At 65.6% G+C, this 57671-nt stretch carries 49 protein-coding genes and 1 tRNA gene (2 of these 50 only partly in view); 15 read left to right on the forward strand and 35 right to left on the reverse strand.

Going from position 1 to position 57671, the window contains the following annotated elements; all coding sequences use genetic code 11:
• A protein-coding gene (locus tag ACUCV3_RS10905) for a TetR/AcrR family transcriptional regulator (protein WP_279729953.1) crosses the window boundary here: on the forward strand, positions 1-656 show its 3' portion. The gene continues 31 nt to the left of window position 1, outside the view; 656 of the gene's 687 nt are visible here — the last part of the coding sequence; the start codon falls outside the window, past its left edge; it ends in the stop codon at positions 654-656.
• Here the strand turns inward: ACUCV3_RS10905 and ACUCV3_RS10910 are convergent.
• A complete protein-coding gene (locus ACUCV3_RS10910; RefSeq protein ID WP_279729955.1) occupies positions 653-1612 on the reverse strand; it encodes an acyltransferase family protein in 960 nt (319 codons plus the stop codon). The two genes, ACUCV3_RS10905 and ACUCV3_RS10910, sit on opposite strands and share 4 nt — an antisense overlap.
• A gap of 86 nt (positions 1613-1698) precedes the next feature.
• On the opposite strand from ACUCV3_RS10910, the gene ACUCV3_RS10915 reads away from it, so the two are divergent.
• From ACUCV3_RS10915 to ACUCV3_RS10940, 6 genes are all read left to right on the forward strand, one after another.
• Positions 1699-2379: an RluA family pseudouridine synthase gene (locus tag ACUCV3_RS10915; protein ID WP_010339964.1), complete on the forward strand. Its 681-nt coding sequence runs from the start codon at positions 1699-1701 to the stop codon at positions 2377-2379.
• A gap of 16 nt (positions 2380-2395) precedes the next feature.
• Positions 2396-2821, forward strand: a complete 426-nt coding sequence (arfB, locus tag ACUCV3_RS10920) for an alternative ribosome rescue aminoacyl-tRNA hydrolase ArfB (RefSeq protein WP_482240619.1) — start codon at positions 2396-2398, stop codon at positions 2819-2821.
• Positions 2822-2908: 87 nt separating this feature from the next.
• Complete coding sequence (locus tag ACUCV3_RS10925) at positions 2909-4126, forward strand: glycosyltransferase family 87 protein (protein WP_048936955.1); 1218 nt, start codon at positions 2909-2911, stop codon at positions 4124-4126.
• 40 nt (positions 4127-4166) lie between these two features.
• Positions 4167-4652, forward strand: a complete 486-nt coding sequence (locus tag ACUCV3_RS10930) for a GAF domain-containing protein (protein ID WP_125987183.1) — start codon at positions 4167-4169, stop codon at positions 4650-4652.
• A gap of 130 nt (positions 4653-4782) precedes the next feature.
• Positions 4783-5649 carry an RcnB family protein gene (locus ACUCV3_RS10935; protein ID WP_279729958.1) on the forward strand — a complete coding sequence of 289 codons (867 nt, stop codon included), beginning with the start codon at positions 4783-4785 and terminating at the stop codon, positions 5647-5649.
• Between the two features lie 66 nt (positions 5650-5715).
• Positions 5716-6093: a VOC family protein gene (locus tag ACUCV3_RS10940; RefSeq protein WP_004212180.1), complete on the forward strand. Its 378-nt coding sequence runs from the start codon at positions 5716-5718 to the stop codon at positions 6091-6093.
• Here the strand turns inward: ACUCV3_RS10940 and ACUCV3_RS10945 are convergent.
• The 3 genes from ACUCV3_RS10945 to ACUCV3_RS10955 form a co-directional block, all read right to left on the reverse strand.
• Positions 6074-8620 (reverse strand): sensor domain-containing protein, encoded by a 2547-nt coding sequence (locus ACUCV3_RS10945; RefSeq protein WP_279729960.1) that lies wholly within the window; start codon positions 8618-8620, stop codon positions 6074-6076. The genes ACUCV3_RS10940 and ACUCV3_RS10945 overlap by 20 nt on opposite strands.
• Before the next feature lie 121 nt (positions 8621-8741).
• Positions 8742-9560, reverse strand: a complete 819-nt coding sequence (locus ACUCV3_RS10950) for an arginyltransferase (RefSeq protein ID WP_279729961.1) — start codon at positions 9558-9560, stop codon at positions 8742-8744.
• Between the two features lie 123 nt (positions 9561-9683).
• Positions 9684-10931 (reverse strand): threonine ammonia-lyase, encoded by a 1248-nt coding sequence (locus ACUCV3_RS10955; protein WP_004212176.1) that lies wholly within the window; start codon positions 10929-10931, stop codon positions 9684-9686.
• A 97-nt stretch (positions 10932-11028) separates the two neighbouring features.
• Between ACUCV3_RS10955 and ACUCV3_RS10960 the strand changes: the two genes are divergently transcribed.
• Both ACUCV3_RS10960 and ACUCV3_RS10965 read left to right on the forward strand, forming a co-directional pair.
• Positions 11029-11898, forward strand: coding sequence for an NAD(P)-dependent oxidoreductase (locus ACUCV3_RS10960; RefSeq protein WP_347881916.1), 870 nt, complete (start codon positions 11029-11031; stop codon positions 11896-11898).
• Between the two features lie 8 nt (positions 11899-11906).
• A complete protein-coding gene (locus ACUCV3_RS10965; RefSeq protein WP_279729976.1) occupies positions 11907-13595 on the forward strand; it encodes an amidohydrolase in 1689 nt (562 codons plus the stop codon).
• Positions 13596-13614: 19 nt separating this feature from the next.
• On the opposite strand, the gene ACUCV3_RS10970 is transcribed toward ACUCV3_RS10965, so the two are convergent.
• From ACUCV3_RS10970 to ACUCV3_RS11065, 20 genes are all read right to left on the reverse strand, one after another.
• The gene (locus ACUCV3_RS10970) at positions 13615-15357 is read right to left on the reverse strand and encodes an MFS transporter (RefSeq protein ID WP_279729962.1); all 1743 of its coding nucleotides are present in this window, start codon (positions 15355-15357) and stop codon (positions 13615-13617) included.
• Positions 15357-16103: an FkbM family methyltransferase gene (locus ACUCV3_RS10975; RefSeq protein WP_482240620.1), complete on the reverse strand. Its 747-nt coding sequence runs from the start codon at positions 16101-16103 to the stop codon at positions 15357-15359. The genes ACUCV3_RS10970 and ACUCV3_RS10975 overlap by 1 nt, the downstream gene beginning before the upstream one ends.
• Positions 16100-17239: a glycosyltransferase family 4 protein gene (locus ACUCV3_RS10980; RefSeq protein ID WP_279729966.1), complete on the reverse strand. Its 1140-nt coding sequence runs from the start codon at positions 17237-17239 to the stop codon at positions 16100-16102. Before ACUCV3_RS10980 ends, ACUCV3_RS10975 begins: the two co-directional genes overlap by 4 nt.
• The gene (locus ACUCV3_RS10985; RefSeq protein ID WP_279729978.1) at positions 17236-18519 is read right to left on the reverse strand and encodes a hypothetical protein; all 1284 of its coding nucleotides are present in this window, start codon (positions 18517-18519) and stop codon (positions 17236-17238) included. Before ACUCV3_RS10985 ends, ACUCV3_RS10980 begins: the two co-directional genes overlap by 4 nt.
• Before the next feature lie 14 nt (positions 18520-18533).
• Positions 18534-19286: a class I SAM-dependent methyltransferase gene (locus ACUCV3_RS10990; RefSeq protein WP_279729968.1), complete on the reverse strand. Its 753-nt coding sequence runs from the start codon at positions 19284-19286 to the stop codon at positions 18534-18536.
• A gap of 76 nt (positions 19287-19362) precedes the next feature.
• Positions 19363-20496, reverse strand: a complete 1134-nt coding sequence (locus ACUCV3_RS10995; protein WP_482240621.1) for a glycosyltransferase family 2 protein — start codon at positions 20494-20496, stop codon at positions 19363-19365.
• Positions 20497-20498: 2 nt separating this feature from the next.
• A complete protein-coding gene (locus ACUCV3_RS11000; protein ID WP_122928101.1) occupies positions 20499-21869 on the reverse strand; it encodes a sugar transferase in 1371 nt (456 codons plus the stop codon).
• Positions 21870-21912: 43 nt separating this feature from the next.
• Positions 21913-23808, reverse strand: coding sequence for an XrtA/PEP-CTERM system amidotransferase (locus ACUCV3_RS11005; RefSeq protein WP_279729970.1), 1896 nt, complete (start codon positions 23806-23808; stop codon positions 21913-21915).
• A gap of 10 nt (positions 23809-23818) precedes the next feature.
• Positions 23819-25354 carry an exosortase A gene (gene xrtA, locus ACUCV3_RS11010; protein WP_482240622.1) on the reverse strand — a complete coding sequence of 512 codons (1536 nt, stop codon included), beginning with the start codon at positions 25352-25354 and terminating at the stop codon, positions 23819-23821.
• Positions 25351-26580, reverse strand: a complete 1230-nt coding sequence (locus ACUCV3_RS11015) for a TIGR03087 family PEP-CTERM/XrtA system glycosyltransferase (RefSeq protein ID WP_279776241.1) — start codon at positions 26578-26580, stop codon at positions 25351-25353. The genes xrtA and ACUCV3_RS11015 overlap by 4 nt, the downstream gene beginning before the upstream one ends.
• The gene (locus tag ACUCV3_RS11020) at positions 26577-27650 is read right to left on the reverse strand and encodes a FemAB family XrtA/PEP-CTERM system-associated protein (protein ID WP_279731745.1); all 1074 of its coding nucleotides are present in this window, start codon (positions 27648-27650) and stop codon (positions 26577-26579) included. Before ACUCV3_RS11020 ends, ACUCV3_RS11015 begins: the two co-directional genes overlap by 4 nt.
• A gap of 60 nt (positions 27651-27710) precedes the next feature.
• Entirely contained in the window at positions 27711-28781 is a 1071-nt protein-coding gene (locus tag ACUCV3_RS11025; protein WP_279731747.1) for a FemAB family XrtA/PEP-CTERM system-associated protein, read from the reverse strand.
• Positions 28778-29626, reverse strand: a complete 849-nt coding sequence (locus tag ACUCV3_RS11030) for an XrtA system polysaccharide deacetylase (RefSeq protein ID WP_279731749.1) — start codon at positions 29624-29626, stop codon at positions 28778-28780. Before ACUCV3_RS11030 ends, ACUCV3_RS11025 begins: the two co-directional genes overlap by 4 nt.
• Positions 29627-29658: 32 nt before the next feature.
• Positions 29659-30888: an XrtA/PEP-CTERM system-associated ATPase gene (locus ACUCV3_RS11035; protein WP_482240623.1), complete on the reverse strand. Its 1230-nt coding sequence runs from the start codon at positions 30886-30888 to the stop codon at positions 29659-29661.
• 58 nt (positions 30889-30946) lie between these two features.
• The gene (locus tag ACUCV3_RS11040) at positions 30947-32551 is read right to left on the reverse strand and encodes a TonB-dependent receptor (protein WP_482240624.1); all 1605 of its coding nucleotides are present in this window, start codon (positions 32549-32551) and stop codon (positions 30947-30949) included.
• Positions 32548-33486: an AAA family ATPase gene (locus tag ACUCV3_RS11045; protein ID WP_069337207.1), complete on the reverse strand. Its 939-nt coding sequence runs from the start codon at positions 33484-33486 to the stop codon at positions 32548-32550. Before ACUCV3_RS11045 ends, ACUCV3_RS11040 begins: the two co-directional genes overlap by 4 nt.
• Before the next feature lie 14 nt (positions 33487-33500).
• Positions 33501-35021 carry an XrtA system polysaccharide chain length determinant gene (locus ACUCV3_RS11050; RefSeq protein WP_482240625.1) on the reverse strand — a complete coding sequence of 507 codons (1521 nt, stop codon included), beginning with the start codon at positions 35019-35021 and terminating at the stop codon, positions 33501-33503.
• A 2-nt stretch (positions 35022-35023) separates the two neighbouring features.
• Positions 35024-35668, reverse strand: a complete 645-nt coding sequence (locus ACUCV3_RS11055; RefSeq protein WP_097382816.1) for an XrtA/PEP-CTERM system exopolysaccharide export protein — start codon at positions 35666-35668, stop codon at positions 35024-35026.
• Positions 35669-35798: 130 nt separating this feature from the next.
• Complete coding sequence (locus ACUCV3_RS11060) at positions 35799-37031, reverse strand: pyridoxal-dependent decarboxylase, exosortase A system-associated (protein WP_279731492.1); 1233 nt, start codon at positions 37029-37031, stop codon at positions 35799-35801.
• Positions 37028-38575 (reverse strand): acyl-CoA ligase (AMP-forming), exosortase A system-associated, encoded by a 1548-nt coding sequence (locus ACUCV3_RS11065; protein ID WP_279731490.1) that lies wholly within the window; start codon positions 38573-38575, stop codon positions 37028-37030. Before ACUCV3_RS11065 ends, ACUCV3_RS11060 begins: the two co-directional genes overlap by 4 nt.
• A 48-nt stretch (positions 38576-38623) precedes the next feature.
• Between ACUCV3_RS11065 and ACUCV3_RS11070 the strand changes: the two genes are divergently transcribed.
• Both ACUCV3_RS11070 and ACUCV3_RS11075 read left to right on the forward strand, forming a co-directional pair.
• Positions 38624-39628: a GNAT family N-acetyltransferase gene (locus ACUCV3_RS11070; protein ID WP_482240626.1), complete on the forward strand. Its 1005-nt coding sequence runs from the start codon at positions 38624-38626 to the stop codon at positions 39626-39628.
• Between the two features lie 27 nt (positions 39629-39655).
• Positions 39656-39943 (forward strand): acyl carrier protein, encoded by a 288-nt coding sequence (locus ACUCV3_RS11075; protein ID WP_125987143.1) that lies wholly within the window; start codon positions 39656-39658, stop codon positions 39941-39943.
• A 58-nt stretch (positions 39944-40001) separates the two neighbouring features.
• Here ACUCV3_RS11075 and trxB read toward each other — a convergent pair whose 3' ends face one another.
• Positions 40002-40964 carry a thioredoxin-disulfide reductase gene (trxB, locus tag ACUCV3_RS11080; RefSeq protein WP_279731484.1) on the reverse strand — a complete coding sequence of 321 codons (963 nt, stop codon included), beginning with the start codon at positions 40962-40964 and terminating at the stop codon, positions 40002-40004.
• Positions 40965-41165: 201 nt separating this feature from the next.
• Between trxB and ACUCV3_RS11085 the strand changes: the two genes are divergently transcribed.
• Positions 41166-41882 carry an alpha/beta fold hydrolase gene (locus ACUCV3_RS11085; protein ID WP_279731482.1) on the forward strand — a complete coding sequence of 239 codons (717 nt, stop codon included), beginning with the start codon at positions 41166-41168 and terminating at the stop codon, positions 41880-41882.
• Between the two features lie 11 nt (positions 41883-41893).
• Here ACUCV3_RS11085 and ACUCV3_RS11090 read toward each other — a convergent pair whose 3' ends face one another.
• From ACUCV3_RS11090 to ACUCV3_RS11105, 4 genes are all read right to left on the reverse strand, one after another.
• Positions 41894-42631, reverse strand: coding sequence for a proteasome-type protease (locus tag ACUCV3_RS11090; protein WP_482240627.1), 738 nt, complete (start codon positions 42629-42631; stop codon positions 41894-41896).
• 27 nt (positions 42632-42658) lie between these two features.
• Positions 42659-43525, reverse strand: a complete 867-nt coding sequence (locus ACUCV3_RS11095) for a transglutaminase family protein (protein ID WP_010339931.1) — start codon at positions 43523-43525, stop codon at positions 42659-42661.
• Between the two features lie 20 nt (positions 43526-43545).
• Positions 43546-44478 (reverse strand): alpha-E domain-containing protein, encoded by a 933-nt coding sequence (locus tag ACUCV3_RS11100; RefSeq protein WP_004212140.1) that lies wholly within the window; start codon positions 44476-44478, stop codon positions 43546-43548.
• 91 nt (positions 44479-44569) lie between these two features.
• A complete protein-coding gene (locus ACUCV3_RS11105; RefSeq protein ID WP_004212139.1) occupies positions 44570-45979 on the reverse strand; it encodes a circularly permuted type 2 ATP-grasp protein in 1410 nt (469 codons plus the stop codon).
• A 296-nt stretch (positions 45980-46275) separates the two neighbouring features.
• Here ACUCV3_RS11105 and ACUCV3_RS11110 point away from each other — a divergent pair.
• Positions 46276-46352: transfer RNA gene (locus ACUCV3_RS11110), tRNA-Met, on the forward strand.
• Positions 46353-46489: 137 nt separating this feature from the next.
• On the opposite strand, the gene ACUCV3_RS11115 is transcribed toward ACUCV3_RS11110, so the two are convergent.
• On the reverse strand, positions 46490-47815 hold the full coding sequence (locus ACUCV3_RS11115) for an NAD(P)/FAD-dependent oxidoreductase (protein ID WP_278393997.1): 1326 nt from the start codon (positions 47813-47815) through the stop codon (positions 46490-46492).
• Between the two features lie 86 nt (positions 47816-47901).
• On the opposite strand from ACUCV3_RS11115, the gene ACUCV3_RS11120 reads away from it, so the two are divergent.
• A complete protein-coding gene (locus tag ACUCV3_RS11120) occupies positions 47902-48522 on the forward strand; it encodes a TetR/AcrR family transcriptional regulator (RefSeq protein WP_279731429.1) in 621 nt (206 codons plus the stop codon).
• A 26-nt stretch (positions 48523-48548) separates the two neighbouring features.
• Here the strand turns inward: ACUCV3_RS11120 and ACUCV3_RS11125 are convergent, their stop codons facing one another.
• Together ACUCV3_RS11125 and ACUCV3_RS11130 are read right to left on the reverse strand one after the other, a co-directional pair.
• Positions 48549-49847, reverse strand: coding sequence for a carbohydrate porin (locus tag ACUCV3_RS11125; RefSeq protein WP_279731427.1), 1299 nt, complete (start codon positions 49845-49847; stop codon positions 48549-48551).
• 92 nt (positions 49848-49939) lie between these two features.
• Complete coding sequence (locus tag ACUCV3_RS11130; RefSeq protein WP_482240642.1) at positions 49940-52354, reverse strand: glucose/quinate/shikimate family membrane-bound PQQ-dependent dehydrogenase; 2415 nt, start codon at positions 52352-52354, stop codon at positions 49940-49942.
• A 304-nt stretch (positions 52355-52658) separates the two neighbouring features.
• Between ACUCV3_RS11130 and ACUCV3_RS11135 the strand changes: the two genes are divergently transcribed.
• Positions 52659-53117 carry an Lrp/AsnC ligand binding domain-containing protein gene (locus ACUCV3_RS11135; protein WP_010336120.1) on the forward strand — a complete coding sequence of 153 codons (459 nt, stop codon included), beginning with the start codon at positions 52659-52661 and terminating at the stop codon, positions 53115-53117.
• Between the two features lie 42 nt (positions 53118-53159).
• Here the strand turns inward: ACUCV3_RS11135 and ACUCV3_RS11140 are convergent, their stop codons facing one another.
• The 3 genes from ACUCV3_RS11140 to ACUCV3_RS11150 form a co-directional block, all read right to left on the reverse strand.
• Positions 53160-54851: an amidohydrolase family protein gene (locus ACUCV3_RS11140; protein ID WP_279731421.1), complete on the reverse strand. Its 1692-nt coding sequence runs from the start codon at positions 54849-54851 to the stop codon at positions 53160-53162.
• Positions 54852-54891: 40 nt separating this feature from the next.
• Entirely contained in the window at positions 54892-56541 is a 1650-nt protein-coding gene (locus ACUCV3_RS11145; RefSeq protein ID WP_279731431.1) for an amidohydrolase family protein, read from the reverse strand.
• Positions 56542-56639: 98 nt separating this feature from the next.
• Positions 56640-57671, reverse strand: the 3' portion of a protein-coding gene (locus ACUCV3_RS11150) for a TonB-dependent receptor (RefSeq protein WP_482240628.1). The gene runs 1254 nt beyond the window's last position; 1032 of the gene's 2286 nt are visible here — the last part of the coding sequence; its start codon lies beyond the right edge, outside the window; the stop codon is at positions 56640-56642.

Genomic DNA, 57671 nt, shown 5'->3' on the forward strand with positions numbered 1-57671 from the left:
GATCAGGGAGCGACGGATCGGCGCGGCCGACAGGCCGGCCGTCGCGCGAGGCGGCCGAACAGATTGAAGCGACGATGCTGGATGCGGCATTGGCGACCTTCATCGAGGCTGGTTTCCAGGGGGCCAGCATGGAAGCCATCGCCCGCCGCGCTGGCGTGACCAAGCGCACCCTCTATCGCCGCGCGCGGACCAAGTCGGACCTGTTCGTCGAGGTGGTCGAGCGCCTGGCACGCCAGTCGGGCATGCCCAATCTGGCGCGGGTCGAGGCCGGTCCGCTGGAACAGCGCTTGCAGGCGGCGGGCGAGATATTGCTCGGCTGGCTGCTCAATCCCCATGCGATCGCGCTGTATCGCATGATCGTGGCGGAGGCGGCGCGTCAGCCGGGGCTGGCGCTCAGCGTCGATGGGCCGTTCCAGCGCGCCAGCACGGCGATCGCCGCCATTCTGGCCGAGGATGGCGCCTGGCCGGCAGAGACGGTCAGGCTGGGCGCGGACATGTTCGTGCGGCTGGTTGCCGGCGAGGCGCTGGACCGGGCGGCGCAGGGGATCGAGCCGGCTGGCGTTTCAGACCGGACGCATGCGCGCGCCATGGCGGCCATCGCCTTTTTCCTGGCCGGCTGGCGATCCTGGCCAGCGTCGACGCCGTCCTTGTCCTAGAGCATCCAGCGGCTGAGGCGCGGGGACAGGCGGATGAGGTGCCACAGGGCGAAGGGCGCCAGCAGCGCGAGCGCAAGCAGCCAGGGCTTGGCCAGATAGGGCGTGCCATAATGGATGATCGCTACATGCAGATACATGATGACCAGTGACGCCCGGCCGATCGCGGCGAGCGGGGCCGCTAAGGGCGCGATCCGGGCGGACAGGCGGAAAAGCAGCAACGATGTCGCGATGCCGGACGCGATCGAGAGCAAGGGCCAGCCATAGTCGCCCGCCTTCATGTTGAGGGTCGGCAGCCAGCCGCAAAGGCCCGCCAGCGCGAGCAGGCCGAGCGGCACGATCCAGAGATTGCGCCAGTGCAGCCGGGGCCAGAGCGCGCCGACCCAGAGCAGGATCATCGCCATCGGCACGCTCAGCAAGCCGAGCGGCGAGGCCTGCGTCATCCAGCCCAGCCCCTCCGCCAGCACCAGCAGTCCCGGCATCAGGATCAGCCAGCGCGGATCGCGCGGATCAGGCCAGCGGTTGAGCGCGAGGTTGAACAGGATGCGCGCCAGCATCAGGCAGGGCACGAACCAGAAGATGGTATAGGGCCCGCGCAGCCAATAGCCGCCGAGCAGGATCGGCAGCAGATCGCGCGGCCATTGGTGGAAGATCGGCAGATTGCCCTTGGCCGGTTCGATGATCTGATCGGCCAGGATCAGCAGCGCGAGGAAGATGGCATAGGGGCGCATCTGGCTGACCAGTTGCCGCCGGGTGAAGGCGCCGACGGGATGCGGGCGCGAGAGCATGCCCGACAGCAGGAAGAAGAGCGGCATGTGGAAGCTGTACATGGCGTCGCGCAAGGCGCCGCGCGTCCAGACATGGCCGACCACCACGGCGATGATGCCGATGCCGCGCGCGACATCGACCCAGTCGAGCCGTTGCGGCGCATGTTGATAGGCAAGGCCCCTATTCTCCATCGGTTCCACGCCCTATAGGATGCGGCGTGGGCGTCAATCGCCCAGCCAGATTACCCGGACGCCAGATTTCCCGATCGGATTGATATTTGACCCTGCTTAGCGACAAAGTGCTGTTCATCGATGGCGAGGCCATCATCCTCGACAAGCCGGCCGGCCTGCCGGTCGACGCGCCGCGCGACGGATCGATCAGCCTTGAAAATCACCTCGCCTCGCTGACCTTCGGCTTCCAGCGCTGGCCGCTGGCGGTCCACCGGCTGGACCGCGACACCAGCGGCTGCCTGCTGCTCGCGCGCAATCCCAAGGCGCACAAGCGCTTTGCCGCCGCGTTCGAGGCCGGCACGGTCGAGAAGCGCTATGTCGCGGTGCTGGAGGGCGTGCCCGAGGCGGACGAAGGCACGATCGCCCTGTCGCTCAAGAAGGTGAGTACGCCGAGCCAGGGCTGGCGCATGATTGCGGCGAAGGCCGGCAAGCCCGCCGTCACCCACTGGCGCAAGCTGGCGGTGAAGGACGGCCGCGCGCTGATCGCCTTCACGCCCGAAACCGGCCGCACCCACCAGATCCGCGTCCATGCCCAGCATGGGCTGGGCTTCGGCATCGTCGGCGACCCGGTCTATGGCGACGGACAGGGCGCGATGCTGCTGCACAGCCGCTTCCTGAGCGTGCCGCGCGGCGACAACAAACCGCCCGCGCAGGCGACCGCGCCGCTGCCGCAGAGCTTCGTCGATGCGGGTTTCGGCCCCGAGATATTGGAGGAAGCCGGGCTGTAAGCCCCGGCCCCGCGCCATGGTCGCCATCCCCGTCACCCGCTCCATCGCGATCGACAGCGACGAGATCGTCGAGAGCTTCTTGCGCGCGTCGGGGCCGGGCGGCCAGCATGTGAACACCACCGACAGCGCAGTGATGCTGCGCTTCGACGTCGCCGCTTCGCCCGGCCTGCCCGATGCGGTGAAGCAGCGGCTGGCGGACCTGGCCGGATCGCGCATGACCCGCGAAGGCGTACTGATCCTGCGCAGCGAGGGCGCGCGATCGCAATTGCTCAACCGGCAGGAGGTGCGCGAGCGGCTGTTCGCGCTGATCCGCGAGGCGACGATCGTGCCCAAGAAGCGGCGCCCGACCAAGCCGACCAAGGCATCGCAGAAGCGCCGCGTCGACGGCAAGGTCAAGCGCGCCGCCGTGAAACAGGGACGCGGCCGGGTCAGGATGGACTGAATCTAGCGGCCATTTACGAATTAACCATCATTGCCTTGCTAGGAAGGGCTGAGCGCAGGACTGCGTTCCCAGCTTCCCGAGGATGCCATGCCGGCCGAACGCCCTATTCTTCTGCCACCGCGCCCCTGGAACTGGTTCATGTGGGTTGCCGCCACCTTCTTGGGCGCCTTCCTGATCCTCTCGGATTTGCGCCAACTTGACGGCCTGCACCTGCCCGAAGCCCGACTTCTGATCGGCCGCGATTTCCTCAATGTCTGGTCCGGCGGAACGCTCGCACTGACCGACCAGCTTGAGCGTCTCTATGATTTTCAGTCCTATATGGACTGGCAGGCCGGGCTTTTCGGCCCGCTGGAGATGCTGAACTACTCCTATCCTCCGCATAGCCTGTTCCTGGCGATACCCTTTGCGCTGTTTCCCTATCCGGTTGCGCTCGCCCTGTGGACGGGCCTTGGCGCCATCTTCTTTGCCTGGGCGGCCCGTCCCTACATACCGGCCGGCCTGTCCTCCTGGCTTGCGCTGCTGACGCCGGCGGCGATCGTCAATATCTGGGTCGGCCATTATGGGTTCGTCATTGGCGGCCTGTGGCTGCTGTTCTTCGCCCAGTTGCGCCATGCGCCGGTCCGCGCCGGCCTTGTCGCCGGGCTGCTGACGCTCAAGCCCCATCTGGGCCTGCTGATTGCCCTGACGCTGGTCCATCGCAGGGCCTTCCGGGCGATAGGCGCGGCACTCGCCGTCACCCTGGGGCTGATCGGGCTGAGCGGCTTGGCGTTCGGCTTCGATCTCTGGCCCACCTGGCTGACGGATACCTCTGCCCTCCAAACCCGGATCATGACCGCCGAAGGCGAGAAATTCTATTTCTTCATGATGACATCGGCCTATGTCGCGCTGCGCGCGGGGCCTTATTGGCTGCCGCTGCTGGCCCAGACCCTGTTTGCGGGCAGCGCGCTCTACATGGTCTGGCGCGCGCGTCACTGCACCGTCCATCAACTGGCCTTCATCACGGCCACCGCGACGGCCCTGATCACCCCCTATATCTTCAACTATGACCTGACGGTTTGCTGCCTTGGCTTCGCGATCCTGCTTTATGGCCAATGGCACGCGCTTCATCGCAAAGAGCGGATCATCCTGTGGATGGCCTTTGCCGCGCCCTTGCTGGTGATGGCGTGGAACCTCATTGCACCGATCGCCCTGCTTGCCGGCCTTGTCGTCCAGATACGCTGCTACACGGGCATATCCTATGCAGATCTGCTGTTGCCGGCCCCTCTCAAGCGGCGATTGATCGATAAACCCCTCCCGACATCCTAGCCTCTGGCCGAGCGGTGCGGGCCATCCTATATGCGTGCCCATGTATGATTTCGCCCCCGCTGCCGACGCCGACAAGGCGACGCTTTACGCCGATCTTCTGTCCGCTGCCGACGCGCTAACCCGCGACGAACCCGATGCTGTCGCCAATATGGCGAACCTGTCGGCGCTGATCTGGCAGTTCCTGCCCGACCTCAACTGGGCCGGCTTCTATCGCATGGTCGAGGATGAGCTGGTGCTGGGGCCTTTTCAGGGCAAGGCGGCCTGCATCCGCATCCCGCTGGGCCGCGGCGTGTGCGGCACCGCCGCGCAGACGCGCGAGACGCAGTTGGTGGCCGATGTCCATGCCTTCCCCGGCCATATCGCCTGCGACGCGGCGAGTGCGTCCGAGATCGTCGTGCCGGTGGTGCATGACGGCCGGCTGATCGGCGTGCTGGACCTGGACAGCCCCCGCCCCGCCCGGTTCGACAGTGCCGACCAGCAGGGGCTGGAAGAACTGGTCGCGCGGATCGCCGGCCGCATCGGCTGATCGCCGCCCTGCCCCGTTCCGGGACAGGATTTCATAAGCCGAACATGGCGTTGCACGGATCGTCATGCTAATTTCCGCGTTAGCATGATGACCGTGCGGGCGGCCTGACGCCCCTGCGGGAACAGGGAGCATGATGATGGCCGCGCGCTTTTTCTTCGCCAGCAGCGCCATGGCGCTGATCGCCAGCCTTGCGGGGCCGGTTGCCGCGCAGACATCCGCCGCGTCCGGCACCAGCGTGGTCCGCACCACCACCACGGCGACGGCCACGACCGCCCATCGCTGGGGACCGCGCTATGACGGGCGCTGGTATGCCGGCTGGGCCGCGCCGGGCGGCTGGCAAAGCTATCAGCGGCCACGCGTGGGCTTTGCCCTGCCCGCCTACTGGGTCCATCCGCGCTTCTTCATCGCCAATTATGGCGCCTATGGCCTGCCGGCGCCGACCACCGGCTATGGCTGGTCGCGCTATTATGACGATGCGGTGATGACCGACCAATATGGCCGGGTGCGCGACGTGCGCAGCGGCATCGACTGGTCGCGCTATGAGGGTGGCTATGAAGAGGGTGCGGCGCAGCCGGCCGTCATCGCCAGTTCCGGTGGCGAGGCCGGCTATAGTGCGCCCGACGACATGGTGACCTATAGCCCCGCGCCGCAGCCCACGCCGCAGCCCGCCCCGTCCAGCCGCCCCGGCGTGGATTATGATGCGCCCGCCTATGCCAGCAGCGCCGTCAGCCCGAGCGCGACGGCGGTGACGACTGTTGCGGCGGCTCCGACGCCTCCGGCAGCTCCGGTGGCAGCGACGAGCGGCACGCACTGGTCGAACCAGCCGGCGACCACGACCGTCGTGTCGGCCGCGCCGCCGGTGCCCGGCCTGCCGCCGGGCGGCTATATTTCGGGCGGCTTCTATTATCCGCCGCCGCTGGTGACGACCATCATCATCAATCCCGACGGCACGACCCAGGCGACCACCCGCTACGCGACCGAGGCGGCGCCGCGCTGAGCCGTCTGGAACCGCGACCATGGGTTGGTGCGTTGACGAGCGGGATCAGGCGACGGGAGTGACGCAATGCTGCATCATGTATCGGTGGGCACCAATGATGTGGCGCGGGCGCGGGCCTTCTACGACCCGCTGATGGCGCTGCTGGGCTATCGCAGCCTGCGCGACCACCCCCATTCGCTCGACTATGGCGTGACCGACGTGGTGTTCAGCGTCGAGACGCCGGTCGATGGCGCGCCCGCGAGCGCGGGCAACGGCATCCATATCTGCTTCGTCGCGGCCGATCGCGGCGCGGTCGACGGATTTCATCGACTGGCGCTGGAGCTGGGCGGCAGCGATGCCGGGCCGCCGGGCGTGCGGCCGCAATATGACGATCATTATTATGGCGCCTTCGTGCGCGATCCCGATGGCAACAAGATAGAGGCGGTCACTTTTTCGGCGCGATAGGCGCGGCGCCGCGCGCGGCGAGGACCGAGGCGGCGGGCTGTGGCCGGCCATAATGATAGCCCTGCGCGATATGGCAGCCATGCTGAAGGAGCAGCGCAGCCTGTTCGGCGGTCTCCACGCCCTCGGCCACCACCTCCATCCGGAAGCTGCTGCCCAGCTTGATGACGGCGTCGACGATGGCGGCGTCGCCGGCATCGCTGTCGACATGGCTGACGAAGCTGCGGTCGATCTTCAGCACATTGACCGGATATTGCTTGAGATGACTGAGCGAGGCGAAGCCGGTGCCGAAATCGTCGAGGGCGATACGCACCCCACCCCGCGCGAACCGGTCAAGCGCGCGCGCGACCTGATCGGCGCCGCGGCCGAGGAAGACCGACTCGGTCACTTCGATCTCGAAATTCTGTGCCGGCACGCCATGCTGATCCAGCCGGGCGAGGACATGATCGGCAAAATCGGCCTGAAGCAGATCCGCCGCCGAGGCGTTGACCGCCACCCGGCCGGGATCGAAGCCCATCCCGAGCCAGGCCGCCATGTCGTGCAGCACCGCGTCGAGCATGAGGTCGGTCAGACGGATGGCCAGTTCGCCATGCTCGAAGGCGGCAGCAATGGTGGCGGGCGCCTGGACACCGAGCCGGGGATGCTGCCAGCGCAGCAACGCTTCATAGCCCAGCACCTGCCCGCTGCGCATGTCGACCTTGGGCTGATAATAGGGTTCGACCAGCCGCTCGGCGATCACCTGGCGCGCCATGTGGATCATCGAACTGCGCTGCTGCGCGTCGGCGCGCAACTGGGAATGGAACATGGTGAGCCGGCTGCGACCGCTCGCCTTCGACGCATAGAGCGCCAGGTCGGCGGCCTTGAACAGTTCATGCGCATCGTCGCCATGCTCGCCAAACACGGCGCCACCGACGCTGACCCCAGCTTCGAGCAACTGCCCCTGATAGGCGAAGGGCACCCGCATCTTGTCCAATATGGCCTGGCTGCAGGCCTGCACGGTCGCACTATCCACCAGCGAGGCGGCGATCAGGCCGAACTCGTCCCCGCCCAGGCGCCCGACCACGGCATCGGCTGGCGCCGCCGCGGCCAGACGCTCGGCAAAGCCGCAGAGCAGCGCATCGCCCGCATCATGGCCGAGCGAATCGTTGATTCGCTTGAGATCATCGATGTCGAACAGCATCAGGCCGAAGCCCGCGCCGGTCGGGCGCGCCTGATCCGCCAGTTCCTCCAGCACGCCCTGCCACAATGTCCGGTTGGGCAGCCGCGTCATCGGATCGTGGGTGGCAGCCCAGCGGATACGTTCTTCCGCATCGCGCTGTTCGGTGACATCCAGGAAGGTGACGATGATCCGGCGCAACTGGCCGACTTCCGTGCGCGTCGCCCAGCCGGTGCTGCGGATCCAGCGCAGCGCGCCATTGTCGGCGCGATGGACGCGCAGGGTCGCCTCGAAATGGGGCGGCAGGACATTGGCGGCGACGCCGTCCATCATCGCCTTGAGCTTGTGCCGATCATCGGGATGGACGAGCGACAGAGCCAGTTCTGTGGTTGCCGGCGCGTCCGCCGTCAGGCCCAGCATCGCTCGGAATTCCGCCGACCAGCTGCGCTGGCCCGAGCGTGCGTCATAGTCCCAGATGCCGAGCCGCGCCGACTGCACCGCAAGGCGGAAATGCTCCTCGCTTTCCGCCACCGCCTGCTGCGCCAGCTTCTGATTATGGATATCCTCCAGCGTGCCATACCAGCGGATGATCGCGCCCTTGCCATCACGCCGGGCGGCCGCGCGGGCGCGCATCCAGCGATAGCTGCCGTCGCGCAGGCGCAGGCGATAATCGACATCGACCGGATCGCCCGACTGGAGCCGTTCGCGCCATAGCGCCAGGGTCCGGTCCATGTCGTCGGGATGCAGGGCGTTGATCCAGCCAGCGCCCATCGCCTGTTCGGGCGAGCTGCCGGTCAGATCGCGCCAGCGCGGCCCGACCTCCTCGATCGCGCCATCGGGCGTGGCGGTCCAGGGAACCTGGGGGCTGAGTTCTACCGACCAGCGATGATGTTCGCGACTTTCCGCCAGCGCGGTTTCCAGCAATTCAGCCTGTTTGTCGCGACGATCATGCATATCCTCGACCGTTCCATACCAGCGCCATACCCCTGCGGGCATTGCCTGCCGCGTCAAGCGGAGCAGGCACCAGCGGCTTGCGCCATCTGCGCAACGCAGGCGAACGACCAGCGGTTCCGGCTGCGACGACGCGGCGGCGGCCCGTATGATGATCCCGATATCGACCGAATCAAAGCCCTTGCGCCAGCCATGGCGCATCAGCCCCATGCGAAGCCCCCCGCCCCGCACCTCGCCCTCGACCCAGTAGGTCAGCAGGCGACCGCGATAATCCGCGAACCAGTGAATGACGGGTGGGCGTACATGCTTGATCCTGGCCGATAATGTCCTGTGCGCGACGTTGGCGCCGGACGGCATAAGGGCCGCTGGCCCGCCAAGTTCGCGGGCGCCATCGGCAAAGCGCCGATCAGCGAAGCGATCCATCGCCCATCCCCGATTGCCGTGCCGCCCTGTTCCTCATGGCAGCGATGATGCAGGAAAAGCTTAAACAAGCCTGCACGTAACCGGAATGATCAGGAATCTGTAATTTACAGAAACTGCGCCGTCAGCGGCGCAGGATCGCAGCCAGTTCGACCGGCAGCGGCGGCTCGTCCCGCGGCATGACGACACGGATCGCCTGCGCCTGCTCCTCCGGATCGAAGCGGACCCAGCCGGCACGGCTGAGCTTTTCGAGCGGACGATAGCGGATCTTGTACTGCATCCGCTGCGAGCCATCGACCCAATAGCCCAGATACACATAGGCCAGGCCCGCGCGGGCAGCGCGCTGGATATGATCCATGATGATGAAGTTGCCGAGGCCGGGGCGATCTTCCATTTCGGTGTCGAAGAAGCTGTAGATCATCGACAGGCCGTCACCCTGGCGATCGGTCAGGCAGGCGCCGACCAGCTTGCCGGGGCGGCCATCCTCGCCGGGCAGGCGATATTCAACGACATGGCTTTCGACCGGGGTCTGTTCGACCATGTCGGCAAAGTCCATCTCGTCCATTTCGGTCATGCCGCCGCCGGGATGCCGCGCGCGCAGATAGCGCTGGAGCAATTCGAACTGCTCCTCGGTCGACCAGGGCTTGCAGGCGGTGACGACGAGGTCGCTGTTGCGGCGGATCAGCTTGCGCTGCGTCGCGTTGGGCTTGAACTCCTGCGCGACGACGCGGACCGACACGCAGGCCGAGCAATCGGCGCAGCTGGGGCGATAGGCGACATTCTGGCTGCGGCGGAAGCCGATGCGGCCGAGTGCATCATTGAGTTCCGAGGCATTGTCGCCGTTGAGTTCGGTGAAGACCTTCCGCTCGCTCTTGCCGGGCAGATAGGGGCAAGGGCTGGGGTTCGTCACGAAGAAACGCGGAAAGCGGAATGGTGCGCTCATGCCTCTCCCCCCGATTCAGTCATGCGAATTTGCCTTTTCATGGTCGGACTATGCCGTCCCGGCCCAACCATGAAAAGGTCATTTACCACGAAATTTTTACCGATGGTTAAGCATGTCCCAAAATCAGGCAACCTCGATCGGCGCGACCTCATAACCGGCCGCGCCCAGCGCCGTGATCAGCCGCTGGAGATGGGCGCCATCGCGGGTTTCGCACTCGACGTCGAGGCTGAGCCCCTTGGCCGGCAGATTGGTGAAGATGCGCTGGTGCGACAGTTCCAGGATGTTGACCGCTTCCTGATCGAAGATGCGGGCGACATGGAACAGCGCGCCGGGCCGATCCTGCAGGATGATGCGCAGGCGGGCGAGACGGCCCGAACGGGCGAGATCGCGCAGCAGCACATTGGCGAGCAGGCGGGTGTCGATATTGCCGCCGGTCAGGATCAGGCCGACATTGCGACCGGCAAACTGCTCGCGATAGCTGAGCAGCGCGGCCAGGCCGGCCGCGCCGGCGCCCTCCACCACCGTCTTCTCGATCTGGAGAAGCAGGCTGACGGCCTCCTCCAGCCGGCGTTCGGTGACCAGCAGCACATCGTCGGCGAGACGCTCGACGAAGCGGCGGGTGAGTTCGCCCGGCTGCTTCACCGCAATACCCTCGGCCAGCGTATCGCCGTCGCAGGCCAGGTCCGCGCCCTTGATGAAGTCATACATCGACGGATACAGCTCCGCCTGGACGCCGATCAGGCGGATGTCGGGCTTCATCGCGCGCGCCGCGGTGGCAATGCCCGAAAAGAGGCCGCCGCCGCCGATCGGTATGATCAGCGTGTCGATCTGCGGCGCATCCTCCAGCATTTCCAGACCGACCGTGCCCTGGCCGGCGATGATGTCGGGCTCGTCGAACGGATGGATGAAGGTCAGGCCCTGCTCCACCTCCAGCTTGCGGGCATGGGCATAGGCGTCGTCGAACTTCTCGCCATATTGGACGACGGTGGCGCCATGGCCCTGGGTCTGGGTGACCTTCACGATCGGCGTGGTGGTGGGCATGACGATGGTGACGGGCACGCCAAGGCGCTTGCCGTGATAGGCAAGGCCCTGCGCATGGTTGCCGGCCGAGGCGCCGATCACGCCCTTGGCCTTGGCCGCTTCATCAAGTTGCAGCAGACGATTGAGCGCGCCGCGTTCCTTGTAGGCGGCGGTGAACTGGAGATTTTCGAACTTCAGATAGACGTTGCAGCCAAGCATTTGCGAGAAGGTCTGGCTAATGAGCGTCGGCGTCTTGACGATCGACCCGGAAATGCGTGTCCGGGCCGCAAGGATGTCATCGACGGTGACGGGCAGCGGCAGGGCGCCCTCTATCTTGCTCAGCGTGTTCATGGCGCAGCGCCCTAACGCAAAATTGCCGGTGAAGAAACTGGCACTTGCCGAAAACTGGCCCTATGGCTTGGTTGCACGCACGAAATGTACGAGGCTTATGGCTAATATCGCGTTTATCGGCCTGGGGGTCATGGGCGGCCCGATCGCGGGGCATCTGGCCAAGGCGGGGCATCATCTGACCGTCTACAATCGATCGATCGGCAAGGCCAAAAGCTGGGCCGAGGCCTATGGCGGCGAGGTCGCGATCAGCCCGGCCAAGGCCGCCGAGGAGGCGGACATCGTCATCAGTTGCGTCGGCACCGACGATGACCTGAGCCAGATCACGCTGGGGCGCGAAGGCGCGTTCCGCACGATGAAGCCAGGCGGCCTGTTCATCGACCATACGACCGTTTCGGCGCGGATCGCGCGGCAATTGTTCGTCGAGGGCGAGAGCCTGGGCCTGCACTGCGTCGATGCGCCGGTGTCGGGCGGGCAGGCGGGCGCCGAAAATGGTCGGCTGTCGATCATGTGCGGCGGGTCCGCCCCGGCGGTGGCGGCCGCGACGATCGTGATGCAGGCCTATGCCGCGCGCATCGTCCATGTCGGCAAGGCGGGCGCGGGCCAGACGACGAAGATGGTGAACCAGATCTGCATCGGCGGCGTTCTGCAGGGCCTGGCCGAAGCGATGCGCTTTGCCCAGGCGGCGGAACTGGACCTGGACAAGGTGTTCGAGGCGATTTCGGGGGGCGCAGCGCAAAGCTGGCAGATGGACAATAGATGGAAGACGATGGCGCAGGACAGTTTCGATTTCGGATTTGCGGTGGACTGGATGCGCAAGGATCTGGGGCTGGCGCTGGAGGAAGCGCGGGCCAATGGCGCGACCCTGCCGGTGACGGCGATGGTCGATCAATATTACGCCGACGTGCAGGCGATGGGCGGCAACCGGCAGGACACCAGCGCGCTGGTGCGGCGGATCACCCGCGCATGAGGAAGATGATGCTGGCGGCGATCGCCGCGCTTGCACTGCCCATGCCCGCTTATGCATCGGGCGTGATCGACAATGTGAACGGCATCGCCATCGGACCGGATGGCAAGATCGTCCATTTCGGCGCGCTGATGATCGACGATGAGGGCAAGGTCGAGAAGCTGATCCAGGGCCGCTATCAGGAGCCCGAGTACAAGCCCAAGAAGCCCAAGCGCGGCCAGCCCTGGCCCGAGCGACCGAAAGGCCCGAGCTTCAAGCTGGACGCGGGCGGCAAGACGCTGATCCCCGGCCTGATCGATGCGCATGGCCATGTCATGGGGCTTGGTCTGTCGCTGATCACGCTGGACCTGTCCGACACGAAATCGCTGGCCGAGGCGCAGGCGAAGATCCGCGCCTATGCGCAGGAAAATACCGGCCGCAAATGGATCATCGGCACCGGCTGGAACCAGGAGACATGGGGGCTGGGCCGGTTCCCGACCGCCGCCGAACTGGACGCGGCCGTGGGCGACATTCCGGTCTGGCTGGAGCGGATCGACGGCCATGCGGGCTGGGCCAACAGCGCGGCTATCCGTGCGGCCGGCGTCAGCGCCGCGACCAAGGCGCCGACTGGCGGGCGGATCGAGATGGCGGCGGGCAAGCCGGCGGGCGTCTTCGTCGACAAGGCGATGGACCTGATCCAGAAGGTCGTGCCCGCCCCTGCCCCCAAGGATCGCGACAATGCGCTGGAAAAGGCGCAGCGCGCACTGCTGGCAGTGGGCATCACCGGCATTGCCGACATGGGCACCAGCATCGAGGATTGGCAGGCCTTCCGCCGGTCGGCCGACCGCGGCGCGCTGCGCGTGCGGATCATGTCCTATGCCTATGGCCTCGACAATATGGTGCTGATCGCCGGGCCGGAACCCACGCCCTGGCTGTATGACGATCATCTGCGCATGGGCGGGATCAAGCTGCTGCTGGACGGCGCGCTGGGATCACGCGGTGCCTGGCTGAAGGCGGATTATAGCGATGCGCCGGGCCAGCGCGGGCTGCCGATGATCCCGTCGACCCAGTTGCGCAACATCATGAGCCGCGCGGCGATGGACAATTTCCAGGTCGCGGTCCATGCGATCGGCGACGCCGCCAATGGCGAGATACTCGACGCGATCCAGGAAATGTCGGACACCTATACCGGCGACCGGCGCTGGCGGGTCGAACATGCCCAGATCATCGATCCGGCCGACCTGCCGCGCTTTGCCCGCTATGGCACGATCGCGTCGATGCAGCCGGTGCATGAAACGTCGGACTGGCGCATGGCGACGGCGCGGCTGGGCGAGGCCCGGCTGAAGGGCGCCTATTCATGGAAGGCGATGCTGGACAATAAGGTGCCGCTGGCGTTCGGCTCGGACGTGCCGGTCGAAAGCCCCAATCCCTTCCCCGGCATTGCCGCCGCCATGTCGCGACAGGACGCCAAGGGTGAGCCGGCCGGCGGCTGGATGCCCGAGCAAAGGATCAGCTTCGAGGCGGCGCTGGACGGCTTTACCCGGCAGGCGGCCTTTGCCGGCTTTGCCGAGAAGAAATTCGGCAGTCTGGTGCCGGGGCAGTGGGCGGACTTCCTGCTGATCGACCGCGATATCGAGACGGCCAGCCCGACCGACATTCGCGGCACGCAGGTGCTGGAAACCTGGATCAACGGCAAGCGGGTCTATGTGAAGGGGCAGTAATGCCCCTTCAATCACCAACTTAGAAGGCGTTGTCGGCGGCGTTCATGGCGTCGTCGATCGTCTCGGGCAGCGGCGGCTGGACCGGGCGATCGCAACCGGCCAGCTTCATATGGGCGCGCAGCGTGTCCATGCGCCCCAGGTTCCAGCGCGCCAGCGGCACGCCGAGCGGGCGGAATTCGGCGCGGTCGAAGAGCTCGACCACATAGGTCTTGCACAACTCATCCACCTGGTCGAGCGTCAGCATGCCGAGGTTCATCACCATCGGCTTGCCCGGCACGCCGTTGCGGCCCCGCACCAGATCGGTGACGTAGAGGCCACCGCGCGGATCGACCAGAACGACGTCGGCGCGCGAGGCGTCGATCATCCGGTGGCTGGCGGCATAGGGTTCGACGAAGACATGGGTGCGCCAGACCAGGAAGCCTGCGGTGAGCAGCGTCACCAGGAAGCCGATGAAGATCGGCCGCATCGCGCCCTGTGGCCGGAAGCGCGCCCAGCCAAGGCCGCCGAGCAGGCAGAAGGGGCCGATGAAGCCATGGGCATAGCGGAAGCCCCAGCCATAGCCCTGGGCCAGCGCCAGCAGGCACCCGGCAAGGCAGCCCAGCGCCAGCGGCAGGGCGATCTCGCGCCCGCGGATCGCATCTCGCCAGCGCATCGCCAGCACGCCCAGGCCCGCGAGCGGGACCATCAATATATTGTTCCAGGCGGCATAGCGGCTGAGATTGACCAGCGGCTGCCAGCGATCGCCCAGGCGCTGGAACAGGCTGCCCACCTTGTCGGCGACGCCGGCGGACGGGCGCACGTCGGTCGGCGCGCCCAGCGCGTGAAGCAGGAAACCGGGCCAGATCTTGGCCCAGACGATGACGATCGCGACCAAGGTCAGCGCGTGGAAGGCGGCCACGGTCCAGCGCCGCGCCAGCAGCATCCAGAGAATGAAGGGGGCGATGAAGATGGGCGGAAAATGCCATTGATGCAGGCCCGCCGCGATCAGCGCGACCACGCCGGCCGACAGATGCCCCGCTATGCCGCCGCGCAGCACCAGCGCCAGCCAGACCATGTTCAATGCGAAATGGCCGGTCATGGCATAGGGGGTCATCGCCGTGACCCAGAGCTGGGCCGAGGAAAGGCCGAGCAACATCGTTACCCAGACGGCATCGGGCCGGTCAGGGAAGAGATGCAGCGCCACCCGCCATAGCGAGAAGAGGCCGAGCACCAGCAAGACCGGGCCGGCGAGATTGGGGTCGCCCATTTGCCAGAACAGGGCCTGGATCGCGCTGTTCACCGGCAGATAGGCAGCGGTCCAGTAATCGGCGGCGCCGAAGGGCGAGAAGAATTCGGGCATGATCGCCCGGCGATAAGGTTCCCATTCGACCGGGATCGGCCGGGCGAACAGGCCTTCGCGCATATAGGCCGCGGCAAAGCGCGCGACCTCTTCATCGCGGGAGACCGAATAATCCTGGAACAGGGCATAATGGCCGGCCCAGGCGGCAAGGCCGAGCAGCACGATGATCGGCACGATGATCCGTGCGCGCGGTTGTGGCAGGCGAAAGCCCATCCCCTCCGCAAAGGGCGCGGCCAGCGCCAGCAGGAACAGGCCGATCATCAGCGCCGGAAAATCCTGGTCCAGGAACAGGATGACGGCGAGGCTGACACCCTGACGCCAGGTCACATGCCAGAGGAAGGTCGCACCGAGCCATAGGGCAAGGCCGATCGCCCCGGCAAGGAACAGGCGCCGCGCGCTGACGAAGGGCATTCCCTTCGGCATCAGCTGTCCAGCAGCGCCTTGTTGACGAAGATGCCGTCCATTTCGACCAGCAGCGGGAAATGGCCCTTATTGTTCGCGAAGAAGGCGGAGGGGACGAAGGCGCGCGCCTCCAGCCAGTCGATCATCGCGCGATAGCCGGTGCCGCCTTCATAGATGGGACGCACGCCCAGTTCGGTCTGGATGCCAGCCATGTCGGCGATGACGCTCCCCGCCCCTTCGCAGACCGACAGGTCATGGCCCTGCGTGTCCATCTTGAGGAAGGGCCGGGCAAAGCCATGCGCGGCGCGCAGTTCGGGCAGCAGGCTGTCGAGCCGGCGGCACTGCATCTCGACCGTCCTGGTCACCTTATTGCGATCGGCGAAGATCGCGTCCTGTGCGCCCGACGGCGCCTTCAGCGAACTGAACTGGTCGGCGGCCATGATGTTGAAGCTGGCGGTGCCGTCGAAATCGGACAGGGCCATGTTGAAGACATGCCATTTGCGGTCGGACGCGGCGGCCTTGCTCAGTTCGGCAAAGACATCCGGGTTCGGCTCGAAGGAGAGGATGGTGCCGGCAAAGCCCGCATCCGTGCGTGCCATGGTCGCATATTGGCCACGATTGGCGCCGACGTCGAACAGGCAGTCGATGGCGAAGGCGGACAGGAAGCGCTTGAGCGCCTGGATCTCGGGATATTGGTGGACGCGGCCGGCCAGCGCCAGGCGCAGGGCCAATGCACGGTCGGACAGTTCGCGGACATAGCGGCTCATGCGCGCAGCACCTGGCGGTAAATATCCATCGTCGCCAAGGCCATGTCCTTCCAATTGCCCATAATATCTCCATAGGCGCGCGCCCGCGCACCCGCTGCCTGCCTGATGGCCGCGCTTTCGATCAGCGGCAAGAGGGCTTGGGCGAGCGCCGCCGCATTTCCGGCCGCAACCCGCGTGGTGACGTCGTCCGGCAGAGTGCCGAACATGCCGGCGTCCGACGTCACCATCGCCTTGCCATGGCGCAGCGCCGACAGGAAAGCGCCGCTCGAATCGATATGGCGATAGGGGAAGACCATCAGGTCAGCCTTCGCCATATGCGCATCGAGCCGGGGTTCGGTGAGGAAGCCGAAATCGGTGATGAGGCGGTCGCCGAAGCCGGCAGCATGGACCGGATCGAGGATCGGCGCGACATCCATGAAGGGCTTGCCGGCCAGCACCAGCTCAAAATGGTGGCCTGCGCGCCAGAGCGACAAGCAGGCCTCCACCAGCAGGTCGACGCCCTTGTATGGGCGGATCGTGCCGAAGAAGAGGATGCGGGGCGCGGCAGGTTCGGAGATGACGGCGAGGTCCGCCGGGGTGGCGGGCGCGAGCCGCATCGGCGGGTGCGGCGTCACATGGATGCGCGCGCGATCGACGCCCTGCCCGACCAGCGCCGCGCGCGTCGTGTCGCCATGAACGATCAGCGCATCGAAACGATCGAGCAGCGCGCGATAGCCGCGCCCCTGCAGGCCGCTGTCGGCATGATAGGCATCGGCATTATGGACAGTGTGGACGAGCGCGGTGCGGCCCTTGAGCCGATCGAGCATCAGCCGGTCGGCTGGCGCCAGCGGCAGCCACTGGAGATGGGTGACGTCCGCGCCGGTCATCGCATCGAGATTGCCGAGCGCGCAGGTCAGGCCATATTCGGCCGCCTTGGCGAGGCGGAAGGCGCGCCCCTCCCCCAGCCGATCGCGCAGGGCCTCGCTGCGGCGGAAGAAGCGCGGCGCGTAGCTATAGCCCTGCGGCACGATCGCATCGGTGGCGCGCATCGGCCGGCCGAGCAGGGTCACATCCGCCCCCGCCTGCGCCAAGCCGGCGCACAGCCCGTCATCATAGCGCCCGGTGAAGAGCGACGGATCGAGCATGGCGATCTTCATGCGCGCACCAGCCCGCGCAGCGAGACGAGATGCAGGCCAGCCGCCAGCATCAGGGTCAGGGCATAGAGGCCGAGGAAGCCGAGATCGAAGCGGTCGGGCCAGAACGCACCGGCGAGCGGTACACTGAGCAGCGAACCGGCGAGAAAGGGCAGCGAACGCTGGAGCAGATGAGCGAAGCGGCCGAGCGCGGCCTGGACATAGACCGAAACGCAGATGACCGAGAGCGCGACCAGCGCCAGCGCGGTGAGACCAAGGTCGGCCTGGTCGATCGCGGCGCGGCCGTCGAACAGCTTGTCGAACAGCCATCCGCCGATCAGCATCAGCAACGCCGAGCCGGCGAGCGCGAAGAACAGCGCAGCGCCGAGCGCACGGGTCAGGAGCTGGCGCACCCGCGCGCTTTCGCCGGCATGATAGGCGCGGGTGATGCGCGGCAGGGCCGCCTCCACCATGGCGCGCACCAGCATCGAGAGCGAGCGCGACATCTTGAAGAAGAAGTCGAACAGCAGCATCGGCCGGGCATCGCTGGTCGCCATGGCGATGGTGAAATAGGGCGCGTTATAGGCGACGATGTCCGACACGGTGAAGGCCGCCGACGCGCCGATATCGCGCAGATAATGGCGGCGCACATGCCCACCACCAACGCGGAAGGCGAACCAGTGGCTGCGGCGCATATTGAGGCGGCGGTGGACATGGACGATGGCGTAGCCGATCACCAGAACGCTGATCGCCAGTTGCAGCGCGACCGACAGGCGCGGATCGAGCCCGAACAGGATCGCCGCCAGCAGGCCGATCGTCACCAGGCGGCGGGCGCAATCGAGCCCTTCCCACAGGAAATTGCCGTCGATCGCCGCAAGCGCCCGCTTGGCGAGCAAAGCCGGCAGGTTGAGGCAGGCGGTGAGGAAGAAGAGCAGGAACAGCATCGGCATCGCCGTATGCAGCCCGCCCAGCGCCAGCGCGCCGAGCAGGATGACGACCGCGCCGGCGATCAGCAGCCCGAGGAAGAGGAAGAGGACACCCATTTCCTCCAGCCGGAAGCCGCCATCGGCCGCCGCCTCATCGCTGCCCAGCCAGAAGCGGCGCAGGCGCGCATAGATGATGCTGGTGAGGCCGAATTCCGCCGAGATGGTGAAATTGCCGAAGGCGACCAGCAGCAGGAAGGCCTGAAACTCCGCCAGCGGCAGCACCCGCACGAAGACGAAGGTGACGGCGAAGCCCCAAATCATCACCAGCCCGACATTGGCGAGCTTGACCAGCGCGAGGATGCGGGCGGATGCCTCCATCCGCGCGAGCATGCTCACTGCGTCGCAGTTCCCAGCGGCTTGCGCGCGCGGAACAGCCGATCATCGAGCGCATAGAAATGGCGCGTGTCGGCGTCGATGTCGCGCGCGTCGATTTCCTCCAGCTCGAAGCCGGCGGCGCGGATGCGATCGGCAAAGTCGAGGCCATATTGGCGGACATGGTCCCACTGGCCAAAGCGCCGTTCCCGCTCGCGCGGGGGGATCTCGAAGCTGCCATCCTCGGTCGGCTTGTCCCACAGCGGCACGATCAGCCAGGCCTCGCCGCCGGGCTTGAGCGCGCGCAGGATATTGCGCAGCACGGCCATGTCGTCGGGCACATGCTCCATCACATGGCTGGCATAGAAGAGGTCGTATCGATCGCTGTCGGACAGCGCCATCAGGTCGACCTTGTGCATGCCGGGCACGGTATAGCGCGCGGGATCGAGATCGGCCGGGACATAGTCGGCCGCCTGCGAGAAACGCTTGACCAGACTGCCCTCATTGGGCGCCATGTGCAGGATCGCGCCGTCGGTCGGCACGGTCAGCACGCCCTTCATGATGAGATAGTTCATCAGCCGCTCGCGCGGCGACGCGTTGCAATTGGGGCAGCCCCATTCGCCATTGTCGCCATAGCGGAAGAAGCCGACGACCGTCATGCCGCAGGCCGGGCAGCCGCGATTGGCGGAAGCGCCCAGTGCCTTGCGCAGGTCGAGACCCAATTTGGTCAGATGCTTGCCGGCGGCCTTGGCCACCCGCTGGACAGTAATCACGCCATTCTCCGCTCGGTATCAGCTTCCGGCCTATACAATATGGCGCGGCTTTGGCGAGGGGGATCAGCGCGAAAGATTATCGCGACTGGGCCGGATTCCAGATCGTGACGGTGCGGCCGCGCATGGCCTTGACCACGCCCTTCAGGGTTGCGGCATAGGCAATCAATATATCCATCAGTGTTGCCAGATGGCCGCTGCGGGCCCGTCCGCCGATGCGGAAAAGGGCCGTCACAGCGATCACCCCCAGCATGGCGAGCGGGATCGACAAGCGCAACGCCAGCACCAGCGCAGCGAGCGCGCCGATCAGGATGAACAGGCCGCCGAACCAACGGACGATCTTGCGCGAGGCATATTTGAACCGGTCGATCGCCGCCATGCGGCGCAGTTGCGGGCGCAAATGGCTGTGCGTGTGCCAGGCGCGGGCAGCGATCCGCACCTTGCGCCGATACTCGTCCCCGCGCCCGGTCACCAGCCGCTCGCGCGCGATCACATCCTTCGCCTTCACCAGCCGCTTGCCGGCAAAGACCACCGCCATGGAGACGGTGAGGTCGTCGAGCACGCTATCGGGAAATTCCGGATAGAGGGAGCGACGGATCGAGAAGATCGAACCGTCGGCGCCCAGCACATTGCCGGTGCGCGACTCCTCATCCTTCAGCTTCTCCTCGATCCGCCAGTAGAGCGAACCGACGGCCGCAGTCGCGCTGTCCCCCTCCCCCAGATAATGGAGCGATCCGAGCACGCCGCCGATATCGGGATCGGCATAGCGAGCGAGCAGATTGTCGATCGCGTCGGCATCCAGCAGCACATTGGCGTCGGTGAAGATCAGTATGTCGCCGCGCGCACGGGCAGCGAGCAATTTCATGCCATGCGCCTTGCCGCTGCGTCCGGGCCCCTGCAACAGGGTGATAAATCCGCCGCCCCCCTGCGCCGCGATCAACCCGGCGGTGCCGTCAGACGATCCATCATCGAAGGCCAGGATTTCGAGGGTAGGATGCCGATCCTTCAGCATCGCCAGATTGGCGAGTTTGTCCGGCATCGAGGCAGCCTCATTATAGGCGCAGAAAAGCAGCGAGGCGCTGGGCAGCGGGCCATCGGCCGGCGCTTCCGCACGGGTCGGCAACAGGCGCAGGATCAGCGGATAGAAGAAGAAAGGCCAGGCGACCGCGACAAGCGAAAGCAGCAGGACAAGGACAAGCAGAAGGTCGATCATGATCAATAGGCCTTGTGATGCACCAGAACACCCAGCGTCGCGACGATGATGCGCAGGTCGCGCCAGATCGACCAGTCGCTGACATATTCCAGATCCGACTGGAGCCGGTCGATCAGATCCTGATGATGGTCGGTCGCGCCGCGATGGCCGCGCACCTGGGCAAGGCCGGTCATGCCCGGCTTGATGCAGTGCCGTTCCCAATAGCGGGCGTCGACCTCCCAATAGAGGCTGTCGCCCGCCTTGGCGGCGGCGGCATGGGGGCGCGGGCCGACGACGCTCATGTCGCCGTTCAGCACGTTGAAGAGCTGGGGCAGTTCATCGATGCTGGTCTTGCGCAGGAAGGCGCCGACGCGGGTCACGCGATCATCGTCGCGCTTCGTCAGCGTTGCGGCCTTGTGGTCGCTCGCCTCGGTCCGCATCGAGCGGAACTTGTAGATGGAAAAGGGCCGCCCATCCTTGCCGATGCGCGGCTGGCGGAAGAGGATCGGGCCGGGGCTGGTCAGCTTCACCGCCAGGGCAGCGCCGAACAGGACGGGCGACAGCGCGATGGTGGCGATGGTGGCGACGAGGATGTCGAACAGCCGCTTGATCAGGCGGTCACGGAATTGCAGCGGGCCGCCGGCGACGATGATCGTGGGCTGGCCGTCAAACTCGTCCACCCGCGCAGGCGCGAAGCGCAGCAGTTCGGGGACGACGATCTCGCCCCGCGCCGAGAGCGACTTGAGCGCCGCCGACCAGTCGTCCATCCGTTCGAGCGGACAGGCGACGATCACCCGCTCCGCCATGCCGACGGCAGCGGCCAGGCGTGCGGCCATGTCGGCATCATGGCGTTCGGGATGGAGATTGGCGGCGTCCGCCTGGATCACCTCCATATGGGCGCCGGTCTCGATCGCGACCCCGTCCATGATGACGGCGGTGAGATGCGGCACATCGCCCAGCAGCCGGACGGCGAGGCGCGCGACGGCCAGCCGCACCAGCGCCAGCGTCGCCGCGCCCAACAGCAGGCCGGTGAGGAAGGTCAGACGCGAAAGCTGTTCGGCGATCTTGCCCAGATAGACGATCAGCAGCATCAGCAGCGCCGCCTGCGCCAACGCCAGCAGGGCGCGGAAGATGCCGCGGCGCACGCGATCCAGCGTGTTGATGCCATAGGCACCGCCCTGCACCGCGAGGATCGCATAGAGCGGCGCGACCATCGAGAACATCACCAGGCCATGGGGCTTGCCCGGCTCGCCGAGGAAGGCGCCGACGACCAGCCAGTTGGCGAGCAGGAAGGCGATGAACAGCCCCGCCATGTCGCCGGCCAGGCACAGCGCATAGAGGCGCAGCCGCACAATTTCCTTCGAGACAGTCAATGAGGCGCCCTGCATATTCATTATGCTGTCCCGTTGGCACCGGGCGGGGCCGGTTGCAAGGGGATCACGCGCCGAACAGCCGGCCGAGCGCCTTGTCGAGCATCACCATTTGCCATAGCAGCCGGCCATGGTCGGCCACGCCGGCCTTGTGGTCGGCCGCGACCTTGGCCAGCATCTTCGTGTCGAACCAGCCGGTGCGGGCCAGCGCCGAGCCGCCGGCGACCGCCGTCGCCTCGCCCGCCAGCGCGCCGCGGAACCAGGCGCTGATCGGCGTCACGAAGCCCATTTTCGGGCGGTAGAGGATATCCTGCGGCAGGAAGGGCTCCATCGCCTTCTTCATGAGGTATTTGCCGCTATTGCCGCGAATGCGCTGGGTGACCGGCAGACGCGCGGCAAATTCGACCAGCCGATGGTCGAGCAGCGGTTCGCGCGCCTCCAGGCTGACGGCCATGCTCATCCGGTCGCTCTTGGTCAGGATATCGCCGGGCAGCCAGATGCGGATATCGGCATATTGGGCGCGATCGAGCGGGTCGCGCGCCGGGGCATTGGCCATCGCCTTGATATAGCGATCCTCGGCGCGATAGGCGCCCAGCCGGCTCTTCATGTCCTGGCTGAAGAGACGCTGGCGCAGGGCATGGGGCGTGACCCCGACCGAGGCGGCATAGGCTTCGCCGCCGTCGCCGGCCAGCTCCAGGAAAGTCGATTTGGCGCGTAGCGGGCGCGGCGCCCAGTCAGCCTTGGGATAATAGCGGCCGAGCGTACCGAACAAGGGTTCGCGCACCGAAGCGGGGATCAGGCCACGCAGCCTTTCCCCCTGCATCTGGAAGCGATGGCGGCGATAACCGGCAAACGCCTCGTCCGCGCCGTCGCCGGACAGGGCGACCGTCACCTGTTCGCGCGCCAGTTCGCAGACACGGTAGGTCGGCAGCGCGGAGGCATCGGCAAAGGGTTCGTCGAAATGGAAGGCCAGCGTGTCGGCCAATCCATAATCATCGGGTGATACGATGCGCGTGCGGTGATCAGTGGCGAAGCGCCGCGCGATCCGGTCGGCATAGGCGGTCTCGTCCAGGCTGGCGACGTCGAAGCCGATGGTGCAGGTCTTGACCGCCTGGTTCGAGGCTTCCGCCATCAGCGCGACGACGCTGCTGCTGTCGACGCCGCCGGACAGGAAGGCGCCGAGCGGTACGTCGGACACCATGCGCGAGCGCACCGCCTGACGCATCAGCGCGACCAGTTCCTCTTCCAGCGCCTCGGGCTTGGCCTTGCTGCGATCGGCAAAGCTGATGTCCCAATAACGCTGCGGATGGGGCAGCGGACGGCCGCGCACCAGGCGCAGCGTCTCGCCCGCACCGAGCTTGCGCACGCCCGCGACCATGCAGGCATCGTCGGGGACATAGCCATAGGCCAGATAATCCTCGACCGCGCTCAGGTCTGGCGCGCGGCGGAGCAGCGGATGGGCGAGCAGGCTTTTCAGTTCCGATCCGAAGATCAGGCTACCATCCGACAGCAGGGCATAATGGAGCGGCTTCACCCCCAGCCGGTCGCGCACCAGCCAGAGCGACTGGGCGCGCGCATCGAACAGGGCGAAGGCGAACATGCCGTTGAAGCGGCTGACGCACTCCTCGCCCCATTGGCGATAGCCGTGCAGGATGACTTCGGTATCGCTGTCGGTGCGGAAGACATGGCCCTTTGCCTCCAGTTCGGCGCGGACCTCGGCGAAATTGTATATCTCGCCGTTGAAGGTGACGACCAGGCTTTCATCCTCGGTCAGCATCGGCTGGGCGCCGCCGCCAAGATCGATAATCGACAGGCGCAGATGGCCGAGGCCCACACCCGGCGCGGTCCAGATGCCGCTGCCGTCCGGGCCGCGATGCGGCATCACGTCCAGCATGGCGCGCACCCGCGCAGGATCGACCGGCTTGGCCGTTTCGAGATGGAAGATGCCCGCAATTCCGCACATTGTTACGGTCCTAGCCTATGCCCGCGCTGCGGTCAGCCAATTCCTTCACATTGCCCAGATCGCGCAGGAAAGTAGCAATCGCCGCGTCGGAGGGATGGCCGGGATGCTCTTCGGCGGAAACGAGGATCGCGACCGAGCGCGGATCGCGGCCCAGCAGGCGAGCGAGCATGGTCTGGATCTTCACTTCCGGCTTGCTGCCGGTCGGCGCGCCCTGCCCCACCACATAGAAGCTGACGACATGGCGGACGAGCGGACCCGGCCCGGTGATCTGCTCGCCGCGTGCGTCGGCGGGCGCTGGTGCGGGCGAGGACCAGGTCCATTCCTTGTCGGGATCGACCGCGCCCTGGCCGAAACCGACCAGTTCGCGCTTGTCCTCCTGCCGGTCAAAGGCGGCGACGACGAGGTCCACGACCTGTCCGTGTGCGTTGGTATAGCGGCCAGAGATGAAATGATCGGCGCCATCGAAGCGCGGTTTCCAGGGGTAGGTCTGGGCCGCACTGGTGCGGGTCCAGCCCGGCACCGCCGGCAGATCGATGCGCGATGGCAGCGGCCGGGCAGTGGCCGCGGTGGCCGCCAGCCAGAGCGGCGCGGCAACGATGATGCCGAGTGCGATCGCCGCCATCATGCCGGCCGGCGCCTGCCGCCGGACAAGGCGCTGCAGCGGCGCGGGATCGAACCAGGGATCACCCGGCTTGCGATCGAAGAAGGGCCAGGCTGTCGCCATCACGATGATCATGATGATCGCGAAGAAGACCCAGCCATAGACGACATGGTCGAAACCGACGGCGGCATCGACCGTGGTCAGATGGGCGACCAATATGGTGGCGAAGGCGCGCACGCCATTGGCCAGCACCGACAAGGTGAGCGCCCCGGCCATGAACAGGATGCGGCGCGGCCAGCTCTGGAAGCAGACATTGCAGACCAGCGCACCATAGGCGGTCATGGCGATCAGGAATTTGGCGCCCGAACAGGCCTCCGCCACCTCGAAATAGCCGGTCGGGGTGGTGATGAAGATGCCCTCCATATGGGCGGGCACGCCGGCCAGCGTCAGGAACATCATCGAGAGATGCGCCGTCACCAGCTGGAGATGCGGCACGATCCCCTCGCCGAAGGGGACCATGAAGAAGGCGTAGAAGAGCGGGAAGAGCAAGGCGCGTGCCACCATCGGCCCGAGCAGCGCGATCACCGCGCCCTGGAGCATCAGGACCAGCGCGCCATGGCGGACCATCGCGACGCCCGCAGCTGCGCCGAGTAGCCAGGCGAAGGCGCCAAGGCCCAGCCAGATCAGGCCCGGCGGCCAGGCGACCGGCTCCAGCTGGCGCAAGCCGGGCAGACGCTGCTGCACCAGCCAGGCGATGAGGATCGGAATGAAGAGGCAATGGCCGAAGGTGGAAGCGTTCCACCAGATCGAGACCATCGAATAGAGATCGTCGAAGAAGAGCGTCAGGATGGCAGCCGCGACCACGCCGAGCGCGGTCAGATGACCACGCCAGCCGGCAAGGCCGATGCGCGGCATGTCGGCAAGGGAACGGGCGCGATCGGTCATGCGGCCTGCGGATCGGCCTTGCCCGGCGCGCCGAGCAGCAGGTCGGGCAGACCGCCCAGCGTCGCCGACCAGCGATAGCGATCCTCGACGCGGCGGCGGGCGGCGAGGCCAAGCTGTGTCCCTCGCGCCGGATCCGCGAGCAGCGACAGGATCGTCCGGGCTTCGGCCGCCGGATCGGCCGCGATCAGGAAATCGCGGCCATCGACCGCATCAATGCCTTCGGCAGCCTGAGGCGAAGCAACGACCGGGCGGGCCATCGCCATCGCTTCGAGCACCTTGTTCTGGATTCCGCGCGCGATGCGCAGCGGCGCGACCACCAGATCGGCGGCGGCCAGCCAGCCGCGCACATCGGGCACGCCGCCGGTGACGATGACGCCGGGGAGATCGGCGAGCGCCTGCACGGATTTCGATGGGTTGCGACCAACTATGGCGAAGCGCGCGTCGGGGCGCGCAGCCTGGATAGCGGGCAGCGTCTGGCGCGCGAAACTCTCGACCGCCTCGACATTGGGGCGATAATCCATCTGGCCGGTGAAGACGATCAGCGGCCCTGCCCCCTTATCGACGGCCGGAAAATCGGCCGCCGGGTCGAAATAGTCGAGCGCCACGCCATTTTCGAGCGCGACGATCCGGTCCGGGCCAAGACCACAGGCATCGCGGAACAGCGCCGCTTCGGCTTCGCTGACGAAGCTGCATATGTCGGCGCGGGCCGAAACCTTGCGCTCGAAATCGAGCAGCACGCGGCCCTCGCGCCGATTGATCCAGCCCATCGGGCCAGATCCCTGCGCGCCATAGGCGGCATATTTGGCCGAATCGAAATCGACGAAATCCATCAGGAACCGCACCCCCGCCGGCAGCATGGGCACGAAATGCGCCATCTGCGCCGAATAGGCAATGACGGCGCGGATCGGCCGTTCGGCCATGACCTGGGCGACCCAGCGATGCAGGTCCGGATGATCGAACAGCGACACCAGCAGCGACTGGCCGCGCGCCAGGCCCGAGAGGCCGGCGACGATGCGCGAACGGTCGCGCATCAACACGCACTGGCTGGCCGTCAGTCGCGCCATGTCCGGGGCGAAACCCATGTCGCGATCATCATCGGCAAAGCAGCCGACATGGACCGGTGCCATCTGCGCGAGCCGCTGAAGCAGATGATAGGACCGGATCTTGTCGCCCCGGTCGGGCGGGAACGGGATACGATGGCAGAGGAAAAGAAGCTCGCCCGTCATCCAAGGCCCCGCGCGATATGCGGGCCGATAAGGTTGGCAACGGGCAGCGGCAGCTTCTTCCACAGTTCCACCTTGCGCCGATATTGGGGCGAGAGCGGGTTGACGTCACGCGTCTCCTTGCCCTGCGCGGTGCGCAGATGATAGCCGAGCGGATCGCCCTCGAAACCCCAGGTCTTCTTCCAGGCGGCGGGGCCGGTGCCGACCTTCGACCGGCCGAAGTCGAAATGGGTGAGGCCGCGCTCACGCGCCTGGCGCATCAGGGTGAAATAAAGGACTTCGTTGGAGCGCATCGCCCGCGCCTCCAGCCCGGCGCCGTGCCAATAGGGCATGCAGGCACCGCCATGATAGAGGCTGATGACCGCCGACAGGGGCTTGCCGTCCTTCGATACAATGGCGATGTCCGCATCCGCCCCGAACCGGTCGAGGATCGCATCGAACAACGCGCGCGGGAAGACCGGCGTGCCCAGATTATGGACGCTCTGGCAATAGAGGCGATAATGGATGTCGCGCAGCCGCTGGTCGCGGCCGGTCTCGAACTGGAGGTCGTTGCCGAGGCCCTTGCGGATTTCCGCGCGATGGCGCTTGGGCACGGCCTTCAGTTCCGCCTCGTCATCGGCGGCAAGCGCGCGGGAGAAACCGAGATAAGCGTCTGCCTTGTTATGCCACGAGGCGCCGCCGGGCGCTTCGCCGCCGCGCAGTTCCAGCGTGTCGCAACCCAGCCTTTCCGCCTGATACCAGGCGGCGTCGGCCAGTTTGGCGATCGCCTTGCGATGGGAGGCGAGGATGCCGCCATCGACCGCGAAGCCACTGCCGACCAGCGCCTTGCCGAACAGGGCCGAGCGGATATGGGTGAGCGGCAGCACGCCGTTGATCTCGCCCGAGGGCGTGCGGGCGACCAGCATGATCGCCTTCTGGCCGGTGCCGGCCTCCACACCCATGATCCAGGCCGGTCGATGAAAGGGCGTCGAGCCCGGCTGGGCGCAGACCCAGGCATCGATTTCCGCCACGACAGCCGGATCGGACAGACGCGCCTCTCCGACGATGACGCTCAGATCGACAATCGCATTCATCTGCTCATTCCCTCAGTACCCTGGCACCAACATAGGCCCAAAGGGCTGAATATATGGTAATCAGCCAAGACCCCGACTGATCATCGGCCCCAGCAGATTGGCGACCGGCAATGGCAATTTCTTCCACAGTTCGATCCGCCGCTGATATTTTGCACTGGTCGGGCTGACGTCGCGCAACTCGCCGGTGGGCGACCAGTCATAATAGACGAGCGGCTGCGGATCGAAGCCGAAGCTCTTTTTCCACGCGGCCTGGCCGCTGCCGACCTTGGACCGGCCAAAGTCGAAGCGGCGGGCGCCGCGGGCGCGGCCATGGCCCATCAGGCGATAATACATGAGTTCGTTGGAGCGCAGCCGGCGCGCATCGGCGCCGCCCCCACCCCAGAAGGGCATGACCCGGTCGCCATGATAGAGGGTCAGCACGGCCGAGACCGGGCGATCGCCATCGCGCACGATGCTGATGTCGGCATCCGCGCCAAAGGCGGCGATCACCTCGCGGAAGAGGCGCGCGGGGAAGACCGGGGTGCCGAGGTTGCGGACGCATTCGGCATAAATGCGATAATGGTCGCGCAGATGCGCCGACGAGCGGCCATGATCGACGCTGAGCGCGGGATTAGCGAGCGCCTTGCGCAGTTCGGCGCGGTGCTTGCGCGGAATGGCGAGCAGTTCCGCCTCGTCATCGACGGCAAGCGGGCGGACGAAGGCGACATGCTCGCCCGCGCAGACGCGCCACCCCTCCCCCGGTGCGACACCGCCGCGCAGTTCGACCGGCGCATCGCCGCGTGCCCGCGCCTCATTCCGGGCAGCAGCAGCGAGCGCGGCGATCACGGCCGGATCATCGGCCAATATGCCACCATCGACGGCGAAGGCGGCGGACACCAGCGCCTGGCCGAACAGGCGGCTGCGCACATGCTGGAGCGGCAGCAGGCCGCAAATCTGGCCCGAGGGCGCTACCGCGGCGAGCATCAGCGCCCGGTTCGCGGTCGCCCGCTCGATTGCGATCAGCCAGGCCGGGCGGTGGAAGGGCGTGCTGGCGCCATGGGCCAGCACATAGGCATCGGCCGCCTGCGCCTGCGCCGGATCGGCAAGGTCCAGCGTGGTGATCGCCAGATCGGCCCGATTGCCCGCGATCATGCGGCGCGCGCCGCTTCCTGCGCGACCAGTGCATCGACGCGGGTCCAGGCGAAATCCTGGGTCAGGCGGCGCAGCTTGGCGGCCATGACGGACAGATTGGTGTAGTGGCGCACCCGCGAGCGCAGTGGCGCGCCGGCGACGCGCGGCTGATCCGGGTCGATTTCCCAGGGGTGGAAATAGATGATGGCGGGCCGCTGCGCCTGCCCGTTCACCTGGCGGATCGCCCAGCGCGAAAAGCCATAGGGCAGCAGGCGGAAAAAGCCCCCGCCCCCGGCCGCCAGTGTGCGCTGGCCCAGCTTTGCCGTGGTGACGGGCAATTCGAGCAGATCCGATCCGGCCACCGGCTTCCAGGCGAAGCGCGGCGAATCGGGCCAGCCATAATGGTCATGCCGGATCGGCGCGACGCTGCTGGAATAGGCATAGCCTTCTTCCGCCAGGATCGGATGCGCCCAGGGCGTGCGCGGATCGATCGAGAAGCTGGGCGCGCGATAGCCCGACACCTTCTGCCCGCTGGCATCCTCCAGGATCGCGCGGGCCTTGCGCAGGTCGGCGCGAAACTGTTCGGGGGTGAAGGTGAAGACGCGGGCATGGTCATAGCCATGGCTGGCGACTTCATGACCGGCTTCGGCGATGCGGCGCATCAGCGCGGGATAGCGTTCGGCGACCCAGCCCAGCGTGAAGAAGGTCGCGGTGACATCGGCCTGCGCGAACAGGTCTAGCACCGCATCGGTGTTACGCTCGACGCGATGCGTCAGCCCTTCCCAGTCGGAACGGTCGATCGTCCGCTCGAAGGCGCCGACCTGGAACCAGTCCTCGACATCGACGGACAGGGCATTGTGCATCATGATCTTGTCCCGGTGTTGCCGCGCGGGCGCGATCAGGCGGCGTTGCGCTCCGGATCGGCGGCGCGTTCGTCGCGCTCGACCCAGTCGACCAGCAGGGTCAGCACGCGGCGCAGCGCCGCATCCTGTTCCTCGACACGAAATTCGAGGCCCGACAGACGCTCCTCGATCAGGGCAAAACAGCCCTTGAGCGCTTCGGGATCGACCGTCGGCGCGGCGTAGGAGGCATGGTTCTGCATCGCGCGCAGGGCGGCGATCTCGGCACGCAGCGCCTCGATCTCCTCATGCACGGCGGGCGACACGAGATCGGGCTGCGCCGGCGCCTGCCAGGCAACCGCCTGCGGCGCGGGGGCAGCGGCGACCGGTTCGGCCGGTGCGATCGTTGCGATCGGTTCCGGCGCGGTTTCGCCGGCAATATCCAGCACGGACGGCGCGATCGGTTCGGCGCTGACATCCTCGTCCACGCCCATATCCTCGATCACCGCCTGGACCGCCTGCCCGTCAATCTCGGTCAGTTGCTCCAGCGCGCCCAGCAGCAGCACGCGGCTGACCAGCGCGTTGATGCGGCGCGGCACGCCGCCGGTGGCGGCATAGATGGCGTCGAGCGCATCATCGGTGAAATAGGGATTGCCGGTCCAGCCGACGAGCGTCAGGCGATGGCTGATATAGGGTTCGACCTCCTGCGGCAGCATCGGGTCGAGATGATGGGTCGCGATCACGCGCTGGCGCAGCTGCTCCAGCTCGGGCGAGCGGACGAGGTCGCGAAATTCGGGCTGACCGAGCAGGAAGATCTGCAGCAGCGACTGACCGCCCAACTGGAAGTTGGACAGCATGCGCAGTTCCTCGATCGCCGAAACCGGCAGGTTCTGCGCTTCGTCCACGATCAGCAGCGAGCGGCGGCCGGCGCGGGCCTGCCCCTGAAGATAGGCCTCGATCTGGCGCAATATCTGCGCCTTGGCGACGCCGTCGGTGGCCAGGCCGAAGCTCTGCGCGGCAAGGCGCAGCATGTCGTCGCCCTCGACCTGGGTCGATACGATCTTGGTCGCGGTCAGGCGCGCCGGATCGATCGTGCTCATCAGATGGCCGACCAGCGTCGTCTTGCCGGCGCCGATGTTGCCGGTGATGACGATGAAGCCCTCGCCCTGCGCCAGACCATAGCCCAGATAGGACAGTGCCTTGCGATGCGTCGTGCTCTCGAAATAGAAATGCGGGTCCGGCGTCAGCTGGAACGGGCGCCCCTGCAATCCATAGAACTGATCGTACATCTGTCGTCTCCATCCGGCCGACCGGCGTCGCATAGACGCCGTTATAGCCCGAATTTCCTTAAAAGCTGTAACGCAGGCCGACCTGGCCCATCGCGTTGATCAGCGTGTCAAAATCATCCGCCTTCGCCGCATCGACGCCAAGCGAAGCCGATGCCGTAAGTTTCCTGGTCAAGCCCCTGAAATAGCTTGTGAAGGCACCATAGTTCAAGACATCGGCGCGCGCGCCGCTGGCATCGAAATAATTGATATAGACCGCCGTATCCAGGGAATCGCGATCGTTGAACGCATAGGTGACGGTGCCATTGCCATACCAATTCTGGTCGCGAGTACCGCTGATCAGCACGCTCTGGGTGGTCGGCGTGATGAACTTGCGGTTGGAATAGCCGCCGCCCAGGCCAAAGCCCCAGGGGCCGCGCCGGGTGGAATATTGGCCCGCGACGCCGCGATAGCGGAAATTGGCGCCAGTGATGCCGGCCAGCGCATCGTTGAAGCATTCGCCCCCGCCGGTCGGCGAGAAGGCGCAGCCGGTGAGATCGCCGGTGAAGGGATTGCGCGGCACGATCAGGTTGGTGCCGGTAAAGGCCGCCGCATCCGCCGTGATCATCCGGCCAAAGCTTTCAATGCCGTCGAACACGGCGATGCCGATGCTGCTATTGCGCCCCTGCCAGGTGAACTGGCCCTGATAGGACATGCCGCCATAGCGTTCGCCCACCGTCGCCTTGAGCGAGGTACGGCGATTGGGCCGCCACAGCACGCCGACATCCCAGATCAGGTCGCCGAAATCATAATAAAGTTCGCGCGGCGAGCTCTTGTCGGTGACATAGCGGCCGTTGCGGATGATCGGCACGCCATCCTCGTCCAGCAAGGGCGCGCGCTGGCTGATCTCGATATCCTCATAGCCGATGCCGCCGAGCAGCGCGACCGTGGGCGAAACCGGCATGATCGCATCGACCCGGCCCCAGACATCCTCGAACCGCTGGTCGAGCTGGCTGGCATCCTCGCGGCTGTAGCCGGCGCTGGCGGTCAGGCCGACCGGCAATATGGTGCCCGGCGCAAAGCCGACGGAGCCATTCAGGTCATGGGACCAGCTTTGTGCGAAGGAGCCATTGGCGATCGCGGCGCCAGGGACATTCACATCGACATCATCATCGACGCGGGCATAGCCCAGTCGATAGGAAGCCTTGATGTCGAGATCGCCGACCTTCGTGGCGTAACTGGGCCCGATATAGCCGCCCCAGATCTGGCTGGTAAAACGGTTGTCGATCGTCGCAGCGCCCGAATAGCCGTCGGTCCGCACGCGCGAGGCGATGCCACCGGCCTGCAGGGTGAGTTCGGGGGTCAGCTTGTAGCCGGCATTGGCGATCCCACTCAGCACGTCGGAATCGGTCGCGTGGCCCCAGCCGAAACTGTGCATATATTGGACGTCCGCCGCGGCGTTGAGCCGGCGGGTCTGGACCTCCACCGTCACGCCGGCGGTGAGATTGGTATAGGTCACGACGTCGCCGTCGCCCTTGAGCGGCACCATCACCACCTGGTCGATGCCCAGATAAGGCGTCACGTCGACCTTCCTGGTGGACGCAGGCGTGCCTTGCGCCAGCGCCGGGACGCTGACACTGGCAAGCACCAGCAGCGAGGTGCCGGCAATCAGGTCACGCGCGGTCATCCCGGCTCGCCCTTGCCATAATAGGAACCGAAGCGGCGAGCGCCGCCGGTGTAGCGGACGGCGTTGAGCAGCAACTGGACCTGCGCCCCGCCCTTCAGCAGTGCGGCCGCCTCCCGCAGCGCGCTTTCCGATGTCTTGTCGGCGCGCACCACCAGCAGCGCGACCGCGACATGGCTGGCCAGCACGGCGGCGGGCGAGGCCGCGAGCAAGGGCGGCGAATCGAACACGATGATGCGATCGGGCCGCCCCTCGGTCAGCCGCTGAAGCAGCATTTCGGTCCGCGCCGAGGCAAGATATTCGGTGTCGGCATGGCTGCGCTGCCCCGCCGGCAGGACGGACAACGAGGGAATGTCGGTGCGCAGGACGCAATCCTCGATCGCAACCAACGGATCAGCGAGCGCATCCATCAGCCCCGGCCCGGCCTGCAGGCCCAGCGTTTCGGGGATGCCCGGATTGCCGAAATCGGCATCGACCAGCAAAATCTCGCGATCCTGCTCGGCCGCTAGACTGAGCGCCAGATTGATCGCGCAGAAGGTCTTCCCCTCGCCGCTATGGGGCGAACAGAGGAGGATGCGGTTGCCGCGCGGATTGTCCTGAAGATGGGTGAGCAGCCCGCGCTTGAGCAGGCGGAACTCCTCGCTCATCGCGGTGACCGGCGCGCCGGGCACCAGGAAGCCGGCTTCGGTCAGTCGGTCGCGATCGACCGGCTGGGCCGGGCTGGTCCAGGCCTGTGCGCGGAAGATCGGCGCTTCATCGGACGCGACCGGAGCCGGCGCCTGCGGCGCGGGATCGAACATCGGCGGCGGTGGCGGTGCATCGGCCGGCACATCGACGGCCGGCGCCGCACGACCACGCAGGGCCGCCTGGAAATCGAAAATCTCGGTGGCGCGTTCGATCAGCGAGCCGCGGCCCTTGATGGGGCTATGCTGGTTCATGGGATCAGGCTCCTTCACGCCGTACCGCGCTGGATGAATTCGACGACGATCAACAACAGGCACAGGGCAGCCAGGCCGCCGCTGGCGCCCGCAAACCATTTCATCCGCTGCTTGTCGAGAGCTACCTGGGTCGTGCTGGCGACCTGGGTGATCGACCCGGCGACCGGAATGCCCACGGCTCGTTCCAGACGGGCGGCCGTCGGGAATGTGCCCTTGAGCTGGCCGATCGCGAAAGCGACGCCAATGCCGGCGCCGATGCCGAGGATCAGCACGCCCAGCAGCAGCAGCGGCCGGTTGGGTGCGGCGGGCGCCGTCGGCAGGCTGGCGGGCTGAAGCACGCTGAACTGGACCGCGCCGGTTTCGGTCTTCACGTCGCCACGCAGGCGGATTTCCTCGCGGTCGGCGAGCAGCTTGTCATATTGGGTCTGGAGCGCGGCATAATCGCGATCCAGCTTTTCCTGTTCGGACGCCACGCCCGGCTCATCGATCTGATGCGCGGTCATGGTGTTGAGATCGGCCTGAAGCTGCGCCTTGCGGGTCGAAAGCGCCTGCACGGTGGCGGCCCGTTCGGCCTGCATCGACTTGATCGACAGATAGGCGGGATTGGGCGTGCCGGCAGCGGCGGCGCCACTGGCGCCGCCCTGGCGACGCAGATTATCGACCTGCCGCTGGGCGGCAATCACGTCGGGATGGCTGGCGGTCCAGCCGCGCGCACGCATGCGGGCGAGTTCGGCCTGGGCCTGGGCCAGCGGGGATGCACCGCCACCGACCGCCACGCCCGGCAGGGTCGCCGGGGTGCCAGCCAATTGGCCGTTCATCGCGCTGAGCGCGCTCTGCGCCTGCACCAGCTGGGCATCGATATTGTTGATCTCCAGACGGGCCGCATCCATGCGCTGGCTGATCGTGCCGGCGCCCGGCAGCACGCCGGCATAGCGCTGGGCAAATTCAACGCGCCGCTTGTCGGCGGCTTCGAGCTGCTTGCCGCGACCGGCGATCTGCTGGTCGAGGAAGGCCAGACTCTGGCGGGTTTCGGTGCGACCACCGGTCAGATTTTCTTCCTGGAAGATGTCGATCAGCTTCTGCACCACCTGCTGGGCGATGCGGGCATTGGCGCCATCCGACAGGCCGCTGTCGGCCGAGGTCGCGCTGATGTCGATCATGCTGGGGTCGGCCTGGGCCAGCACGGTGATATGCTCACGCAGGGTGGTGATCTTGCCCGCCACGTCGCGCGGCCCGGAAATGGTCTGGGCAAGGTCGGTGCCGCGCACGACCTTTTCCAGATTTTCCGCGCTCAGCAGCGTCTGGCGCACCCGGTCGAGATCCTGCTGGGACTGGACCTGGGTGATGCCGATCTTGTCCTCCAGCAGCGACTGGGTGTTCACATAGACCCGCGCCTTGGACTCATAGCCATTGGGGATGAGCGACACGCCCAGCCAGCCCAGCATGCACACGCCCCAGGCCACGGCCAGCGCGATCCAGCGCCGGCTCCATATGCCGTGGAGAAGGACCAGCAGCTCGTCGTACAGACCCGCCATGATCAGAACATGCTTTCGGGAATGATGATGACGTCGCCGGGCGCCAGCATGACATTGGCCTTGGTGTCGCCCTTCTTGAGCAGGTCGCCGATGCGGACCTGATATTCCTTCTGCTTGCCGCTGGCCTTGTCGAAGCGGACCAGCCGGGCGCGATTGCCGGACGCATATTCGCTGAGGCCACCGACAGAGATCATCGCGTCAAGCAGCGTCATGTTCGCGCGATAGGGGATGGAGGCCGGCTTTTCGGTCGCGCCGACGATCCGCACCTGCTGGCTGTAGGTGCCGGAGAAATTGTCGACGATCACCGATACCAGCGGATTTTCGATATATTGGGTCAGCGCCAGCTTGATATCGTCCGACAGCATCTTGGGCGTCTTGCCGACGGCCGGCATGTCGGTGATCAGCGGCGTGGTGATGCGGCCATCGGGACGCACCTGCACCTTGGCGCCCAGTTCCGGGTTGCGCCAGACGAAGATCGTCAGATTATCGAGCGGGCCGATGATATATTCCTCGCCCGGTCCCTCCTGGGTCGCGACGAAGGATGCGGGGGGAAGCTGCGGCGCGGAGCCGGTCGAAGCGCAGCCCGACAGAGCCACCGCAGGCAGCGATGCACCGATCAGGAGCCTGGAAATCCGCTGGAAACGCATAAAATTCACCCCTTCATACCATCATAGCCGACGCGCGACCGGGAAAAATGATCGCGTGCAGGCCCATGGCTTCATCCTCATCATGCCGGAAAAGGGTAAAGATAGGGTTAGGCCTGCTGTCGGACATGGATTAGCCAAGTAATAGTTCACGAGGACTTGGGTGGCCAAGAAAGGCCGCGGGACTTGCCGACGCGCCATAGGCACCGGCAAGGAAGATCGCGATGAAATCGCCGACATCGACTGGCGGCAGCGCGACCTTTTCGCCCAGCCGGTCGATCGGCGTGCAAAGGCAACCCACGACATTGACCGGCTGGGTAGTCGGCTCGCGCCCGAAGCGGTTGGCCACCGCGATCGGATAGTTGCGCCGCACGACCGTGCCGAAATTGCCGCTGGCGGCCAGTTGATGATGCAGGCCGCCATCCACGACGACAAAGGTTTCGCCCTGGCTCTGCTTCACGTCGACCACACGGGTCAGATAGATGCCAGCCTCCCCCACCAGCCAGCGGCCCAGCTCGATCGCGAATGCGCTGTCGGTCAGGATATCGGGCAGCGCGTTGAGCGCGGTGTCGAGCGCGACGCCGATCGGCCGAATGTCCAGCCGCTCATCACCGGGAAAATAGGGAATGCCGAAACCGCCGCCCAGATTGACGAGCGGCGGCGCAGCGCCGACGGCATCGGACAGGCGCGCGGCAAGGTCGATGGTCGCCGCCTGGGTCTCGATGATCGCCATCGGATCAAGCGCCTGGCTCCCGGCGAAGATATGCCAGCCGCGCCAGTCCGCGCCGGCATCGATCATCGCGCGCGCCAGCGCGGCCGCGCGTTCGGCATCGACGCCGAAGGGCTTAGCGCCGCCGCCCATGCGCATGCCGGACCCTTTGAGGTCGAAATCCGGGTTCACCCGCACGGCGAGGCGCGGCACCTTCCCCAGGCGCTCCGCCACGGTCAGCGCGCGCGCGCCCTCCCCCTCGGACTCCAGGTTGATGGTGATGCCGGCATGGATGGCGGCTTCCAGTTCGTCATTGCGCTTGCCCGGTCCGGCAAAGCTGATCCGCGCCGGGTCCATGCTGGCCTCCAGCGCCATCGCCAGTTCACCGCCCGATGCGATGTCGAACCCGTCGACCAACCCCGCCATGCGCGAGAGCAGCGGCGCATAGGGATTGGCCTTTATCGCATAATGCAGATCGATCCGCTTGGGGATCGCCTCGCGGAAGCGGCGGACCTGCGCCTCGATGATCCCCATGTCATAGACGAAAAGCGGCGTGTCGCCCGCTTCGTCGACCAGACTCGCCGCACCGCAGCCGCCGATCAGCAGCATGCCTTCTTCCTCGGCGAACCAGGCGGGAATGGGGCCCATGGGCTTCATGACGCATACTCCTTGGCCAGCGCGACTCGATCGATCTTGCCATTGGGGTTACGCGGGAACTGTGCAAGCACTAGCGTCTCGCGCGGCTGCATGAAATTGGGCAGTTCGGTCTTGAGATGGGCGGCAACGGCCGCGGATATATCGGGATCGGCGGCGCGCAACAGCAGCAGCACCGCCTGTCCCAGCCGCTCATCCTTGACGCCAACAGCGACAGCCTCCGCCACGCCGGGAACGGCGACCGCCGCCTCCTCGATCTCGGTGGGGCTGATGCGATTGCCGGCCGACTTGATCATCGCATCGTCGCGGCCGACAAAATAGAGCAGGCCATCCGCGTCGCGGCGGACGGTATCGCCGGACCATACGGCGGTACCGCCATGGCACGAAGCGGCCGGAGCGGGCTTGAAGCGCTCGGCGGTGCGCGCCGCATCCTGCCAATAGCCCTGCGCCACCAGCGGCCCGGCATGGACCAGTTCGCCCGGCTCGTCATCCTCGGCCAGCGAGCCATCGGGACGGACCACCAATATCTCGGCAAAAGGAATGGCCGACCCCATTGAATCGGGGCGACTGTCGACCAGAGCAGGCGACAAATAGGTGGAGCGGAAGGCTTCGGTCAGGCCATACATGGGATAGAGATCGGCCTGCGGGAACAGCGCACGCAGCCGCGCGACCAGCGGCCGGGTCAATGCCCCGCCGCTATTGGTCAGGCGCCGGAGCTTGGCCGCGATCTCCGTCGGCCAGTCCAGTTCGGTGAGTTGCACCCAGAGCGGCGGCACCCCGGCCAGGGTGGTGATGTCCCAGCGATCGACCGCCTTAACCACGTCGCGCGGGGTCAGATAATCGAGAGGATAGGCGCAGCCGCCCGCATACCAGGTGGAAAGTAGCTGGTTCTGGCCATAGTCGAAGCTGAAAGGCAGCACGCACAGCGTCCGGTCCTCCGGCGCCAGCCCCAGATAATGGGCCACCGACACCGCACCGAGCCAGAGATTGGCGTGGCTGAGCATCACCCCCTTGGGCCGGCCGGTCGATCCGCTGGTATAGAGGATGGCGGCCAGAGCATCGGGCGCGGCATCGGACGGCGGCAGCGCCGCCCCGCCGCTCATCCCCGCCGCCGCATCATCCTCGCGATGGAGATGACAGCCGGCCGGGACATCATCCAAGGCAAGCGTCGACAGGCGGCTGGCCGTGCCGATCAGCAGCGCCGCGCCGCTATCGGCCAGGATATGAGCGACCTGCGCATGTTTGAGCAGCGGATTGACGGGAACATGGACAAGCCCCGCGCGCGGCGCGGCGAGCGGCATCAGCGCGGCAACCGGCCCCTTGGCCACCCAGCTGGCCACCCGCGCGCCGGGCGCAAGGCCAAAGCCCGCCAGCCATCCGGCGAGACGACCAAGGGCCTGTTCCAGTTCGGCATAATCCTGCGCGCCCGACCGCCCCGCGAGCGCCGGCCGTTCCGGATCGCCACGCAGCAGCAGATGGTCTATCGGCTGCACATCGGCATCGTCGATTGGCGCCTTGGAAGCCAACAGGGGGTCGCTTAACGTCATGTCCAGAATTAGGTCCTAAGGGCAGCTAAGGTGCCGGGAGATAATAGGTTGCTGGTCCCAAGGGAATATCGGACGCTGTCGGAAGTGCGGTCGGCGATCGGCGGCCGGATGGACCGCGCCCATATCGACAGCCTATTCGACCGGCTGGACTGGTTTGAAACATTGCACCCCCTTTGCCTTGGCGACACCCCGCTCAGGGTGTTCCAACAGACAGAGGACGCCTGCGAGGCCTGGTTGTTCCTTCTCGCGCCCTCGGCTCGTCGCCTAACTGCCCTTGCCAATTGGTATAGTTTCGCCTGGAGCCCGATTTTCCTGGGGGCGCCGGACGCGCGTCAACAGGCCCGGCTGCTGGAAAATATCGCCCGCCATCTGCTGCGCGAACAGGCCCAGATCAACCTCTATCCCCTTGCCCTGCCCGGCTCGCTGATCGGCGCCTTTCGCCGCGCCGGCTGGTTCGCGGTGCAGCGGCCGATGGGCGGCCGATATCTGCTGCATGTCGATGGCCGGGATTTCTCTAGCTATTGGGCGCAGCGCCCCGGCCGGTTGCGCAACCAGGTGCGGCGCAAGGCCCGGCAGGAGCGTTACGACCTCAGCATCCACAACAAGCTGACCGATACGCTGTGGCAGGATTATGTCGATGTGCAGGCGCATAGCTGGAAGGCACCCGAGCCTGGCCTCAACTTCCTGCGCGTCCTGGCGCAGCGGGAAAGCGATGCCGGCACCTTGCGGCTGGGCTTTGCCCGACTGGAAGGCCGCGCCGTGGCGACACAATTATGGACGGTGGAACATGGCACGGCGCTGATCCACAAGCTGGCCCATGACAGCACCCAGGACGAAGGATCGCCCGGCACCTTGCTGAGCCATGCGATGTTCGCCCATGCCATCGACCAGGATCGGGTCGCGACGATCGATTATGGCACCGGTGACAATGACTATAAGCGCGAGTGGATGGACGAGCGCATTCCGCTCCATCAGATCGACCTGTTCAATCCGCGCCGCGTATCCAGCTGGATTCCCGCCGCGCGCACCTGCATTTCCGCGCTTGTCGGATAGGCGGCGAGCCATTAGATAGCCGCCATCATGCGGGCGCAAACCACTCAGCCGGTCGACCGGACAGACGATATCGAAACCCTGGTGCGGGCGCTGCTGCGCGATGTGCTGAGCCTGTCGCAGGAGCGCGCCGATGCGTTCGAGGCCGACACGCCGCTGTTCGGCGCCCTGCCCGAGCTGGACTCGATGGCTGTTGCCGGCCTGCTCACCGAAATGGAAGATCGCTTCGACATCCTGATCGAGGATGAGGATATCGACGGCGACACGTTCGAGACCTTCGGCACGCTGGTCGCCTTCCTGCGCGCCAAGCTGGGCTGAAAGCCGCCCTTTCCCAAAAAGTTCGGGCTGAGCCGTTTCCGGCCCAGCCCTTCTTTTCTTACGCTTCGACCAGTTGCTCGAAGTCGGCTTCAGCGAGGAAGCGTTCGACGTCGAGGGCGGCCATGCAGCCCATGCCGGCCGCAGTCACCGCCTGGCGGTAAATCTTGTCGGTCACGTCGCCGGCCGCGAAGATGCCCGGAATGGCGGTGTGGGTCGTGCCCTTCTCTACCACAATATAGCCTTCATCGAGCGGCAGCTTGCCGTCGAACAATTCGGTCGCGGGGTGGTGGCCAATCGCGACGAAGCCACCATCGGTCGGCACGTGCGACTTTTCGCCGGTGACGGTGTCGATCAGGTCGACGCCGACCAGGCCTTCGGGCGTGCCGCCGCCGACGAACTTGTCGACCGCCTTGTTCCACAGCACCTTGATGTTGGGATGGGCGTGCAGGCGCTGCTGCAGGATCTTTTCCGCGCGCAGCGAATCGCGGCGATGGATCAGGGTCACGTCATGGCTGTGGTTGGTGAGGTAGAGCGCTTCCTCGACCGCGGTGTTGCCGCCGCCGATGACCACGACCTTCTTGCCGCGATAGAAGAAGCCGTCGCAGGTGGCGCAGGCGCTGACGCCCTTGCCCTGCAGATGCTCCTCGCCCTCGACGCCCAGCCACTTGGCCTGGGCACCGGTGCAGATGACCAGCGTATCCGCGACATAGAGGGTGCCGCTGTCGCCCTTCAGCTTGAAGGGACGTTCGGACAGGTCGACGTCGACAATCTGGTCATACATCATCTGCGCGCCGACATGTTCGGCCTGGGCCTGCATCTGTTCCATTAGCCAGGGGCCCTGGATCACATCCTTGAAGCCCGGATAATTTTCGACGTCGGTGGTGATGGTCAGCTGGCCGCCCGGCTGCATGCCCTGCACCACGATCGGCGCCAGGCCCGCGCGCGCGCCATAGATGGCGGCGGACAGGCCGGCCGGGCCGGAACCGAGAATGAGCATGCGGGTGGAGTGAGTGGCGGTCATCGATAATTCCAGCTGCGATTCGTGTGGCCGCCAGAGATAGGCCCTGCCAGCCCCCGCGCAAGCAGGAGTTAGGCAGGAGATTTGCTTTGGGACGCCCAAGGCAGAGCCGCAGCATCGCCGCGGCGTTGCACAAGCCGCGTTGCCTTATGATCCACAATATATCACAAATGACGGATCGATAGATAATGGGAGAGACGGAGCATGGCGACATTCGTGCTGGTGCATGGCGGGGGACATGGCGGCTGGTGCTATCAGCAGGTCGCCCGGCGGCTGCGCGCGGCGGGGCATGAGGTCCATTGCCCGACGCTGACAGGCCTTGGCGAGCGCGCCCATCTGCTCAACGCCGACATCGATCTCGACACGCATATCCAGGATGTGGTGGCGCTGATGACGTTCGAAGGGCTGGAGGATGTCATCCTGGTCGGGCACAGCTATGGCGGGATGGTGATTACCGGCGTCGCCGATCGCGCGGCCGCGCGCATCCGCGAACTGGTCTATCTGGATGCCGCCCACCCCAGGGACGGGGAATCGCTGGAAATAGTGGCGCCCGCGCAGATGGAGCCGACCCGTGCCATGGGCCGCACCGTCGACGGGATCGAGCTGGTGATGTGGCCCTTCCCCGGCATGGCGGGCTTCTTCGGCATCACCGATCCGGCCGATGTCGCCTGGACCGAGGCGCGGCTGACGCCGCATCCTTGGAAATGCTTCGGCCAGCCGCTGCGGCTGGAAAAGGGCGACGCGGCGTTTCGCCTGCCACGCACCAATATCAATTGCACCCAGGCCCTGCAGAACAGCCCGGAGGAGGCCCGCGCCCGCCAACTGGACGGTCATCGCAATTTCGAGATCGATACCGGCCATGACCTGATGATCACCGAGCCGGAAGCGGTCGCGACCATGCTGCTGGAAGTGGCGGGTTAGGCCCCCTCCCCTTAATCGAGGACGTTGGGCAGATCCTCGAACCCCTTGCGCAGGGCGGCGGACCAGCCTTGGGAGATCATGGCGAATTCCTCATTGTCCGCCTCGATCCGGGTGCGGACGCGGAAGTCGAACGTGTCGGTCTCGATCACGGTGAGATCAAGCGGCATGCCGACCGACAGGTTGGAGCGCAGGGTCGAATCCATCGACACCAGCACCGCCTTGGTCGCATCCTCCAGGCTTGTCTCGCGCTGGATGATGCGGCCGAGGATCGGCTTGCCATATTTATGCTCGCCGATCTGGAAGAAGGGCGTGTCCTCGGTCGCCTCGATGAAATTGCCGGCCGAATAGATGAGATAGAGGCGCGGCTTGCCGCCCTTGCGCTGGCCCGCGATCATGATCGAGGCGCTGGCGGCCGATCCGTCCATGGCGATGCTCTCACGATAGCGGCCCTGCATGGTGCGCATCGCGTCGCCCACCAGCTGCGCCGCGCGGTGCATCGTGTCGCAATTGAGGATGGTTTCGACCTCGGGGTCGCTCTCCGCCTCGCGGATCGCGCGCGACAGCATCGTCTTCACACCCTGGGTGATCGACAGATTGCCCGAACAGAGCAAGGTGATCGCCCGCTCACCCTCGACATGATAGGTGAAGCTTTTCCGGAAGCGGGCAATATTGTCCATGCCCGCATTGGTCCGGGTGTCCGACAGCATGACCAGCCCCTGGTCCACGCGTACCGCCACACAATAGGTCATCGCCCCGAAGTCCTGCTTATCTCTACCCTAGGAGCGGGGCGTGGGCGTGCTCTGCTGTTGCTGGCGTTGCAATTGCCGTTCCTCGACTCCGTCTTCCGCCTGCGCGATCCGGACATCGGCGTCAATGCTGATATCGCCCGCGACCGTAACGGAGCCCCGTATCGGAGCAGCTTCATCGGCATCCAGGCCGCTAGCCAGGCGCAGATAGCGTTCGGTGACGCAGACGCGGTTGGACGGATCGAAGCCGACCCAGCCCAGCCCCGGCACCAGCGCTTCGGCCCAGCCATGGGTTTCGTGCAGCAGATCGCCCTCGGCCGCGAGCAGATAGCCCGAGACATAACGGGCCGGCACCCCCAGCAGGCGCGCACCGGCAAGGAATATCTGGGCATGATCCTGGCACACGCCAGCACCCAGCGCAAAGGCCTGCGCCGCGGTCGTGTCAGCGCCGGTCACGCCCGGCCGATACTGGACGGCATCGCTGATCGCGGCCGACAGGGCATGGAGCTGCGCCAGCGGCCCGTCGCCCTCGGGAAGAGCGGCGACCATGGCGCGGATCGCATCGGATGCCCTGGTCAGCGCCGTGTCGCGCAGGAAATAGCGGGCGTCGACCCGGCATTGCGGCAGGCCACCAATACCATGGGTCTCGCGCGTCTCGACCAGCCCCTCGGCAACGATCACCGCCTCATTGAGGCTGTCATGGCGGACCCACACCGCCTCCATCTCGCCATAGCTGTTGGGACGGAAATTGGTCAGCGCCTCGCCGTTAATGCTGACCTGCCAGTCATGGACCTTCTGGCCCGGCGTATCGACCGGCACCAGCTTCAGCCGCATGGCGACGCGGCCGGCCGAGGCGGGATAGCCATAGACGGTCTGGTGACGGACGAGCAATTTCATGGCGCGCTTCCCCTCCCCCTTCAGCCGAAATGATAGGTTTCGGCGATTTCGACGCCGAGCCGGTTGCTCATCATCAGGCTGTACTGCACCGTTTCATGCAGGCCGCGACGGAAAATCTCGCCGGCGTCCAGTTCCTCCAGCTCGCTCACCAGCTGCTTCACCGTGTCATGACAGGTGCCGCGCGCATTGTGCCAGCCGGCCAGCCGGTTGAGCCGATAGGCGAGTTGATCGCAGCAATAGGCGACACTGCGCGGGAACAGCCGGTTGAGCATCAGGAAATCGGTAATCTGCCAGGGCGTGTAGGTGCCGCCATAGACATGATGATAGGCGCGCGCGCCCGACAGCGCATAAAGCACCGACGTCCATTGATAATGGTCGCGATTGCCGCCGATCACCTCGGTCTCGGGCAACAGCACATAATATTTCACATCGAGAAGGCGCAGCGTCATCTGCGCCCGTTCGAGCGCGGAGCCGCAGCGCAGGAAGTCATGGCCTTCATTGCGCAGCTGGCCCGAATGGGCCGCGCCGCGGAAGGTCATGACACGGGTCTTCACCCAGTCGATCAACGCCGGCAGCTGCGCCTTGGCCTCGGCCACGTCATAGCTGTCGAGCTTGCGCCAGCCGTCGTTGAGCGCCTCCCACATGTCCTGGGTCAGCATGGTGCGCGCCGACTTGGCATTGGCGCGGGCCTTGAGCAGGCAGGAGCGGATCGAGCTGGGATTGTCGGCGTCCAGCATCAGGAAGGACACGACATCGCTTTCCGTCACCGGCACGCCGTCGGGAAACTGATGCCCGGCGCCTGTCGCGCGCACGACCGACCGCCATTCGTCGCGATGATGCGCGCCCGGCAGGATCGCCATGCGCTGTCCCATCGACAGCAGTCGGGCGGTGGCTTCGGCGCGCTCCATATAGCGCGCCATCCAGAAGAGATTTTCGGCGGTCCGGCTCAGCATGTCTTGGCTCTTTTCACCGTGGGGGCCGGCGTCGTTGCGCCCGGCCCGGCATCATCAGGGGCAATCTGAAGGAAGGAGGCGGTCGCGCCCATCAGTCCTGCAACACCCAGGTATCCTTGACCCCGCCGCCCTGGCTGGAATTGACCACCAGCGATCCTTCGGTCAGCGCCACGCGGGTCAGGCCACCGGGGACCAGCCGCAACTGCTTGCCGACCAGGCAATAGGGACGGAAATCGGCATGACGGCCGACCACGCTGGCCGGACCGAGCGTCGGCACGGTCGACAGGTCCAGCGTCGGCTGGGCGATGAACTCGCCGGGATTGGCCTTGATCCGCTCGGCATAGGCCTCGACCTCCGCCTTGCTCGCCTTGGGGCCGATCAGCATGCCATAGCCGCCCGAACCATGGACTTCCTTGGCCACCAGTTCGTGCAGATGCTCCAGCACATAGGCCATTTCGTCGGGCTTGGAGCACTGCCAGGTCTGGATATTGTCGAGGATCGGCTCTTCGCCCAGATAGAAGCGGATCATTTCCGGCACATAGATATAGACCGCCTTGTCGTCGGCGATGCCCGATCCGGGCGCCGACGCCAGCGTCACGCCGCCATTGCGATAGACGCTGAAAATGCCGGGCACGCCCAGCAGGCTGTCGGGGCGGAAGACCAGCGGGTCGATATATTCGTCGTCGATACGGCGATAGATGACATCGACCGCCTTGGGGCCGAGCGTCGTCTTCATCCAGACCCGGTCATTGTCGACGAACAGATCGGCAGGCTCGACCAGTTCCACACCCATCAGGTCGGCAAGGAAGCTATGCTCATAATAGGCGCTGTTGAGCGAGCCGGGCGTCAGCACCACCACCACCGGATCGCCCTTGCAGGCAGGCGGCGCGACTTCCTTCAGGCTCTTGAGCAGTTCGGCGGGATAATCGTCGACCGGCGCGACCATGCCCTGCGCGAACAGTTCGGGGAACATGCGTGTCATGATCTCGCGATTTTCGAGCATGTAGGAGACGCCCGAAGGCGTGCGGCAATTATCCTCCAGCACCTCGAAACTGCCCGGCCCGGTGCGCACGATATCGATGCCGACGATATGGCTATAGACCTTCCCCGGCGGGGTGAAGTCGGCCATTTCGGCCAGATAGGCGCTGTTGCGATAGATGATGTCGGCCGGCATGATGCCCGCCTTCACGATCTCGCCACGATGATAGACGTCGTGCAGGAAGGCGTTGAGGGCGCGGGCGCGCTGGCGGATGCCCTTGTCGAGGATGCGCCATTCGTTCGCGGTGAAGATGCGGGGCAGCAGGTCGAAGGGGATCAGTCGTTCCGGGTCGCCGCCCTCGCCATAGACGGCGAAGGTGATGCCAATGCGCCGGAAGATCGCTTCCGCCTCATCCATGCGACGATTGAGCCCGGCTATGCCTGTCCGCTCCACCCATTTCTGCACTTCGTCGTAACAGGGGCGCAGCGAACCATCAGGCTCAAACATTTCATGGAAGGGCAAGTTGTCGTTCCTCCCTCGGCCCTCGGCCGGTTGTGCATTGCAACAATAGTGCGCCGCATCGTTGCGATTGCAAGACAAAAATGGCGGAGCGGAAAAAGCGTTCCTTCGGCCATGTCGGGATTGCGGAAATAGGTCGCGCCGATCGTTTCTACGCGCGCAAACGAGCGCGCGACGGGGGCTCTGGCAGGGCGTTCAAAAAAGAATGCAGATTTTTGCAATCGCCCCGTTGACCACCGTCCATCCCCTGCGTATAGCGCCGCCTCACCGCAGGGAAACACCCCCTGCGAGGCCCATGGGGCGGAGTAGCTCAGCTGGTTAGAGCAGCGGAATCATAATCCGCGTGTCGGGGGTTCAAGTCCCTCCTCCGCTACCATTTCCAAGACATCGAAAATGGCCCTTAGGGGCGCATTCAGGCGACAGACCAGGCCGCAGGCAGCCGCTCGTCTCAACTTGATCGCAGCAATTCTGTGGCGATGCCCCTGTCGCTTGCCGCCGCAGCCGCCCGGCGCCTCAATGCAGCTTGAGGCGCGGGCGCACGAAGCGGTTGATATGGCTGACCAGGATCAGCGCGGGACCACGTATGTTGCCGTGAACGGCGAGCAGATGCATGCGATAGAGCGACATGTAGACGAAGCGGGCCAGCCGCCCCTCCACCGCCATGCGCCCGCCGACCAGCTTGCCCATCAATGATCCGACCGTCGAATAGCGGCTGAGCGACACCAGCGAGCCATGATCCTTGTAGACGAAGCTCTTGAGCGGGCGGTCGGCCATCAGTCGGCCGAGATTGGCGAACACCGTGTCCGCCATCTGATGCGCGGCCTGCGCGCGCGGCGGGATCGGCCGATCGGCGCCCTGTGGCGTGTAGGAGGCGCAATCGCCCATCGCGAAGACGCGGTCGTCGGCCAGGCTCTGTAGCGTCGGCCGCACGATCACCTGGCCGGCGCGGGACAGTTCCAGCCCATCCAGGCCATCGCGGATCGCCGCCGCCTTGACCCCGGCGGCCCAGACCTGAAGATCGGCGGGGACGAAGCCACCATCCTTCGTCTCCATCCCCTCAGGCGTGGAGGCGGTGACGGCGACGCCAGCGCGCACCTTGACACCCAGCACCTCCAGTTCCTCGCGCGCGGCGTCGGCCAGTCGGTCGGGCAAGGCCGGCAGGATGCGCGGCCCGGCCTCCAGCAGGGTGACGTCGAGCCGCTGGCGATCGAACACCTCCAGCCCATAATAGCCCAGCGCATCGGCGGCATTATAGAGTTCGGCGGCCAGTTCGACCCCGGTGGCGCCACCGCCGACGATCGCGATCCGCACCCGCGCATCCGACGCGGGATCGGCCGACATGGCGCGCGACACGCGCAGGCAATGGTCGAGCAACTGATCGCGAAAGCTGTCGGCCTGGGCCCGGCTGTCGAGGAACAGGCAATTGTCGGCGACGCCCGGCGTCCCGAAATCATTGGTGACCGATCCATAGGCCAGCACCAGATAGTCGTAGCGCACCGAATGGGCGCTCACCACCTCGCGCCCCTTGGGATCGAACACCGGGGCGACATGGACCCGCCGCGCGGCCCGATCGATGCCCTGCAAGGTGCCATAGAGATAGCGATAGCCCCAGCGATGGCAGTGGCTGCGATAGCCGACCTCGTCCAGGCTGGCGTCGAGCGATCCGGTCGCGACCTCGTGCAGCAGCGGCTTCCAGATATGGGTGCGGTTGCGATCGATCAGGATGATGTCATGCCGCTTGCGGCCATAGCGGGCGCCGAGCTTGCGCGCGAGTTCGAGGCCGGCGGCGCCGCCCCCGACGATGACGATCTGGGTCTTCTTGTCGGGGATCAAGCGCATTCCTCCTCGATCGACAGACCGGCGGATCGCGATCCGGCGCGCCGGTTGTGCATTGCAATAGGCCGCCCGGCATCGCAAAGCGAGGCGTGGACAAGCAGAATTTCACCGAACGCAACCGGCGCGACATCGTCGCGATCGCTACCCGGCATTTCGCGGAAAAAGGCTATGCTGGCGCGCGGGTGGACGAGATTGCGGCGGCGACCGCGACGTCCAAGCGAATGATCTATTATCATTTCGGCAGCAAGGACGGGCTCTATCGCGCGGTCCTGACCGAAGCCTATCGCGGTATCAGATCGGCCGAGCTTGAGGCCGAACTGGGCGACCTGCCGCCGCTCGCCGCGCTGGAGCGGCTGACCGCCCTCACCTTCGACTATCATTTCAACCATCCCGAACTGGTGCGGCTGGTGATGGACGAGAATATCCGGGGCGGCCCGCATGTCGGCGAGATTTCGCAAGGGCATAATGAGATCGTCCTGCCCAAGACCCAGGCGCTGATCGATCGCGGCATTGCCGATGGCAGCTTCCGCGCCGGGCTGGACGCCGTCGATTTGCACATGACGATCAGCGCCCTCGCCTTCTACTTCGTGTCCAACCGCCACAGTTTCCACGCGATCTTCGGCGTCGACATGACCAGCGAAGCGGCGGCCGAGCGGCGGCGCGCGCAGGTGATCGACAATGTGCTGCGCTATTGCCGGGCAGACGCCTGAAGGCTGGGCCGAGACCATGGGACGGATCAGAACTGCATCTTGACCTGGCCGCCCAGCGCCAGCGCGTCATTGGTGCGGCGGTAGGAAAAGGCGCCGGGATCGAGAATATATTGGACGTCCGGCCGGATGCTGAGCCAGCGCCGCAACTGGATGCCATAGCTCATCTCGATCGCGGTCTCGCCCACCGGCAGCGCGGCATAGCCGCCGGGAATATCCTGCGCATCGGCCTCGGCGCGGCGCAGGCGTGGATTGACCTGCGCATGGACGATGCCGATCGAGATGCTGTCGGCGTCCCGGCCGGCAAAGGTGCCGGTCTTGACCAGCCCGGCGGCATACCAGTGGGTAATCTGGGCCGACGCCTCCGGATTGGCGGTGAACTGGCCGAAGATGGAAAGGCCGCGATTGCCCGTCCCTTCGCGCAGGATCATCTGGTCGGCCAGCGCATAGACGCCGTATCGGCCCCGCAGCATGCCCTGCTCGCCGCGCCGGGCGGCGCGTGACGTGTCATAATAGGCGCCGATCTTGTAATGGCCCGGCAGCACATGACTGCCCGGCGCGATGCCGGGATCATATTCCAGCTCCAGCGGCAGCAATACGCCGGTCGTGCCGCCGGCAAAGGGACGGAAGGCATTGGCGGGATCGTTGAGGCGCGGATTGACCTGATAGACGCCGGTGCGCAGCGCCAGATCCGGCCGGATGCGATAACGCACCGCCGCGCCCCAGCGGGCATTGGGATAATTATACCAGCCGCTATTGCCCGATTCCGACAGCGGATGGGCACAGAAGGCCGCATTGACGAAATTGCAGCCCAGGATCATCCCGCCCAGATCATTGCCCATGGCGAAATAGCCCAGGCGCAGGTTGAGCCGGCCATTGTCGATATTCTGCTCATAGCTGAGTTCCGACAGACGGGTATAATTGCCGCCGGCCGCCTCCTGGATCGGCAGGCGATTGCCGACGATGTCGGAGGAGAGGCCGACGCCGCGCCGGTCGTTGATGGTGACATGCACGATGCCGCCGGACAGGCCGACGATCCGATCCATGTCGAAATCGAGGCTGGCCCGCAATTGCTGGGTATAGGCGCTGCCCCGCTGCTGGCCGCCATCGACCGCGGCAAAGGCTTCGCCGACATAGTCCGCGCGCACGGTGACGCCCGCCTGCTTCAGCCGCGTGCGCAGCCCGCCCCAGTCGCCGGTCAGCGTCTCGCGCGGGGCCGTCACCGACTTTTCCGAGGCAACGTCCTGCGCATGGGCGCCCGCAGCCGGCAGCAGGGTCAGCAATGCCGCCAGGATCAGGCGGGCATGGAGGTGAAGATGTTGGGCCAAAGCCCCTCCCTTCCGCGCGGCGCATCTGCGCGCGGTGACATGAAAGATGACGAAAGGCAGGCGGAGCGGCGCCGGGCCGCCCCGCCCATGGTTCAGCGCAGCGTGTAGGCGATCACATAATCGCCCCGGTCGGGCGACTGGCGCGCGCCGCCTGCCGTCACGACCACATATTGCTTGCCGCTCTTGGGCGACTTATAGCTCATCGGGCCGCCCTGGCTGCCGACCGGCAGGCGGGCCTTCCACACTTCCGCACCGGTCGCCGCGTTGAAGGCGCGCAGATAGAAGTCCTGCGTGCCGGCGATGAAGACCAGGCCGCCCTGCGTCGCCAGCGTACCGCCCAGCGTCGGCATGCCGATCGGGATCGGTAGGCCCATGCGGATACCCATCGGCCCGGTGTCGCGCACGGTGCCCACCGGCACCTGCCACTTGATGGCTCGGCTCTTGAGATCGATCGCGGTCAGCGTGCCATAGGGCGGCGCCTGGCAGGGAATGCCCAGCGCCGACAGGAAGCGGTCCTTCACCACCGAATAGGGCGTGCCCTTCAGCGGGACGCTGCCCATGCCGGTATTGACCGCCTCGCCCGCGCTACCCGACTGGCCCTTCTGCGCCGCCGTCTGCGGGAACATCTGAACCCACAGGCCAAGGCGCATGTCGTTGACGAAGATGGTGCCGCTGGTCGGATCGGTCGAGATGCCGCCCCAGTTCATGCCACCCAGCGATCCGGGGAAGCTCAGCGACTTGTCGGTGCCCGGCGCGGTGTAGAGCCCCTCATAGCGCATGCCCTTGAAGGCGATACGGCAGAGCAGCTGGTCGAACGGAGTGGCGCCCCACATGTCCGCCTCGGTCAGCGGGCCGACGCCGATCTGCGGCATGCCGAGCGACCTGGGCTGGGTCGGCGAATAGGGCTCGCCCGGAATATTTGCCGGCTTGACCGGCACTTCCTTTACGTCGGTGAGTGGCTTGCCGGTGGCGCGATCGAGCACATAGACCTGCCCTGCCTTGGTGCCGAAAACCAGCGCCGGCACCTTGTGCGCGGCATCGACGTGGAAGTCGACGAAGCTCGGCTGCATCGGCAGGTCGAAGTCCCACAGATCGTTATGGACCGTCTGGAAATGCCATTTTTCGCGGCCGGTGGTGGCGTCGAGCGCCAGCATCGACGCGCCATATTTATGATCGAGCGCGCTGCGGGTCACGCCGTAGAGATCGACCGAAGCGCTGCCCACCGGCATGAACACGGTGTTGGACGCCGGATCATAGGACATGGCCGCCCAGACATTGGGGGTCGACCGGGCATAGGTCTTGCCTGCCGCCGGCGCGCCGGTGATCGCCGGATTGCCCGGATCGAAGGCCCAGCGCAGCTTGCCCGTTATGACGTCGAAGCCGCGCATCACGCCGCCCGGCATGTCGACCTGCACATTATCGGCGACACGGCCGCCGACCACGACGGTCGTGCCCGCCAGCGTCGGCGCGGAGGTCAGCTGATATTGGGGATCGGGCGCATTGCCCAGGCCGGCCTTCAGGTCGACCCGGCCATTGGTGCCGAAATCAGGGCAGAATTTGCCAGTGTCGGCATCGAGCGCAATCAGTTCGGCATTGATGGTGTTCATCAGGATGCGACGCTGGCAGGCGGCGCCGGCCGGCACGGTCGCTGCCGTCACCGGCGTTGCGCCCGGCAGGCTCGGCTGCTGGATCGGCGCATGGGCGTCGAAATAGGCCAGGCCCCGGCAGCGCATCCAGACCGAGGCCTTGGCATTGATCAGCGTCTTCCACTTCTCGCGCCCGGTATCGGCGTCAAGGGCGATGACATTATTATGCGGGGTGCAGATGAAAAGGGTGTTGCCGACCTGCAGCGGGGTATTCTGATCCTCGGCGCCATTGCCGTCGCTCTGGGCGACGTCGCCGGTGCGATAGGTCCAGGCGACCTTGAGCTTGTTCACATTGTCGCGGGTGATCTGGTCGAGCGCAACGAAGCGGCTGCCGCCCGGCGTGTTGCCATAGGCGGTCCAGTCCTTCTGCTCGCGCGCCGGATCGACCGGCACCAGCGAAGCCACCTGCCCGGCAAAGGGCACGGTCGGATGGACCATGAACATGCCGGCCGCACCGGCCGCCGAACCGAGGCCGACCAGCGCCGCCATCAGCAATGCAGGCCGCCAGGCTGGCGACGAACCGTCACCGCGCCGCAGCAGCGGATAGGAGAGCGCAACGACGGTCGCGCCGACACCCATCGCCAGCAGGCGTGAGATCAGTGGCCAGAAGCTGAAGCCAACCTCCCACAACGCCCAGCAAATGGTCAGCAGGAAGGTAGCGCCGAAAAGCAGGCCGCCGCTGGTCTTGCGCAGGGCAATGAGGCCGCCCGCGAGGACCAGCGCGATGCCGGCGATCAGGAAATAGGGACTGCCGCCCAGGCTGACGAGCTTGCCGCCGCCAATGGCGAAAAAGAGGCCAGCGGCAAGGATCACCGCCCCCAACAGAAGCAGCCAACCGCGAACAAGCGGCTGGCCGTGCATTTTCGTGCCTGACACGCGGCACCTCCTTCATCTCTTATGGTCGTCGGAGAGCGGTGCCCACGGGTCCACAGGCCGATCGAGTCGCCCAGCCCTGACGGCTGCGACATTGTGTACCATTTAGTACACTCCTGCCTCGCTGGCAAGTTGGGCGCTAATCCTGCGAGGGACGTGCGATGCCGCTGAGGGTTTCCCACAGCGATACGTTATCCCCGGCATGAGCCCATGGGATCGCAGCCCAGCATTTTCCGCGACTTGCACAGATATCGTTGAGGTTTGGCCAACTGCTAGCGTTTTGGGGGTTTCGATGAACCTGGACGAAACTGACCGGAAGATATTGAACAAGCTTCAGACCGATGGTCGCATAACCAACCAGGATCTGGCCAAGCATTGCAATCTCTCGCCATCGGCCTGTTTCGACCGGACGCGCAAGCTGCGGGACAATGGCTATATCTCTTCCTATGTCGCGCTGCTCGACCCGCACCTCAACCAGCGGCCGCTGCTGATCTTCATCGAAGTGCTGCTCAACCGCACCACCGGCGACATCTTCCGCCAGTTTGCCGAAGCGACGCGGCGGCAGCGGGACATATTGGAATGCCATATGGTGGCCGGCGGCTTCGACTATCTGATCAAGGTCCGGATGAAGGACATGGCCGCCTATCGGAAATTCCTGGCCGAGGAATTGGTCGACATGCCGGGTGTGCGCGAGACGCGGACCTATGCGGTGCTGGAAGAGGTCAAGTCGACGACGGCGCTGCCGCTATGACATGAAAGCGGCGCCCTTCCCCAGAGCGCCGCTTTCGATCCATTACATGGCGTTGGGATTGGCCGGGCCGGCGCCAGCCTGGCCGGTGCGGGCCTTTTCCGCCTTCACCATCTCGGCCACTTCGGCCAGCAGCTTCTTGGCATCATAGACGATGCCGTCCTTGATCGTGTAGCTGACGCCGCCGACCATTTCCTGCTTGTTGGTTTCCGGGTTCAGACGCGAATGACCGGTGCCATAGAGCGTCTTGAGATTGGCCAGCGGGTTTTCCCTGGTGATGACCATGTCGGCCAGCATGCCGACGCGCAGCACGCCGGTCGGTGGCGCCATGCCCTTGGGCTCATAGAGGGTCTGCGAACCCCACATGGTGGCCGAGCGCATGATCTCCAGCGGCGAGAAGCCGGCTTCGCGCAGCAGTTCCAACTCCTCGATATAGGCGAAGCCATAGACCTTATAGATGAAGCCGGAATCGGTGCCGACCGTCACCCGGCCGCCAATATTCTTATAGTCGTTCACCAGCTTGAAATAATTGTTGTAGAATTTCTTCCACGCAAACTCGTTCTCGGTGCCCCAGTCGTAGAAATAGGAACCGTGATTGTCGCGCGTCGACTGGAAATAGGCCCAGAGCTGCGGCGTGGTGTAGAGATTCTGCCAGTCGGCATTGCGCGCCCGCATCAGGTCGCGGGATGCGGCATAGATGTTCATCGTCGGGTCGAAGGTGACATGCTTCTCCTTCTGATGCTTCAGATAATCCCACCAGCGTTCGGATTCCGGCTCGACCGTCTGGTTCCAGATTTCCGCCACCTCGCCGAAGCGATGCTGTTCGTTGTTATAGTCATAGCCGGACGGAAAGCGCTGGATCGTCCCGTCCTTCAGCAGGGATTCGAAATGACCATAATAATGGGTGACGGTATCCAGTCCCGCCTCGGCCGCGTCATAGGCGTTGAAATTGGCGACGCCGGTCTGTGACAGATGGGCCGTGGTGCCCATCTTGTTCTTGTGCGCCTCGTCAATGGCGGCGGCGATGATCTGTGGCGTTTCCTCGGGCCGGTTGAAGAATTTGATGCCGTCGATATTGTGCGCGGCAGCCCATTTGACCCAGGCGCGCGCCTTGTCCGGGCTGTCGATCGGCCCGCCGTCCCAGCCGGCGCCCAATGTCTGATAGTTGAAGATGCGCGGCGCCGCGATCTCGTTGGCGGCGGAGCGGTTCTTTTCCGAACTGGCCACGACCGGATCGGCCAGCGGCACGCCGCGCACGGTAGTCACGCCATGGGCCAGCCACAGCTTGTAGGCATAGCTCATGTCCGGCGCCTTGTCGCTGGCGGGGGTGTGGACATGCATGTCGTTGAAGCCGGGCATCACATACATGTCGGTCGCGTCGATCTCATAATCGGCGTCGGTCGGCGCACGCCCCTTCGCCTGCGGCAGGCCGGGCCAGCCGGCCTGGGTGATGGCGGTGATCTTGTTGCCTTCCACCACGATGTCATAGGGGCCGCGCGGCGGTGCGCCGGTGCCGTCGATCAAGGTCGCGCCACGGATCACCAGCTTGCGGAAGGGGCCGACATTGTCAGCGCTGCCGCGCGCCGGCGCGGGCACGAAGGTCGGCTTCTTGCCGTTGACGATGCCGGCCGCGCCGCCGACATACCATTCGTCCGGATCATGCGCCTGGGAGGCGCTGGCGACCGTCATGAGGGCGAGCGCAGCAAGGCCCGACCGGATCAGCATCTTCTTCTTCATTCTTTTCCCGTCCCTGTTGAATATATGATGCCCCATCCCGTCACGGGTGAGGCAGCCCCTGTTCCGGCATGCCCATGCGCCGCTTTTCGGCAACGACCATGTCCGCGACATCCGCCAGCAATTTCTTCGCGTCATAGACGATGCCGTCCTTGACCGTGTAGCTGACGCCGCCCACCCGTTCGAGCCGCTGGGTCTGTTCATTCAGACGCAGCGTGCCGGTGCCGTAGAGCGTCTTGAAATTCTGCAGCGGATTTTCCTTGAGGATGACGAGGTCCGCCAGCTTGCCGACGCGGACCGTGCCGATCGGTGGCACTTCGCCCCTGGGATCATAGAGCGTCAGCGCGCCGTTCAGCGTCGCCGACTGGATCACCTGCGACGGATTGAAGCCGGCTTCCTGCAGCAGCTCCAGTTCCTGGACATAGCCAAAGCCATAGGGCTTGAAGATGAAGCCGGAGTCCGAGCCCGTGGTCACGCGCCCGCCGATATTCTTGTAGTCGTTAATCAGGCGCATATATTTGTGGTAGAAATTCCGCCACTTCACCTCGATCGCGGTGGTCCAGTCATAGAAATAAGAGCCGTGGTTCTCGCGCGAGGACATGTAGAAATTCCACAGCTGCGGCATGGTATATTTGTCGTGCCAGTCGGCATTGCGCGCCAGCATCAGGTCGCGGCCGGCGGCATAGATGGTCATGGTCGGATCGAAGGTGACATGATTGGCCTTCTGATGCTCCAGATAGGCCCACCAGCGATCCGATCCCGGCTCGACGCTTTCTTCCGCCAGATTGGCGACATTGCCGAACCGGTCCTGCTCGTCGGCATAATTATAGTCGACCGGCCAGTTCTGGACCGGGCCATTCTTCAGCAGGGATTCGAAATGGCCGTAGAAATGGGTGACGGTGCCCAGGCCTGCGTCGCCCGCCTGTTCGGCATTCATGCGCCCCACGCCGATCTGGGACAGATGCGCCGTGGTGCCCAGCTTCAGCTTCTTCGCCTCGTCCATGATGGCGGCCATCACTTCGGGCGGCTGGTCCGGATCGTCCAGCAGCTTGATGCCGTCGATCCCCTGCTTGGCCGCCCATTGCACCCAGGCGCGGGCCTTTTCGGGCGTATTGGTGCGGCCACCGGTCCAGCCCTTGCCCTGGCCAGGACGCTGATAGGCGAAGATGCGGGGCGCGACGATCTCGTTACGGGCGGAGCGCGCCCGTTCGCTCAGGGACACTTCCATCGGCGCAAGGTCGACGCCGCGCACCGTGGTGACGCCATGGGCCAGCCACAGCTTGTAGGAATAGGACAGGTCCGGCGCCTTGTCGTCGGTCGAGCCATGGACATGCATGTCGATGAAGCCGGGCGTCACGAACATGCCGGTCGCGTCCAGTTCATAATCGGCGTCGGTCGGCGCACGCCCCGCCTTGAACGGCAGGCCCGGCGTGCCGGCCGGCAATATGTCGGCGATGACGTCATTTTCGATGACGATGTCGACCGGTCCGCGCGGCGGCGCGCCGCTGCCGTCGATCAGCGTGACGCCGCGGATCACCATCTTGCGGAACGGGCCGGCGCCTTCGCCGGCAGCGCGCGCCGGTGCGGGATTGGCGCCGGCGCGGGGCTTGACCGCTTCCACCGGCGCCTTGGCGGGCTGGGCGATCGCCCCTCCGGCAACTAGTGCGAGCAGTGAAAGGCCGGCGAAACACATGTGTCGCTTGAACATATCATCCCCCTGTGTCGATCATGGGGCCGCCATAAGGCCCCCGAAAAGGGAGGCGACCGACAGGCCGCCCCCGTGCCAGGCGATCAGAACTTCTTGGTGAGGTTGATGCCGTAGGTGCGCGGCGGCGCAGTAAACACCACCGTCTTGCCGCCAGTGTTGCTGCTGGAGCTGGAGCTGACCACCGCCAGTTCATTGAACAGATTGTTCACGAAGAAATGGGCGCCCCAGTTGTTGTCGCTGGCCTGCACGCCCAGGCGCAGGTTGGTCAGCGTATAATCGTCCAGCCGGCGCCGATAGGTGTCGGTCGGGCTGATCGTGCTGTAGGAACTGCCATTATAGGTGACATCGGTGCGGATGACGGCATCCATCGCATCTGTCAGCATATGCTTATATTCGGCCGATCCGCCGAAATTCCATTTCGGCACATTGGCGATCCGGTCGCCCTTGCGACCCGATGCCACGACGATGGTGCTGACCTGATCCTCGGTCAGCTTGGCATCGGTGTAGGAACCGTTGGCGCTGAAGCTGATGCCGGCAATCTCGGTCGAAAATTCCGCCTCGACGCCGCGAATGCGGGCCGCGCCGACGTTGGAGATGAGGCCGAAGACCGAGCCGGTACCCGCCGTACGGGCCGACACCTGCATGTTGCTCCAGTCGATCTGGTAGGTCGCCATGTTGAGATAGGTGCGCGGCAGGATCTTGCTCTTGAAGCCCAGTTCATAGTTCCACAGGCTGTCCGATGTGTAGGCGGCCAGCGCCGCCGACAGGCCGATCACCTGGTTGACGCCGCCCGGCCGGAAGCCCTGTGCCGCCTGGGCATAGATCATCACATCGGGGGTCGCCTGATAGGAGATGTTGAACTTGGTAAGGACGCCGTCCTCGGACGACTTGGCTTCGGTATAAGGTGTCACCACCGAGGCATAATGTTCCTGGCCCATGTCGATCCGACCGCCGACCGTTTTCTTGTAATCATAATAGCGCGCGCCAGCGGTCAGCGTCAGCTTGTCGAACAGCTTGTAGGAGATTTCGGCGAAGACCGCCTTCTGCTTCAGCTTGTCGTTGATGGTGCGATCATAGGCGAGATTGGCGATATCATCGGGATCGTAGAGGAAGCC

The organism is Sphingobium sp. VMM (genome assembly GCF_056790315.1).

Excerpts from the sequence above, each read along its gene's own strand:
- ACUCV3_RS10910 (WP_279729955.1), bottom strand. The coding sequence starts at position 1,612 with ATGGAGAATAGGGGCCTTGCCTATCAACATGCGCCGCAACGGCTCGAC.
- arfB (WP_482240619.1), top strand. The coding sequence starts at position 2,396 with ATGGTCGCCATCCCCGTCACCCGCTCCATCGCGATCGACAGCGACGAG.
- ACUCV3_RS10925 (WP_048936955.1), top strand. The coding sequence starts at position 2,909 with ATGCCGGCCGAACGCCCTATTCTTCTGCCACCGCGCCCCTGGAACTGG.
- ACUCV3_RS10930 (WP_125987183.1), top strand. The coding sequence starts at position 4,167 with ATGTATGATTTCGCCCCCGCTGCCGACGCCGACAAGGCGACGCTTTAC.
- ACUCV3_RS10935 (WP_279729958.1), top strand. The coding sequence starts at position 4,783 with ATGATGATGGCCGCGCGCTTTTTCTTCGCCAGCAGCGCCATGGCGCTG.
- ACUCV3_RS10940 (WP_004212180.1), top strand. The coding sequence starts at position 5,716 with ATGCTGCATCATGTATCGGTGGGCACCAATGATGTGGCGCGGGCGCGG.
- ACUCV3_RS10945 (WP_279729960.1), bottom strand. The coding sequence starts at position 8,620 with ATGGATCGCTTCGCTGATCGGCGCTTTGCCGATGGCGCCCGCGAACTT.
- ACUCV3_RS10950 (WP_279729961.1), bottom strand. The coding sequence starts at position 9,560 with ATGAGCGCACCATTCCGCTTTCCGCGTTTCTTCGTGACGAACCCCAGC.
- ACUCV3_RS10955 (WP_004212176.1), bottom strand. The coding sequence starts at position 10,931 with ATGAACACGCTGAGCAAGATAGAGGGCGCCCTGCCGCTGCCCGTCACC.
- ACUCV3_RS10960 (WP_347881916.1), top strand. The coding sequence starts at position 11,029 with ATGGCTAATATCGCGTTTATCGGCCTGGGGGTCATGGGCGGCCCGATC.
- ACUCV3_RS10965 (WP_279729976.1), top strand. The coding sequence starts at position 11,907 with ATGCTGGCGGCGATCGCCGCGCTTGCACTGCCCATGCCCGCTTATGCA.
- ACUCV3_RS10970 (WP_279729962.1), bottom strand. The coding sequence starts at position 15,357 with ATGCCGAAGGGAATGCCCTTCGTCAGCGCGCGGCGCCTGTTCCTTGCC.
- ACUCV3_RS10975 (WP_482240620.1), bottom strand. The coding sequence starts at position 16,103 with ATGAGCCGCTATGTCCGCGAACTGTCCGACCGTGCATTGGCCCTGCGC.
- ACUCV3_RS10980 (WP_279729966.1), bottom strand. The coding sequence starts at position 17,239 with ATGAAGATCGCCATGCTCGATCCGTCGCTCTTCACCGGGCGCTATGAT.
- ACUCV3_RS10985 (WP_279729978.1), bottom strand. The coding sequence starts at position 18,519 with ATGGAGGCATCCGCCCGCATCCTCGCGCTGGTCAAGCTCGCCAATGTC.
- ACUCV3_RS10995 (WP_482240621.1), bottom strand. The coding sequence starts at position 20,496 with ATGATCGACCTTCTGCTTGTCCTTGTCCTGCTGCTTTCGCTTGTCGCG.
- ACUCV3_RS11000 (WP_122928101.1), bottom strand. The coding sequence starts at position 21,869 with ATGAATATGCAGGGCGCCTCATTGACTGTCTCGAAGGAAATTGTGCGG.
- ACUCV3_RS11005 (WP_279729970.1), bottom strand. The coding sequence starts at position 23,808 with ATGTGCGGAATTGCGGGCATCTTCCATCTCGAAACGGCCAAGCCGGTC.
- xrtA (WP_482240622.1), bottom strand. The coding sequence starts at position 25,354 with ATGACCGATCGCGCCCGTTCCCTTGCCGACATGCCGCGCATCGGCCTT.
- ACUCV3_RS11015 (WP_279776241.1), bottom strand. The coding sequence starts at position 26,580 with ATGACGGGCGAGCTTCTTTTCCTCTGCCATCGTATCCCGTTCCCGCCC.
- ACUCV3_RS11020 (WP_279731745.1), bottom strand. The coding sequence starts at position 27,650 with ATGAATGCGATTGTCGATCTGAGCGTCATCGTCGGAGAGGCGCGTCTG.
- ACUCV3_RS11025 (WP_279731747.1), bottom strand. The coding sequence starts at position 28,781 with ATGATCGCGGGCAATCGGGCCGATCTGGCGATCACCACGCTGGACCTT.
- ACUCV3_RS11030 (WP_279731749.1), bottom strand. The coding sequence starts at position 29,626 with ATGATGCACAATGCCCTGTCCGTCGATGTCGAGGACTGGTTCCAGGTC.
- ACUCV3_RS11035 (WP_482240623.1), bottom strand. The coding sequence starts at position 30,888 with ATGTACGATCAGTTCTATGGATTGCAGGGGCGCCCGTTCCAGCTGACG.
- ACUCV3_RS11040 (WP_482240624.1), bottom strand. The coding sequence starts at position 32,551 with ATGACCGCGCGTGACCTGATTGCCGGCACCTCGCTGCTGGTGCTTGCC.
- ACUCV3_RS11045 (WP_069337207.1), bottom strand. The coding sequence starts at position 33,486 with ATGAACCAGCATAGCCCCATCAAGGGCCGCGGCTCGCTGATCGAACGC.
- ACUCV3_RS11050 (WP_482240625.1), bottom strand. The coding sequence starts at position 35,021 with ATGGCGGGTCTGTACGACGAGCTGCTGGTCCTTCTCCACGGCATATGG.
- ACUCV3_RS11055 (WP_097382816.1), bottom strand. The coding sequence starts at position 35,668 with ATGCGTTTCCAGCGGATTTCCAGGCTCCTGATCGGTGCATCGCTGCCT.
- ACUCV3_RS11060 (WP_279731492.1), bottom strand. The coding sequence starts at position 37,031 with ATGAAGCCCATGGGCCCCATTCCCGCCTGGTTCGCCGAGGAAGAAGGC.
- ACUCV3_RS11065 (WP_279731490.1), bottom strand. The coding sequence starts at position 38,575 with ATGACGTTAAGCGACCCCCTGTTGGCTTCCAAGGCGCCAATCGACGAT.
- ACUCV3_RS11075 (WP_125987143.1), top strand. The coding sequence starts at position 39,656 with ATGCGGGCGCAAACCACTCAGCCGGTCGACCGGACAGACGATATCGAA.
- trxB (WP_279731484.1), bottom strand. The coding sequence starts at position 40,964 with ATGACCGCCACTCACTCCACCCGCATGCTCATTCTCGGTTCCGGCCCG.
- ACUCV3_RS11085 (WP_279731482.1), top strand. The coding sequence starts at position 41,166 with ATGGCGACATTCGTGCTGGTGCATGGCGGGGGACATGGCGGCTGGTGC.
- ACUCV3_RS11090 (WP_482240627.1), bottom strand. The coding sequence starts at position 42,631 with ATGACCTATTGTGTGGCGGTACGCGTGGACCAGGGGCTGGTCATGCTG.
- ACUCV3_RS11095 (WP_010339931.1), bottom strand. The coding sequence starts at position 43,525 with ATGAAATTGCTCGTCCGTCACCAGACCGTCTATGGCTATCCCGCCTCG.
- ACUCV3_RS11100 (WP_004212140.1), bottom strand. The coding sequence starts at position 44,478 with ATGCTGAGCCGGACCGCCGAAAATCTCTTCTGGATGGCGCGCTATATG.
- ACUCV3_RS11115 (WP_278393997.1), bottom strand. The coding sequence starts at position 47,815 with ATGCGCTTGATCCCCGACAAGAAGACCCAGATCGTCATCGTCGGGGGC.
- ACUCV3_RS11130 (WP_482240642.1), bottom strand. The coding sequence starts at position 52,354 with ATGCACGGCCAGCCGCTTGTTCGCGGTTGGCTGCTTCTGTTGGGGGCG.
- ACUCV3_RS11135 (WP_010336120.1), top strand. The coding sequence starts at position 52,659 with ATGAACCTGGACGAAACTGACCGGAAGATATTGAACAAGCTTCAGACC.
- ACUCV3_RS11140 (WP_279731421.1), bottom strand. The coding sequence starts at position 54,851 with ATGAAGAAGAAGATGCTGATCCGGTCGGGCCTTGCTGCGCTCGCCCTC.
- ACUCV3_RS11145 (WP_279731431.1), bottom strand. The coding sequence starts at position 56,541 with ATGTGTTTCGCCGGCCTTTCACTGCTCGCACTAGTTGCCGGAGGGGCG.